65 protein-coding genes, 1 tRNA gene, 1 rRNA gene and 2 riboswitches (1 of these 69 cut by a window edge) are annotated in these 57,538 nt (G+C 32.1%); of the genes, 25 read left to right on the forward strand and 42 right to left on the reverse strand.

Annotated elements, in window-relative coordinates:
• The 9 genes from BN3326_RS14125 to dnaA form a co-directional block, all read right to left on the reverse strand.
• Positions 1–402, reverse strand: a 16S ribosomal RNA gene (locus tag BN3326_RS14125); the annotation flags it as partial.
• Positions 403–678: 276 nt separating this feature from the next.
• A tRNA-Ser gene (locus BN3326_RS14130) sits at positions 679–767 on the reverse strand.
• Between the two features lie 500 nt (positions 768–1,267).
• Positions 1,268–2,284, reverse strand: coding sequence for a C39 family peptidase (locus BN3326_RS14135; RefSeq protein ID WP_069999897.1), 1,017 nt, complete (start codon positions 2,282–2,284; stop codon positions 1,268–1,270).
• Complete coding sequence (gyrA, locus tag BN3326_RS14140; protein ID WP_069999898.1) at positions 2,285–4,786, reverse strand: DNA gyrase subunit A; 2,502 nt, start codon at positions 4,784–4,786, stop codon at positions 2,285–2,287.
• 20 nt (positions 4,787–4,806) lie between these two features.
• The gene (gene gyrB / locus BN3326_RS14145; protein WP_069999899.1) at positions 4,807–6,711 is read right to left on the reverse strand and encodes a DNA topoisomerase (ATP-hydrolyzing) subunit B; all 1,905 of its coding nucleotides are present in this window, start codon (positions 6,709–6,711) and stop codon (positions 4,807–4,809) included.
• Positions 6,712–6,821: 110 nt separating this feature from the next.
• Entirely contained in the window at positions 6,822–7,904 is a 1,083-nt protein-coding gene (gene recF, locus BN3326_RS14150) for a DNA replication/repair protein RecF (RefSeq protein ID WP_069999900.1), read from the reverse strand.
• A gap of 18 nt (positions 7,905–7,922) precedes the next feature.
• On the reverse strand, positions 7,923–8,129 hold the full coding sequence (locus BN3326_RS14155; protein WP_069999901.1) for an RNA-binding S4 domain-containing protein: 207 nt from the start codon (positions 8,127–8,129) through the stop codon (positions 7,923–7,925).
• A gap of 102 nt (positions 8,130–8,231) precedes the next feature.
• Positions 8,232–9,338 (reverse strand): DNA polymerase III subunit beta, encoded by a 1,107-nt coding sequence (dnaN, locus tag BN3326_RS14160; protein WP_069999902.1) that lies wholly within the window; start codon positions 9,336–9,338, stop codon positions 8,232–8,234.
• A 247-nt stretch (positions 9,339–9,585) separates the two neighbouring features.
• Positions 9,586–10,926 (reverse strand): chromosomal replication initiator protein DnaA, encoded by a 1,341-nt coding sequence (gene dnaA / locus BN3326_RS14165; protein WP_069999903.1) that lies wholly within the window; start codon positions 10,924–10,926, stop codon positions 9,586–9,588.
• Between the two features lie 601 nt (positions 10,927–11,527).
• Here dnaA and rpmH point away from each other — a divergent pair.
• From rpmH to BN3326_RS14220, 11 genes are all read left to right on the forward strand, one after another.
• Positions 11,528–11,662 (forward strand): 50S ribosomal protein L34, encoded by a 135-nt coding sequence (gene rpmH / locus BN3326_RS14170; RefSeq protein ID WP_069999904.1) that lies wholly within the window; start codon positions 11,528–11,530, stop codon positions 11,660–11,662.
• A gap of 56 nt (positions 11,663–11,718) precedes the next feature.
• Positions 11,719–12,066 (forward strand): ribonuclease P protein component, encoded by a 348-nt coding sequence (gene rnpA, locus BN3326_RS14175; RefSeq protein ID WP_069999905.1) that lies wholly within the window; start codon positions 11,719–11,721, stop codon positions 12,064–12,066.
• A 45-nt stretch (positions 12,067–12,111) separates the two neighbouring features.
• A complete protein-coding gene (gene yidD, locus BN3326_RS14180; protein ID WP_330389721.1) occupies positions 12,112–12,375 on the forward strand; it encodes a membrane protein insertion efficiency factor YidD in 264 nt (87 codons plus the stop codon).
• A gap of 1 nt (position 12,376) precedes the next feature.
• The gene (locus tag BN3326_RS14185; protein WP_069999906.1) at positions 12,377–13,507 is read left to right on the forward strand and encodes a YidC/Oxa1 family membrane protein insertase; all 1,131 of its coding nucleotides are present in this window, start codon (positions 12,377–12,379) and stop codon (positions 13,505–13,507) included.
• 27 nt (positions 13,508–13,534) lie between these two features.
• Positions 13,535–14,311 (forward strand): RNA-binding cell elongation regulator Jag/EloR, encoded by a 777-nt coding sequence (gene jag, locus BN3326_RS14190; protein ID WP_069999907.1) that lies wholly within the window; start codon positions 13,535–13,537, stop codon positions 14,309–14,311.
• 42 nt (positions 14,312–14,353) lie between these two features.
• Positions 14,354–15,736, forward strand: a complete 1,383-nt coding sequence (gene mnmE / locus BN3326_RS14195; protein ID WP_069999908.1) for a tRNA uridine-5-carboxymethylaminomethyl(34) synthesis GTPase MnmE — start codon at positions 14,354–14,356, stop codon at positions 15,734–15,736.
• A gap of 9 nt (positions 15,737–15,745) precedes the next feature.
• Positions 15,746–17,644: a tRNA uridine-5-carboxymethylaminomethyl(34) synthesis enzyme MnmG gene (mnmG, locus tag BN3326_RS14200; RefSeq protein ID WP_069999909.1), complete on the forward strand. Its 1,899-nt coding sequence runs from the start codon at positions 15,746–15,748 to the stop codon at positions 17,642–17,644.
• A gap of 15 nt (positions 17,645–17,659) precedes the next feature.
• Positions 17,660–18,391, forward strand: a complete 732-nt coding sequence (gene rsmG, locus BN3326_RS14205) for a 16S rRNA (guanine(527)-N(7))-methyltransferase RsmG (RefSeq protein ID WP_069999910.1) — start codon at positions 17,660–17,662, stop codon at positions 18,389–18,391.
• Between the two features lie 139 nt (positions 18,392–18,530).
• Positions 18,531–19,328: a nucleoid occlusion protein gene (noc, locus tag BN3326_RS14210; protein WP_069999911.1), complete on the forward strand. Its 798-nt coding sequence runs from the start codon at positions 18,531–18,533 to the stop codon at positions 19,326–19,328.
• Between the two features lie 276 nt (positions 19,329–19,604).
• The gene (argS, locus tag BN3326_RS14215) at positions 19,605–21,317 is read left to right on the forward strand and encodes an arginine--tRNA ligase (RefSeq protein ID WP_069999912.1); all 1,713 of its coding nucleotides are present in this window, start codon (positions 19,605–19,607) and stop codon (positions 21,315–21,317) included.
• Positions 21,318–21,577: 260 nt separating this feature from the next.
• On the forward strand, positions 21,578–22,495 hold the full coding sequence (locus BN3326_RS14220; protein ID WP_069999913.1) for a YegS/Rv2252/BmrU family lipid kinase: 918 nt from the start codon (positions 21,578–21,580) through the stop codon (positions 22,493–22,495).
• Positions 22,496–22,659: 164 nt separating this feature from the next.
• Here BN3326_RS14220 and BN3326_RS14225 read toward each other — a convergent pair whose 3' ends face one another.
• The gene (locus BN3326_RS14225) at positions 22,660–24,249 is read right to left on the reverse strand and encodes a hypothetical protein (protein WP_069999914.1); all 1,590 of its coding nucleotides are present in this window, start codon (positions 24,247–24,249) and stop codon (positions 22,660–22,662) included.
• A 12-nt stretch (positions 24,250–24,261) separates the two neighbouring features.
• Positions 24,262–24,768, reverse strand: a complete 507-nt coding sequence (locus BN3326_RS14230; protein WP_069999915.1) for a hypothetical protein — start codon at positions 24,766–24,768, stop codon at positions 24,262–24,264.
• Between the two features lie 293 nt (positions 24,769–25,061).
• On the opposite strand from BN3326_RS14230, the gene BN3326_RS14235 reads away from it, so the two are divergent.
• The 3 genes from BN3326_RS14235 (at position 25,062) to BN3326_RS14245 (ending at position 27,288) form a co-directional block, all read left to right on the forward strand.
• Entirely contained in the window at positions 25,062–25,826 is a 765-nt protein-coding gene (locus BN3326_RS14235) for a ParA family protein (protein WP_069999916.1), read from the forward strand.
• A gap of 2 nt (positions 25,827–25,828) precedes the next feature.
• Positions 25,829–26,689 carry a ParB/RepB/Spo0J family partition protein gene (locus BN3326_RS14240; protein ID WP_069999917.1) on the forward strand — a complete coding sequence of 287 codons (861 nt, stop codon included), beginning with the start codon at positions 25,829–25,831 and terminating at the stop codon, positions 26,687–26,689.
• 104 nt (positions 26,690–26,793) lie between these two features.
• Entirely contained in the window at positions 26,794–27,288 is a 495-nt protein-coding gene (locus BN3326_RS14245) for a DUF4446 family protein (RefSeq protein WP_242876008.1), read from the forward strand.
• Between the two features lie 68 nt (positions 27,289–27,356).
• On the opposite strand, the gene BN3326_RS14250 is transcribed toward BN3326_RS14245, so the two are convergent.
• From BN3326_RS14250 to BN3326_RS14265, 4 genes are all read right to left on the reverse strand, one after another.
• Positions 27,357–28,127, reverse strand: coding sequence for a PD-(D/E)XK nuclease domain-containing protein (locus tag BN3326_RS14250; protein WP_069999919.1), 771 nt, complete (start codon positions 28,125–28,127; stop codon positions 27,357–27,359).
• Between the two features lie 50 nt (positions 28,128–28,177).
• Complete coding sequence (locus tag BN3326_RS14255) at positions 28,178–28,576, reverse strand: hypothetical protein (RefSeq protein WP_069999920.1); 399 nt, start codon at positions 28,574–28,576, stop codon at positions 28,178–28,180.
• Positions 28,577–28,608: 32 nt separating this feature from the next.
• Positions 28,609–29,100, reverse strand: a complete 492-nt coding sequence (locus BN3326_RS14260) for an SseB family protein (protein ID WP_069999921.1) — start codon at positions 29,098–29,100, stop codon at positions 28,609–28,611.
• Positions 29,101–29,181: 81 nt separating this feature from the next.
• Positions 29,182–29,580 carry an ACT domain-containing protein gene (locus BN3326_RS14265; RefSeq protein WP_069999922.1) on the reverse strand — a complete coding sequence of 133 codons (399 nt, stop codon included), beginning with the start codon at positions 29,578–29,580 and terminating at the stop codon, positions 29,182–29,184.
• 193 nt (positions 29,581–29,773) lie between these two features.
• Here BN3326_RS14265 and BN3326_RS14270 point away from each other — a divergent pair, with 193 nt between their 5' ends.
• From BN3326_RS14270 to BN3326_RS14285, 4 genes are read left to right on the forward strand one after another with little or no spacing between them, the layout of a single operon-like run.
• Positions 29,774–30,139 (forward strand): GntR family transcriptional regulator, encoded by a 366-nt coding sequence (locus BN3326_RS14270; RefSeq protein WP_069999923.1) that lies wholly within the window; start codon positions 29,774–29,776, stop codon positions 30,137–30,139.
• A gap of 3 nt (positions 30,140–30,142) precedes the next feature.
• The gene (locus BN3326_RS14275) at positions 30,143–30,325 is read left to right on the forward strand and encodes a hypothetical protein (RefSeq protein ID WP_069999924.1); all 183 of its coding nucleotides are present in this window, start codon (positions 30,143–30,145) and stop codon (positions 30,323–30,325) included.
• On the forward strand, positions 30,326–31,024 hold the full coding sequence (locus tag BN3326_RS14280) for an ABC transporter ATP-binding protein (protein WP_069999925.1): 699 nt from the start codon (positions 30,326–30,328) through the stop codon (positions 31,022–31,024).
• A complete protein-coding gene (locus tag BN3326_RS14285) occupies positions 31,018–31,773 on the forward strand; it encodes a hypothetical protein (RefSeq protein ID WP_069999926.1) in 756 nt (251 codons plus the stop codon). The genes BN3326_RS14280 and BN3326_RS14285 overlap by 7 nt, the downstream gene beginning before the upstream one ends.
• A gap of 207 nt (positions 31,774–31,980) precedes the next feature.
• Here BN3326_RS14285 and BN3326_RS14290 read toward each other — a convergent pair whose 3' ends face one another.
• Positions 31,981–32,526, reverse strand: a complete 546-nt coding sequence (locus BN3326_RS14290; RefSeq protein ID WP_069999927.1) for a flavodoxin domain-containing protein — start codon at positions 32,524–32,526, stop codon at positions 31,981–31,983.
• A gap of 183 nt (positions 32,527–32,709) precedes the next feature.
• Positions 32,710–32,798: riboswitch (glycine riboswitch) on the forward strand.
• A gap of 1 nt (position 32,799) precedes the next feature.
• Positions 32,800–32,894, forward strand: a riboswitch (glycine riboswitch).
• 182 nt (positions 32,895–33,076) lie between these two features.
• Here BN3326_RS14290 and BN3326_RS14295 point away from each other — a divergent pair.
• Complete coding sequence (locus BN3326_RS14295) at positions 33,077–34,420, forward strand: alanine/glycine:cation symporter family protein (RefSeq protein WP_069999928.1); 1,344 nt, start codon at positions 33,077–33,079, stop codon at positions 34,418–34,420.
• A gap of 87 nt (positions 34,421–34,507) precedes the next feature.
• On the opposite strand, the gene BN3326_RS14300 is transcribed toward BN3326_RS14295, so the two are convergent.
• From BN3326_RS14300 to BN3326_RS14315, 4 genes are all read right to left on the reverse strand, one after another.
• Positions 34,508–34,942, reverse strand: coding sequence for a 2-thiouracil desulfurase family protein (locus tag BN3326_RS14300; RefSeq protein ID WP_069999929.1), 435 nt, complete (start codon positions 34,940–34,942; stop codon positions 34,508–34,510).
• A gap of 63 nt (positions 34,943–35,005) precedes the next feature.
• Positions 35,006–35,818, reverse strand: a complete 813-nt coding sequence (locus BN3326_RS14305; protein ID WP_069999930.1) for a YdcF family protein — start codon at positions 35,816–35,818, stop codon at positions 35,006–35,008.
• Between the two features lie 46 nt (positions 35,819–35,864).
• Complete coding sequence (locus tag BN3326_RS14310) at positions 35,865–36,179, reverse strand: ribosomal maturation YjgA family protein (RefSeq protein WP_330389722.1); 315 nt, start codon at positions 36,177–36,179, stop codon at positions 35,865–35,867.
• A gap of 110 nt (positions 36,180–36,289) precedes the next feature.
• Entirely contained in the window at positions 36,290–37,081 is a 792-nt protein-coding gene (locus tag BN3326_RS14315; RefSeq protein WP_069999932.1) for a hypothetical protein, read from the reverse strand.
• Positions 37,082–37,292: 211 nt separating this feature from the next.
• On the opposite strand from BN3326_RS14315, the gene BN3326_RS14320 reads away from it, so the two are divergent.
• The 4 genes from BN3326_RS14320 to argC all read left to right on the forward strand — a co-directional run bounded on the left by BN3326_RS14320 (position 37,293) and on the right by argC (position 41,559).
• Positions 37,293–38,276: an aldo/keto reductase gene (locus BN3326_RS14320; RefSeq protein ID WP_069999933.1), complete on the forward strand. Its 984-nt coding sequence runs from the start codon at positions 37,293–37,295 to the stop codon at positions 38,274–38,276.
• A gap of 180 nt (positions 38,277–38,456) precedes the next feature.
• Positions 38,457–39,434, forward strand: coding sequence for a phospho-N-acetylmuramoyl-pentapeptide-transferase (mraY, locus tag BN3326_RS14325; RefSeq protein ID WP_069999934.1), 978 nt, complete (start codon positions 38,457–38,459; stop codon positions 39,432–39,434).
• Positions 39,435–39,439: 5 nt separating this feature from the next.
• Positions 39,440–40,528, forward strand: a complete 1,089-nt coding sequence (gene murG / locus BN3326_RS14330) for an undecaprenyldiphospho-muramoylpentapeptide beta-N-acetylglucosaminyltransferase (RefSeq protein ID WP_242876009.1) — start codon at positions 39,440–39,442, stop codon at positions 40,526–40,528.
• Entirely contained in the window at positions 40,522–41,559 is a 1,038-nt protein-coding gene (gene argC, locus BN3326_RS14335; RefSeq protein ID WP_069999936.1) for an N-acetyl-gamma-glutamyl-phosphate reductase, read from the forward strand. Before murG ends, argC begins: the two co-directional genes overlap by 7 nt.
• Before the next feature lie 128 nt (positions 41,560–41,687).
• Here argC and BN3326_RS14340 read toward each other — a convergent pair whose 3' ends face one another.
• From BN3326_RS14340 to BN3326_RS14365, 6 genes are all read right to left on the reverse strand, one after another.
• Positions 41,688–42,377, reverse strand: coding sequence for a DUF6199 family natural product biosynthesis protein (locus BN3326_RS14340; RefSeq protein ID WP_069999937.1), 690 nt, complete (start codon positions 42,375–42,377; stop codon positions 41,688–41,690).
• Between the two features lie 107 nt (positions 42,378–42,484).
• Positions 42,485–43,135 carry an HAD family hydrolase gene (locus BN3326_RS14345; RefSeq protein WP_069999938.1) on the reverse strand — a complete coding sequence of 217 codons (651 nt, stop codon included), beginning with the start codon at positions 43,133–43,135 and terminating at the stop codon, positions 42,485–42,487.
• Complete coding sequence (locus BN3326_RS14350) at positions 43,132–43,434, reverse strand: carboxymuconolactone decarboxylase family protein (RefSeq protein WP_069999939.1); 303 nt, start codon at positions 43,432–43,434, stop codon at positions 43,132–43,134. The genes BN3326_RS14345 and BN3326_RS14350 overlap by 4 nt, the downstream gene beginning before the upstream one ends.
• Positions 43,435–43,514: 80 nt before the next feature.
• Complete coding sequence (locus BN3326_RS14355) at positions 43,515–44,216, reverse strand: MBL fold metallo-hydrolase (RefSeq protein ID WP_069999940.1); 702 nt, start codon at positions 44,214–44,216, stop codon at positions 43,515–43,517.
• Positions 44,217–44,250: 34 nt separating this feature from the next.
• Positions 44,251–44,736 (reverse strand): hypothetical protein, encoded by a 486-nt coding sequence (locus BN3326_RS14360; RefSeq protein WP_069999941.1) that lies wholly within the window; start codon positions 44,734–44,736, stop codon positions 44,251–44,253.
• 1 nt (position 44,737) lies between these two features.
• Positions 44,738–45,322, reverse strand: a complete 585-nt coding sequence (locus BN3326_RS14365; protein WP_242876007.1) for a LysE family translocator — start codon at positions 45,320–45,322, stop codon at positions 44,738–44,740.
• 289 nt (positions 45,323–45,611) lie between these two features.
• Here BN3326_RS14365 and BN3326_RS14370 point away from each other — a divergent pair, with 289 nt between their 5' ends.
• A complete protein-coding gene (locus BN3326_RS14370; RefSeq protein WP_069999943.1) occupies positions 45,612–45,965 on the forward strand; it encodes a hypothetical protein in 354 nt (117 codons plus the stop codon).
• An 89-nt stretch (positions 45,966–46,054) separates the two neighbouring features.
• On the opposite strand, the gene BN3326_RS22055 is transcribed toward BN3326_RS14370, so the two are convergent.
• From BN3326_RS22055 to BN3326_RS14415, 11 genes are all read right to left on the reverse strand, one after another.
• A complete protein-coding gene (locus BN3326_RS22055; protein ID WP_171903842.1) occupies positions 46,055–46,222 on the reverse strand; it encodes a hypothetical protein in 168 nt (55 codons plus the stop codon).
• A gap of 246 nt (positions 46,223–46,468) precedes the next feature.
• Positions 46,469–47,176, reverse strand: coding sequence for a DUF5131 family protein (locus BN3326_RS14375; protein ID WP_069999944.1), 708 nt, complete (start codon positions 47,174–47,176; stop codon positions 46,469–46,471).
• Positions 47,177–47,212: 36 nt separating this feature from the next.
• The gene (locus tag BN3326_RS14380; RefSeq protein ID WP_069999945.1) at positions 47,213–47,749 is read right to left on the reverse strand and encodes an immunoglobulin-like domain-containing protein; all 537 of its coding nucleotides are present in this window, start codon (positions 47,747–47,749) and stop codon (positions 47,213–47,215) included.
• A gap of 115 nt (positions 47,750–47,864) precedes the next feature.
• Entirely contained in the window at positions 47,865–48,062 is a 198-nt protein-coding gene (locus BN3326_RS14385) for a hypothetical protein (protein ID WP_069999946.1), read from the reverse strand.
• 41 nt (positions 48,063–48,103) lie between these two features.
• Positions 48,104–48,724, reverse strand: a complete 621-nt coding sequence (locus BN3326_RS14390) for a hypothetical protein (protein WP_069999947.1) — start codon at positions 48,722–48,724, stop codon at positions 48,104–48,106.
• A 296-nt stretch (positions 48,725–49,020) separates the two neighbouring features.
• Positions 49,021–49,656: a GNAT family N-acetyltransferase gene (locus BN3326_RS14395; protein WP_171903846.1), complete on the reverse strand. Its 636-nt coding sequence runs from the start codon at positions 49,654–49,656 to the stop codon at positions 49,021–49,023.
• A gap of 283 nt (positions 49,657–49,939) precedes the next feature.
• Entirely contained in the window at positions 49,940–50,104 is a 165-nt protein-coding gene (locus BN3326_RS22790) for a DUF6273 domain-containing protein (RefSeq protein WP_334292627.1), read from the reverse strand.
• Positions 50,105–50,354: 250 nt separating this feature from the next.
• Positions 50,355–50,801, reverse strand: coding sequence for a hypothetical protein (locus BN3326_RS14400; protein WP_069999949.1), 447 nt, complete (start codon positions 50,799–50,801; stop codon positions 50,355–50,357).
• A 292-nt stretch (positions 50,802–51,093) separates the two neighbouring features.
• Entirely contained in the window at positions 51,094–51,408 is a 315-nt protein-coding gene (locus BN3326_RS14405) for a hypothetical protein (protein ID WP_069999950.1), read from the reverse strand.
• Positions 51,409–51,998: 590 nt separating this feature from the next.
• Positions 51,999–52,439: a hypothetical protein gene (locus BN3326_RS14410; RefSeq protein ID WP_069999951.1), complete on the reverse strand. Its 441-nt coding sequence runs from the start codon at positions 52,437–52,439 to the stop codon at positions 51,999–52,001.
• Between the two features lie 111 nt (positions 52,440–52,550).
• Positions 52,551–53,372, reverse strand: coding sequence for a hypothetical protein (locus BN3326_RS14415; protein ID WP_207646351.1), 822 nt, complete (start codon positions 53,370–53,372; stop codon positions 52,551–52,553).
• Positions 53,373–53,762: 390 nt separating this feature from the next.
• Between BN3326_RS14415 and BN3326_RS14420 the strand changes: the two genes are divergently transcribed.
• Complete coding sequence (locus BN3326_RS14420; RefSeq protein WP_069999953.1) at positions 53,763–54,116, forward strand: BlaI/MecI/CopY family transcriptional regulator; 354 nt, start codon at positions 53,763–53,765, stop codon at positions 54,114–54,116.
• 217 nt (positions 54,117–54,333) lie between these two features.
• Here BN3326_RS14420 and BN3326_RS14425 read toward each other — a convergent pair whose 3' ends face one another.
• The 5 genes from BN3326_RS14425 to BN3326_RS14445 all read right to left on the reverse strand — a co-directional run.
• Positions 54,334–54,555: a hypothetical protein gene (locus BN3326_RS14425; protein WP_069999954.1), complete on the reverse strand. Its 222-nt coding sequence runs from the start codon at positions 54,553–54,555 to the stop codon at positions 54,334–54,336.
• Between the two features lie 182 nt (positions 54,556–54,737).
• Positions 54,738–55,553, reverse strand: a complete 816-nt coding sequence (locus tag BN3326_RS14430; RefSeq protein WP_069999955.1) for a VanW family protein — start codon at positions 55,551–55,553, stop codon at positions 54,738–54,740.
• Positions 55,554–55,728: 175 nt separating this feature from the next.
• On the reverse strand, positions 55,729–56,442 hold the full coding sequence (locus BN3326_RS14435; RefSeq protein ID WP_069999956.1) for a methyltransferase: 714 nt from the start codon (positions 56,440–56,442) through the stop codon (positions 55,729–55,731).
• Positions 56,443–56,602: 160 nt separating this feature from the next.
• Positions 56,603–57,019: a cytidine deaminase family protein gene (locus BN3326_RS14440; protein ID WP_069999957.1), complete on the reverse strand. Its 417-nt coding sequence runs from the start codon at positions 57,017–57,019 to the stop codon at positions 56,603–56,605.
• 396 nt (positions 57,020–57,415) lie between these two features.
• On the reverse strand, positions 57,416–57,538 hold the end of the coding sequence (locus BN3326_RS14445; RefSeq protein ID WP_069999958.1) for a hypothetical protein. 927 nt of this gene lie beyond the right edge of the window; only the last 123 of its 1,050 coding nucleotides appear in the window; the start codon falls outside the window, past its right edge — the gene reads right to left on this strand; it ends in the stop codon at positions 57,416–57,418.

The following is a 57,538-nucleotide window of genomic DNA, read 5'->3' on the forward strand; positions in this document are numbered from 1 at the left end:
ACGCGGCGTCGCTGCATCAGGCTTGCGCCCATTGTGCAATATTCCCCACTGCTGCCTCCCGTAGGAGTCTGGGCCGTGTCTCAGTCCCAGTGTGGCCGTTCACCCTCTCAGGCCGGCTATGGATCGTCGCCTTGGTGGGCTGTTATCTCACCAACTAGCTAATCCAACGCGGGTCCATCCTATGCCGATAAATCTTTGCCACCAAAGTCATGCGACCTCGGTAGATTATGCGGTATTAGCAACAATTTCTCGTTGTTATCCCCCTGCATAGGGCAGGTTACCCACGCGTTACTCACCCGTCCGCCACTAACTAAGAGAGCAAGCTCCCTTAGTCCGTTCGACTTGCATGTGTTAAGCACGCCGCCAGCGTTCATCCTGAGCCAGGATCAAACTCTCATATAAAAGTTTGTCCAACAACTAATAGTTGTATTTGACTTAATTACTTGTACGTTGTACATATAGTACTTGTACTTGATTCGAACTTCAATAATGAAGCTCTTTTGAATCGACTGGTTTTATGGTTACTATTTTATTTTCAATGTTCAATTTCACTGCTTATTCGCTGTAATTATAAGCACTGTGCTCGTGAGCACTTTTACTATTATACTTAAGTGTATTACATATGTCAACACTTTTTTTATTTTTTTTGTTTTTACTACATTTACAAAAAAAATAGAGCGGAGAAGGAGGGATTCGAACCCTCGCGCCGGTTTCCCGACCTATACCCTTAGCAGGGGCACCTCTTCGGCCAACTTGAGTACTTCTCCGAATTAAATGTATTTAAATATGTTATAACCTTTTAAGGTTCTACCACTTAAGGCAAAATCTATATTACCAACTTTTCTTCTTTATGTCAAGCCTTTTTTTTAAATATGTTTTACCTATTTAAAAATATCCTTACATTAAAAATGTAAGGATATAATTTGTTGGAATACTTTGTAGATGTTTCACTTTAATATCACCAAAATGTCTTACTACTCATTACTAATATACTTTTGTTATTTGCACATAATAAAAATATTAATATATAATTAAAATAATATAAGACGTATACATTATATGTGGTGTGTATAATATACCATGTATAATATACTATACACTGTATATAATAGTATACAATGTATATACTATTTTTTATACCATAATGAGCAATTACTTATTTTACTGATTACTAACAACATCTTCTATATTATAATACCATTTTTATTATATTATTACAATTACTATTTATTCATTTCTGCTTATTTTTATGTGGCTCTATCTACTTCTATTTTACTATAGTAACCGCCTGATGTCCCATCTGTTCCCAAGATTTCTGAAAAGAAACTTTTTCAATTATTCTGTTTGGCTTTCCATATAACGGATCGTTAATATATATATTATTTTGGTCAAAACCAGTTATAACAACTGCATGCTGTCTCTGCGTTACTTTTACGATCCCCGTAGGTGTATGCCACATCTGAAAAGAGCTCTCCTCTAACGGTTTATATGTAGAATTTGTTACTACCCAAACTGGATAGCCGTTAGACACAAAGTAAAGAACATCTTCAAATTCTAACCCTGTAATATCAATAGCCTTTTCTTTAAAGTATTGATCAGCCAGCTCTGCAATTGGTCCATGATATACACCATATCCATGATTTTGCCTATTATACATATCTCCTACAAACCCATCATACGGATTGCCAAAATATATGCGCCCAGTATTATCGATTTTATAAGGCGTCGTATCTTTTCTTATTTTATCTGCCAGCTCCATTTTATTTATCTTTAACCCATGATACTTAAATATCATAGCAAGCGATGTTACTTCACAGCCTCTTGGAAGTTCTGGAAGTTGCAAAACAACAGGCACATCCATTTTTATTTTTTCAGGAAGTTCTGCTTGCTCTTCCCATATTGGCTTATCGTCGTTATTATAATAAATCTTATTATGACCATTTCTTTTGGCGTATCTCATTGCACTGTCAAATACTTCAAAATCATGTATCGCTGTATCTGTTATAATAATAAATGGCGCTAATGTACTATAAATCCATTCATTATTATCTTTATCTACAACTACACTTCTTCCTATATCTTTTGCTTTTTTTATAGCTTCTTCTTTATTTTCAAATTCCTCTATGGTTTTACCTGATTTTTTTATAATGTAATGTCCGTCCGGCGTCTGCTTATTAATAAAAGCAGGCAGTGTATCAGGACTATTAATAATTATATAATATCCGTATACACCGCCTACACTAAATACAAGTAAAATAATGAAAAAAACAATTAACTTTTTCATCTATTCCTCTTGAGGATGTTCCTCAGTTTGTTCTTCTATAATATCTTCTTTAACCTTTTCCATACATACTACCTGTACGCCTTCTGACACATTAATAAGCTTAACGCCTTGAGCATTACGTCCCACCGAGGATATTTGAGCAACTTGAATACGAATAATAATACCTTGAGAAGTAATAAGAAGAAGTTCATCATCTTCTTTAACAGCTGCTATTCCAATAACATTACCTGTTTTTTCTGTTATTTTATTAATTCTTAGCCCCTTACCTCCACGTCTTTGCGCTCTAAACGCTTCGATAGGTGTTCTTTTTCCTAATCCATTTTCTGTAGCAGTAAGGATCTGTTCTCCTTCTTGTGGCACAGTAGCACCAATAACTTCATCTTCTTCTGCAAGATTAATCGCCCGTACCCCTCTTGCTGTTCTACCCATCGGTCTTACATCTGTTCCTTCAAACATAATCCCTTGACCTTTTTTTGTACATACTAAAATAGCATCATCTGAGGTTGTTTGATAAACACCCATAAGTTCATCTTCTTCTGCCAGTGAAAGAGCGATAAGTCCACCTTTTCTAATATTCTTGAATGCACTTAAAGGAGTCTTTTTAATTTGTCCAAGTTTTGTAATCATCGTTAAGTACATATTATCCTGGTACTCTTTAATTGGAAAAACTGCACTTATTTTTTCATCTTTATCAAGTTCAAGTAAGTTAATAATAGCCATACCTCTTGCAGTCCTACCGCCTTCTGGTATTCTATAAGCTTTAATACGATAAGCTTTTCCTTTGTTAGTAAAGAACATAATATAGTTAAAGTTAGTTGTTACAAAGAGTTGTTCAATAAAATCTTCCTCTATTGTATTAACCCCAATAATACCTTTACCACCTCTATGTTGATTTTTATAAGTATCTAGAGGAATACGTTTGATATAGCCTAAGTGTGTAATAGTAACAACAATATTTTCTTCATCGATAAGATCTTCTATATCATATTCGTCCTCATCAATTGTAATATCTGTTCTTCTGCCATCTCCATATTTATCTCTTATTTCTACTATTTCTTCTTTGATAACAGAATAAAGCTTATATTCACTTTCAAGTATAGATCTAAGATATTTAATTTTTTCCATTAGTTGATTATATTCTTCTTCTAACTTTTCTCTCTCAAGTCCAGTTAGAGCACGAAGTCTCATTTCGACGATAGCTTGAGCTTGAATTTCTGTAAGATCTATAGCTTCTATAATCTTTTCTTTTGCTTCTTGAACTGTTTTTGAAGATCTGATAAGAGAAACAATTAAATCAATTTTGTCTAGTGCTTTTCTAAGCCCCTCTACAATGTGGGCTCTTGCTTCAGCCTTATTTAAATCAAATTGTGTTCTTCTTGTAACAACTTCTTTTTGGTGCTTTAAATACTCTTCTATCATTTGTTTTAAGTTGAGTACTTTAGGCTCATCATTTACAAGTGCTAACATATTAATACTAAAAGTATCCTGCATTTGAGTATACTTATAAAGTTGATTTAAAATAACATTTGCATTGACATCTCTTCTAAGCTCTATAACGATAGACATACCATTTCTGTCTGACTCATCTCTTAAATCAGTAATGCCTTCTATTTTCTTTTCTTTTACGAGATCTGCTATTTTTTCAATAAGCTTTGACTTATTAACCATATAAGGGATTTCCGTTACAACAATTCTAGACTTTCCTGCATGCATATCTTCGATTTCAGCTTTAGCCTTTACTTTTACTTTACCTTTGCCAGTTCTATAAGCTTGTTCTATACCGTACTTTCCATAAATAGTTGCTCCTGTTGGAAAATCCGGAGCTTGTATAATATCCATAAGCTCTTCTATTTCAGTTTCTCTAACTTCTTGTTCTTCATTTTCTCCCATGTAGTTGTCTATCATTTTAACAACGCCATTAATAACTTCTGTTAAGTTATGAGGAGGTATACTAGTAGCCATACCTACAGCAATACCAGATGATCCATTCACAAGTAAATTAGGATATCTGGATGGAAGAACCACAGGTTCTTTAGCTGATTCATCAAAGTTTGGTCTAAAGTTTACTGTTTCTTTATCTATATCAGCAAGCATAGCATTTGTCATTTTACTCATACGTGCTTCTGTATAACGCATGGCAGCAGCGCCATCTCCATCTATTGACCCAAAGTTACCTTGACCATCAACTAAAGGATATCTGGTAGAGAAGTCTTGTGCCATACGTACCATTGCATCGTAAATAGAAGAGTCACCATGTGGATGATACTTACCCATGGTATCCCCAACAATACGTGCTGACTTTCTATATTGTTTATCTGCCCATAAATTAAGTTCACTCATCGCATATAAAATACGCCTATGAACAGGCTTTAACCCATCTCGTACATCTGGGAGGGCACGAGATACAATAACGCTCATAGCATAATCAATATAACATTTTTTCATTTCTTCCTGTATATCTACAGAAATAATTCTATCGTACGTTGTATCATTTATATCCATTTACTTTTCTCCTTGCCCTTCTAGATATCTAAATTTGTTACTTTTGGAGCATACTCATGGATAAATTCACGTCTTGGTTCTACCTTATCTCCCATAAGTGCTGTAAATATTTCATCAGCAGCTGCTGCATCATCTAAATTTACTCTAACAAGTGTTCTTGTCTCTGGATTCATTGTAGTCTCCCAAAGTTGTTCGGGATTCATTTCTCCAAGACCTTTGTATCTTTGCATACGGCTAATACCGGTTCGGCCTACTTCTTCTAGAATTTTTTCTAATTCTCTGTCATTATAAGCATAATGTTTTTTCTTGTTTTTTTCTACCAGATAGAGTGGTGGCTGAGCAATATAAATATGATCCTGCTCAATAAGTTCTCTATAGTATCTATATAAAAATGTTAAAAGAAGTGTTCTGATATGAGCACCATCCACATCGGCATCGGTCATCAGAATAATTTTGCCGTATCTAACTTTACTTATATCAAAATCATCACTAATCCCTGCCCCAAAAGCAGTAATCATATTTCTAATTTCCTCATTCTCTAACATTTTATCAAGTCTAGCTTTTTCTACATTTAAAATCTTACCTTTAAGTGGTAGTATCGCCTGTGTTTTAGGTGAACGGGCACCTTTTGCTGAACCACCCGCGGAATCCCCTTCGACGATATAAATTTCACACTTTGAAGCATCTTTTTCTGAACAATCTGCAAGTTTACCAGGAAGTGCATTGCCTTCTAGTATACTTTTACGACGTGTCAGATCTCTTGCTTTACGTGCAGCATCACGTGCTCTTGCTGCCATTAAACCTTTTTGAATAACCATTTTCCCAACAGTTGGGTTTTGTTCTAAGAAATAAGTAAGCTGTTCACCAAATACAGTTTCTACAGCACCTCTTGCCTCACTATTTCCAAGTTTTGTCTTAGTTTGTCCTTCAAATTGAGGTTCCCCTATCTTAATACTTATGATAGCTGTCATACCCTCTCTTATATCTTCACCACTAAGATTTTTATCTGCATCTTTCAAAATACCCATCTTTCTTCCATAATCATTTAAGGTTTTGGTAATAGCAGATCTGAAACCTGAAAGATGTGTACCACCTTCGGTTGTATTGATATTATTTACAAAACTGAAAATATTCTCAACATAACTGTCATTGTGTTGAAAAGCAACTTCAACCATAATACCATCTTTTTCACCTTCACAGTAAAAAACTTCTGGATATATAGTAGTCTTATGTTTATGAAGGTGACCGATAAATTCTTTAATACCACCCTCATAATGGAATACTTTGCGTTTTTTCTCTTCTTCTCTTAAATCTATAAGTTCAATTTTTAGTCCTTTTGTTAAATAAGCTGTTTCTTTTAATCTTTGTTGTAGTATTTTATAATCATATATTAATTCTTCAAATATCTGAGCATCAGGTTTAAAGTGTACAAATGTACCTGTTTTATCTGTTTCTCCAACGACTGTCAGTGGCTGAATAACATCTCCCCTTGAGAATTTTTCTTCATGTATTTTTCCTTCTAAATGAACTTCAACAGTAAGCCATTCTGAAAGGGCATTTACAACAGATGCACCTACACCATGTAAACCACCTGATACTTTGTATCCGCCTCCACCAAATTTCCCGCCTGCATGAAGAATAGTAAATACAACTTCAACTGATGAAATTCCTTTTTGGGGATGTATGCCAACTGGTATACCTCGACCATTATCTAAAACAGATATTGAATTATCTTCATGAATAGAAACTACTACTGTATCACAATAACCTGCTAATGCTTCATCAACCGCATTATCCACTATTTCATATACGAGATGGTGAAGACCTTTAGAAGAGGTACTCCCAATATACATACCAGGTCTTTTACGTACCGCCTGCAGCCCCTCTAATATTTGAATTTGATTTTCATTATACGTTGCTGCCATAACTAAGATCTCACTCCTTTTATAATTACAAATAGACATAGTAATCCAACATTTATTATACATCAAAACACCCATAAAGGCAAATTAACGCAAAATTATATATTAAATTACTACATTTCTATTTCTTTTACATTTCCTTCTTTTACATAGTATAGTTTTCCTATTTTTTGTGTATTCCATACACTTTGTTCTATTCCTGTACAAGTTATAAGTGTTTGAATATTCTCTGTATATTTAAATAAGTCTTTTTGTCTTTTATCATCCAACTCTGATAATACGTCATCTAGTAAGAGAATAGGTTCTTCCCCTATATATTTCGTCATAATACTAAGTTCTGCAAGCTTCATAGATAGAACTACTGTTCTTTGCTGACCTTGTGAACCATATATTTTTACATCCATCCCATTAATAAGAAAATTCAGATCATCTCTATGAGGTCCTATAGACGTAGTTTGATATAGGATGTCTTTTTCTCTAAATTTTAGCATCTTAGATTGAAATTCATCCGAGTTAATACTCGGTTCATAAACTACTTCTAAATTTTCTTTGCCGCCCGATATATCTTCATGAATACGTTTTGCAATTATATTGAGTTCTTGAATAAACTCTGATCGTTTTTTAATAATCTCTTTTGCATATTCTTCAAGCTGTATATCCCAAATATCTATAATAGACATGTCTTTGTTTTTTAAATATTGTTTAAGTGCTAAATTTCTTTGTTTTAAAACTTTATGATACTGTTTTAAGGCATGATAATAAAGTTTATCTATTTGACATAATTCAATATCTATAAATCTTCTTCTTTCTTTTGGACTGCTTTTTACAAGCTGCAAATCCTCTGGTGAGAACATAACAATATTAATACATCCAAATAATTCACCTAATCTATGAATAGGCATTTTATTAATTGCTGCTGCTTTAGATTTTTGACTTAAATGAAAATCTATTATATCATCAATAAAGTTTTTTTGTAAGCTGACCATCACATGAGCGTATTCACTCCCCCATCTGATAATTTCTTTTTCCTTATGCGTTCTATGAGATCTAGCTGTAGCACAAAGATAAATAGCTTCTAAGATATTAGTCTTTCCTTGTGCATTATCACCTTTAAAAATATTAATACCTTTATCTAATTCTAAATCAAGTTTAATATAATTTCTAAAATCTTTTAGAGACAGCTCTTTGATATACATAAAAGCTCTCCTTCATAATTATTTAACTTTATAAGTCTCTCCATCAAATTCAACTAGGTCACCACTTCTTATTTTCTTTCCTCTTTGGGTGCATATTTCATCATTAACAAGAACAAGTCCTTGTGCAATGAGAAGTTTTGCTTCGCCACCACTTTGGACCATATTAGTAAACTTCATCAGCTGATCAAGTTTTATAAACTCTGTAGTAATTGTAATTTCTTTCATCAAATAAATCTCCTTTTATTATATTTTCTAAATCAGAACTAACAAATCGCTCTATGATTCATAAGTGAACTCTAGAGCGATTTAAAACTTTTATGCGCGCATTTATGCGTTTACACGAATAGGTAATATTAAATATTTATAATGGTCACCCTCTTTAGGTTTAATAATACATGGCGTAAGTGAAGATATAAAATGTATATATATTTCTTCATCATCTATTGTTTTTAGTGCATCAATTAAATATCTTGGATTAAAAGCTATAACTAATTCTTTACCTTCAAGTACTACATCAAGTTCTTCTCTAGCAGTACCAAGTTCAGTATTAGAAGTAATAATCATCTTATCTCCATCAATTTCTATTTTGATCGGATTTTTTTTGCCCTCTCTTGAGATAAGAGCAGCACGTTCTATACTCATTAAAAAATGTTTTTTATCTACTAAAATTTTAGTTTCATAGTCAGAAGAAAAAACTTGCTCATATTTTAAGAATTCACCTTCTAGTAATCTAGATACAACTTTACTTTCTCCTAAGTCAAATAAAACATGCTTATCTTCAAAGTAAATCGTAACAGGCTCATCTTCTTCAGCAGATAAAATCTTACTAACTTCAGCCAGTGTCTTTCCTGGGATGACAACTTCTACATCCCTATTCTCAATTGAGAGTGGTGTCTTTCTGTAAGAAATACGATAGCCATCTACAGAAACCATATTTAAATTGTTATCCTTTATTTGCAGCATTTCTCCTGTAAGTATAGGCCTTGTCTCATCTTGTGCAACAGAAAAAATAGTCTGACGAATCATCTCTTTTAAGGTAAGCTGATCGATTTTACACGAGTTAAGCTTTTCTACATTAGGAAGAGCTGGGAAATCTTTTCCTGATTGTCCAGCTATTTGAAATTTTGATTTTTCAGTTGTTATAGCCGTCATAAAGTTATTATTAGATGAAATCTCTATGACTTCCCCCGACATTTTTCTGATAATTTCTGAAAATATTTTTGCTTCTAAAGCAATAGATCCTTCTTCTTGAACTTCTGCATCTATAGTACTTTCTATGCCAAGCTCAAGATTATTTCCCACAAGTGTTAATTTATTATTAGAAGCTTTAAGTAATATACATTCTAAAATAGGTAATGTGGTTTTAGTTGAGCAAGCTTTTAGTACGGTATTAATACTATTTAATAAAATATCTTGCCTGCAATAGATATGCATGTGGATATCTCCTTCCTGATAAAACAATACAATAATTAAAGTTAATTTAGCAATTATAGTAATAGGGGGTGTGGGTAATGTGTATAAGCTAAACAAACGCTTTATAGTCTTCTGAATAAGCATGTATATATGTATGTGGATTAAGTGGAGTTAAATATCAAGGTTACCCACAGTATCAACAATTTGTAAAAATACTTTAATTAATCCACATATAGTTAACTTTAAGTTCACAGGGATACACACAGCACTATTTAGACGTTATTTTAGATTCAAGTTCATTGATAATTTGAGAAAGCTCTACGTCAGTTTGTAACTCTTTGGAGATTTTTTCAAATCCATGAATAATAGTCGTATGATCACGACCACCAAATTTTTCACCTATTTTAGGCAACGATAAATCAGTTAATTTCCTGCATAAGTACATAGCTATTTGTCTTGGATAAGCAATACTTCTGGTTCTCTTAGACGATTTTAACTCTTCTTGTTTTAAGTGAAAAAAGCTCGCAACAATTTCTTGAATATATTCAGCTGTGATAACTTTTGGCTTGTCCTTGGAAATAAGATCCTTAAGCGCTTCATTAGCAAGCTCTACGGTTATAGGCTTGTTCGTTAAAGAAGAAAATGCCAGGATACGATTAAGAGCACCTTCAAGTTCACGAATATTAGAGATAACAGTTCTCGCTATAAAAAGAAGCACGTCTTCAGGCACTGATAAACTTTCGATTTCTGCTTTTTTACGTAAAATAGCTATTCGTGTTTCTAAATCTGGACTTTGAATATCCGCAATAAGTCCCCATTCAAATCGTGATCTTAACCTATCTTCTAAAGTTTCAATTTCTTTAGGCGGCCTGTCACTTGAAATGATAATTTGTTTATTAGCTTCGTGAAGGGTATTAAATGTATGAAAAAACTCTTCCTGGGTTCTTTCTTTACCAGCTATAAATTGAATATCATCTATAAGAAGGACGTCTATATTTCGATATTTATTACGAAAGCTTTCATTTTTATCATCTCGAATAGAATTAATAAGCTCGTTTGTAAATTTTTCAGAAGATGCATAAAGTACTTTAGCATTAGGATTTTGATCCAAAATATAATGGGCAATTGAATGCATAAGATGGGTTTTGCCAAGTCCTACGCCTCCATATAAAAACAGTGGGTTATAGGCTCTTGCTGGTGCCTCGGCTACGGCGAGTGCTGCTGCATGGGCCATACGATTACTGTTACCAACTACAAAACTATCAAATACATACCTAGGATTAAGCGTACTTTGATTGTTTAATGGATCTTGAAGCTGATCTGATTTCTTAGCATTTTTCTTTTCTATATTACTTTGTTCGTTAGGAAGCACAAATTTTATAGCATACTCCTTATTTAAGATTTGGAGTGCGCTATTACGGATAAGTTCTAAATATCTTGTATTTAGAATTTCTTTAGTAAACTCATTTTTAACACCGAGTATGAGAGTATTATCTTGTATATCAATTATTTGAGTATTTTTAAACCAAGTGCTAAAACTTACACTTGATGTTTCAATTTCAATGATATTAAGAATAGCGCCCCATTGCTTTTCATATAGCGATGACATTGTCAATCCTCCTAAACACACAATTTATACACAAGTTATTCAAGTATTGTCAACATGTGAATAATTTAATCAACATATATGGTAAAATAAAACATATTTTTTAGATGAATAAAGAGAATAAACAAGTTGTGGATAATTCTATTCAGGCAAAAAATATGAAGATATTAGTAAAAAAAACAAAAAAAAGAGAAAAAATATAAGTTATACACAAGGTTATCAACAGAATGTGAATAACTTATTTAAATTAACAACTTATCTACAGGTAATTTAATAATATCAAATTACCTGTGGAAAAGCAACCTTTATACAAAAATATCCACAGGCAGAATAGTCAAAAAAAGTGTGGATATGTTGTTTAATAGATATAGATATAAATGTTTAAATAAAAATGATAAAGTTACCATATTTTATATAGAAATTATAGGAACTAGTGCTTGACTAGTATTTACAAATCTTCTATACTATGAATAGTGCTTATTTATTTTTTATAATTTGTGTGTGATTTTTTTTTGCAGGATGATAAATTGTTTTTATTCATTAATAATTTATCATTCGATGTGCGTGTTGTGTGATTACTCTGTTCATTAAGGAGGTGCACACTATGAAAATGACTTTTCAACCAAAGAAACGTCAAAGAAGTAAAGAACATGGTTTTCGTAAAAGAATGAGAACAAAAAACGGCAGAGCAGTAGTAGCTAGAAGAAGAGCAAAAGGTAGAAACAAACTAACAGCATAGAACAAGGCCGCATTTGTGGCCTTGTTTTGCCTTATGTAAATTTAGAGGTACATTAGATGAAATATACAGAATCACTAAAAAAGAATTATGAGTTTAGGTTAGTCTATAGAAAAGGAAAGTCTTTTGCGAATAAGTATTTAGTTCTATATAAATATAAGACTAATAATGAAGTTAATAAATTAGGAATATCAGTTAGTAAAAAGGTTGGCAATAGTGTAGTACGCAGCAGGGTTACTAGGCTGATTAGAGAAAGTTATAGACTAAATGAAGAAAAAGTACAAGGTGAAGGCTGGATTTTTATTGTTGTTGCGAGAACTAATGCAAAGGGCGCTTCTTATGATGAAATTGCATCAGCACTTATTCAGCTATTAAAACAGCAGAAAGTATATGATAATTGTATATAATTTTTAAATAATATGATATAATTTGCTACAGAAAGGATATTAAAGGTGAGTGAAATACCTAGACGCGTAGCACTAATGCTTATAAGATTTTATCAAAGAGGGATATCACCCATGCTTGGAAACAATTGTAGGTTTGTTCCAACATGTTCACAATATACTTATGAGGCTATACAAATTCATGGTTTTTTAAAAGGGACTTTTTTAGGCATAAAGAGGATTTTAAAATGTCATCCCTTCCACCCTGTAATGTATGACCCAGTACCAGAGAAAAAGGTCTTATTAAATAATAAGAAAAATCAGGAGGACTAGAATGGGAATTATTAATGATTTTTTTGGAGCAATGCTCAATCTTATATTTGAAGGAGTTGTAGCAGTATCTCCAGTAGCTACTTTAGGTATATCAATTGTTATATTTACTTTAGTAACACGTTTGCTTTTAACACCACTTCAATTATCTTCACAAAGAACTTCTCGTGGGATGAGTAAACTTCAGCCAGAAATGCAGCGTATTCAAAATAAATATAAGAATAAAAAAGATCAAGAGTCTCAGCTTCAATATAGTAATGAAATGAAGGCCTTATATAAGACTTATAAAATTAATCCACTCGCAGGCTGCCTGCCACTGCTTATTCAATTTCCGCTTATTATTGCATTATTTAATGTACTTCGTGAACCAGCAAGATATATTAGAATACTTGGTGAACAGTATAGTAATATAGCAAAAACGATAATAAGTAATGTTCCTAATTATCAGGAGCTATTAGAAGGTTTTAAGAAAGCTGTTCAGACAACTTCTCGTGTAGAATATGATATTACGCAAAGCGATCAATTAGGTAATTTCCTTAGTCATTTAAATAGCAGTCAATGGCAGGAATTCTTAAGTCAAGTGAATGTAGATGCAAGACCACTTTTAGAACAAACGTTAAAAGCTAAAGAGCAATTTGAAGTATTTTTAGGGGTTAACTTAATAGATACGCCATCTTTACTGATTAAAGGTGGTATGTGGCTTGCATTATTAGTTCCGCTTATTGCAGGAGCTTCAACGTATATATTTTCTAAAATTACAATGGCAAGTTCTGCAGCTATGCAGCAGTCGGCAACCAATGCAGACGGTACGAAGCAAGTAAATACTACAGAATCAATGATGAAAACTATGAATATCATGATGCCTGTTATGACAGGGATGTTTTCTTACACTATGCCTATAGGCTTGGCTGTTTATTGGATTTCTGGTAATATTATTATGATGGGACAACAGTGGTTTGTAAATAAAATAGTAGTTAAGCAAGAAGCAAAACTTGAAGAAAAGATTAAAAAAGAAAGAGAAGAAGAGGCTAGGGCAAAAAAATTAGTTAAGAAAAAGGTCATTAAGAAAGTACCTGTTCAGAAGAAAACAACTGAAGAGAATGAGAGTATCCAAAATGAAAGTAATAAACAATAAATTTATAAAAAACCTGGGGGTATTCGTATGAAGTTCATAGAAAAAGTTGGAAGAACTGTTGATGAAGCTATAACAGAAGCACTTATAGAATTAGGTGCTAGTACTGATGAAGTGATTATTGAAGTTATATCAAAAGGTTCAAAAGGTTTATTAGGTTTTGGTGCAAAAGAAGCTAAAGTAAAAGTAACACTTAAAGAAGAAGCTAAAGTAGATATTGATTTACTTGAATCTCCAGTTAAAGTTATTGAAAAGTCAGCAGTACCTAAAAAAGAAATAAAAAAAGAGACTAAAAAAGATTCAGAAGATGCAGTAGTTGTAACGCCACAAGAGCTTACAGAGGTTATAAATCTTGCAGAGGATTTCTTATATAAATTATTAAAGGAAATGTCTGTTGAATGTACAATTAAATCTAAGGTTGTCAATAATAACAGAATCTCTATAAGTATAGAGGGTAATAATATGGGGATTATAATAGGAAAAAGAGGCGAGACTTTAGATGCTATACAGTATATAGTTAATATCATTGCTAATAAAAAAAGAGAAGAATATATTAAAGTAATGGTAGACACTGAAAATTATCGAGCTAGAAGAGAAGAAACACTTAGAAAGCTTGCCTATAAACTTAGTAAAAAAGCACAGCAAACTAAAAAACCTATTATATTAGAGCCAATGAATCCATATGATAGAAGAATTATTCATGCTGCGCTTCAAGATAGTAAAATAGTAAAAACTCATAGTGAGGGAAGAGAACCTTTTAGAAGAGTAGTTATAAGTCCGACTTATCAAAATAGATCGTATAGATAGACCCAGTTTATACTGGGTTTTTTTTTAGAAAGGATGAATATCATGATATTTGATGATACTATAGCTGCTATTTCTACACCCATAGGAATAGGTGGAATAGGTATTATTAGAGTAAGTGGGAATGATACTATTCCTATAGTTAATAAAATATTTCGCGCTGGTAGTAAAAAATCTCTTTTAGATACAGCATCTCATACAATTACCTATGGACATATAGTAAGTTTGGAGGGTAATGTTTTAGATGAAGTACTTGTTATGCTGATGAAGGGGCCGAAAACATTTACTAGGGAAGATGTTATTGAAATAAATTGTCATGGCGGCCCAGTTCCGCTTAATTGTGTACTCATGGAGCTTATTAAAGCTGGAGCAAGACTTGCAGATCAAGGTGAGTTTACTAAACGTGCTTTTTTAAACGGTCGCATAGATCTTGCACAAGTAGAAGCAATTATGGATATTATAGAATCAAAAACTGAGCTTTCATTATCTCAAGCAGTTGGACAATTGGAAGGAAAGTTATCAAAACAAATTAAGATATATCAAGATATGTTAATTCAAATAATAGCCAGAATAGAGGTATCTATAGATTATCCAGAATATGATATGGATGAGCCTATTACCAGTGATTTTGAAGAAGAGTTAAAGGAATTACTTGATAAACTACGCATCTTGCTTAAAACAGCAGATACTGGAAAAATGATAAGAGAAGGGGTAAAGACAGCCATAGTGGGAAGGCCAAACGTTGGCAAATCTTCTTTATTAAATGCTTTACTTGAAGAGAATAAGGCAATTGTTACAGATATTCCAGGTACTACAAGAGATGTCGTTGAAGCATATTTAAATATAGAAGGGGTACCTTTTTTATTATTAGATACAGCTGGAATCAGAGAAACAGAAGATATAGTAGAAAAAATAGGGGTTGAGAAATCAAAAACATCTATTGAGGAGGCTGATTTAGTTTTAGTTCTCATAGATAGTAATGAAGGAGTTACAGAAAAGGATTTAGAAATTTTACGTCAAGTAAAAGATAAAAAATTATTTTTTGTTCTTAATAAAACTGATCTTGGAAACCATATTTCCCAAGAAATAATTAATAAGTATTTACTTGAAGGGGAAATAGTTTATATATCTGCAAAAAAGCAAAAAGGACTGGATGCGCTTAAGGTGGCAATGAAAAATTTTGTAGTCAAAGGGCAGGTATCTATAGCAGGCGGGGTAACTTTATCTAATAGAAGACAGAAAGAGTCACTCCTTCACGCAATTACAAGTTTAGATAAAGTAATTGAAGCTATTGAACTTGGGCTTCCGGAAGATTGTCTTGCAATAGATTTGCATGATGCTTATGGGCATTTAGGTATGATAGTAGGAGAAGCATTAAAGGATGAAATCATTAATGAATTATTCGGCAGATTTTGTTTAGGAAAGTAGGAGATTAAGATGACGTACACTGCAGAAAAAATAGATATAGCAGTAATAGGAGGAGGACATGCTGGCTGTGAAGCGGCACTTGCTGCAGCTCGCATGGGTAAAAAGACTGTTCTATTTACTATGTCTTTAGATAGTATTGCAATGATGCCATGTAATCCTAATGTTGGAGGAACTTCAAAAGGGCATTTAGTTAGAGAAATTGATGCACTTGGTGGTGAAATGGGAAAGAATATAGATAGAACCTATATTCAATCTCGTATGTTAAATACTGCTAAAGGACCGGCCGTTCATTCACTTAGAGCACAGGCTGATAAGTTAAAATATACCAGTACTATGAAACGTATTTTGGAGCAAACTGAAAATCTTTATATTAAACAGCAAGAGATAGTAGATATTTTAGTAGAGGATCAAAAGATTGTCGGTGTCGTAACTAATAGAGGTGCAGTGTATGAGTGTAGCGCTGCTATACTTGCTGGAGGGACCTATATACGTTCTAGATGCCTTACAGGAGAATGTATAGAATATACAGGACCTAATGGGCTTAAAACTGCAAGCGAACTTAGTGAATCGCTTAAAAAGCTAGGTATAGAGCTTAGACGTTTTAAAACAGGAACACCTGCTCGTGTTGATGCAAGATCAATTGATTTTAGTAAGATGGAACCACAGCATGGAGATGAAATAATCGTCCCTTTTTCTTTCGAAAATAAAGAAGAAGATATAAAAAGAGAGCAATTTCCATGTTATTTAACTTATACAAATGAAAAAACCCATCAAATTATTCGAGATAATCTTCATCGTTCACCCCTTTATGCTGGTGTTATTGAAGGAACAGGACCTAGATACTGCCCATCGATTGAAGATAAAGTTGTTAGATTCGCTGATAAAGAAAGACATCAGATATTTTTAGAGCCAGAAGGTGAAAATACAACGGAAATGTATGTACAAGGTATGAGTTCTTCACTTCCGGAAGAAGTACAGTTTGCGATGTTAAGATCTATTAAAGGCCTTGAAAATGTAGAAATTATGAGAATTGGATACGCTATAGAATATGATTGTATAGACCCTCAGCAGCTAAAACATTCTTTAGAGTTTAAATCTATAGAAGGATTTTTTAGTGCGGGGCAAATGAATGGTAGTTCAGGTTATGAAGAAGCTGCAGCTCAAGGGTTAATAGCTGGTATTAATGCAGTACTTAAAGTTAATCATAAAGAGCCAATGATTATAGATAGATCAGAAGGTTATATAGGTGTTTTAATTGATGATCTAGTGACTAAAGGTACAAAAGAACCGTACCGTATGATGACTTCAAGAGCAGAATATAGGTTGCTTTTAAGACAAGATAATGCAGATCTTAGGCTTACTGAAAAAGGTTATAAAGCGGGGCTTTTATCAGAAGAAAGGTATCAAAAGTTTCTGGCTAAAAGACAGGCTATAGACGAGGAGCTTATTAGGTTGAAAAATGCTTATGTAGGGACTAGTCAAAAGGTCCAAGATATACTTAATGATAAACAAAGTACACTTTTAAGATCGGGCATGGCTTTATCGGAACTTTTAAAGAGGCCAGAGCTTGAGTATGACGATTTTAAAGAAGTAGATCAAACAAGGCCAGAACTTCCAAAAGATATTATTCATCAGGTGATGATAGAACTTAAATATGAAGGATATATTTCAAGACAGCTTAAACAAGTTGAGCAGTTTAAGAAACTTGAACGTAAACTAATACCTGATGATATAGATTATGATGAAGTGTATAGCTTAAGAATAGAAGCTAAACAAAAACTTAAACAAATTAGACCTATATCTATTGGTCAAGCATCACGCATATCGGGTGTATCACCAGCAGATATTTCAGTACTTTTAGTTTATTTGGAGCAGAAAAGAAGAAATAATAAGAACGTGGAATCATAAGAAAGAGGCTAGAAAATGGATGAAAGAAAGTTATTATTTGATGGTGCTTATACGCTGGGAATATCTCTTAGTGAAATTCAAATAGATCAGTTTATGCTATATAAAATACTGCTCTTAGAGTGGAATCAAAAAATGAATCTAACAGCTATTACTGAAGACTTTGAAGTTATTACGAAACATTTCTTAGATTGTTTAACGATTAATAAAGCCCTAGATATGGCGCAAGTTAAAACATTAATAGATATTGGGACAGGTGCAGGTTTTCCTGGTCTTGTTATCAAAATAGCTTTTCCTCATATTAAGGTTACTTTAGTTGATTCTTTAAAAAAGAGATTAACTTTTTTAGAAGAAGTTATTATGCAGTTAAGATTAGAGGGAGTAGTTTGTGTACATCAAAGAGCTGAAGATTTAGGAAAACAAAAACAGTATAGAGAAGCATTTGATGTATGTGCATCGAGAGCTGTAGCTCATCTTGCAGTACTGAGTGAGTATACGATACCTTTTGTTAAACTTGGTGGTTACTTGATTGCACTTAAGGGACAAAGGCTGGATGAGGAACTTCAGCAAGGAAAAAAAGCTTTAGAAATATTAGGCGCAACGTTAGAAGAAATAATAGATGCAGCAGTACCAGAAACGGATCTTAATCATCGTATAGCAAAAATAAAAAAAGTAAAATCGACAGCACTAAAATATCCAAGAAAAGCTGGAGAACCTACTAAGATGCCTCTAGGTCTAAATAAGTTGTAAAATGACTTTATTTCATTGGTATATAGTATATTTTTATCTTGATTTATATAAATTTAGAGCGTAATTATAGTTTTTTTGGGAAAAATATGATATACTAAATTTTAGCAAAAATTGTTGTCTTAGAGGGGAGCAGTAACAAATGCAAAAACATTTAAAAATAGAATTAATCCCAGTAGACCGTGTTAGGCCAAATCCTTATCAACCTAGAAAGGTATTTTCTAATGCCGCCCTTCAGGAACTAGCAAATTCTATTTTAGAACATGGACTTATGCAACCTATCACTGTAAGAATGATAGGAAATTCTTATGAATTAATAGCAGGAGAGAGAAGATTAAAAGCATCTAAGCTTGCTGGCCTTGAAACAATACCTGCAGTAATAGTAGAAGTTACAACTAAAGACAGTGCTGTACTTGCCCTTATAGAAAACTTACAGCGTGAGAATCTTAATTTTTTAGAAGAAAGTCAAGCTTATTATACTGTTATGCAAGACTATGGCTACACGCAACAGGAACTTGCAAATACACTTGGGAAAAACCAATCTACGGTTGCAAATAAGTTAAGAATTTTAAAGTTAACGCCACTTATTCAAAAAATGCTTTTAGAAAATAATTTAACTGAACGGCATGCAAGAGCGCTCTTGAAACTACCAGATGAAAGTGCGCAGCTCATAGCCATTGAGAAAATAGTTAAACAAGATTTAAATGTTAAGAGGACTGAACAACTTATTGAGCAAATGCTGGTTGAACTTACAAAAGAAAACATGATTAAGCACAAATCTACTCAAAAAGTAAAATCTTACATAAAAGATATACGACTTGTTACTAATACAATTACACAAGCAGTTGATATGATCCAAAAATCAGGTATTGATGCTAAATATACAATGAAAGAACAGCCAGATGGTTATGAGATTAGAATTAAGATACCTATAAATTAATCATTAAGCAGCTAATATACTTAATTTAGTAGTATAATAGCTGTTTTTAGTTATAAAAAGGTTTAAATATAATTTATCTAGTACATAATTTAAAGATAGACATAAAATAACTAGTTTATAATTTATTAACTTGCTATAGGCTAAATATTTGATAAAATATAATAATATAGATTTCACATGCTAAAATTTTAGTTTTTCCCAATAATATGTGATGTGAAATTACTCTGAGAATCATTAATATTAAAGAGAAATAATACAGATAGAGGAGAAAATTAAATGAGAAATTTTAAGTTAGAGCTCGCGAAGCTTTTAAGTGATAAGTTAAGCAGCTTATCTCAAGAAGAAATATATGGCATGTTGGAGATTCCTTCTAATACAAATATGGGAGACTATGCATTTCCTTGTTTTAAACTTGCCAAAGAACTTAGAAAAGCACCGCCAATAATAGCTAAAGAGCTATCTGATCATATAGGAGAAGTCGCATTTATTGCTAAGCATGAAAGTGTTAATGCATATGTTAACTTTTTTATAAATAAGACTTTATTAGTAGAAGCAGTATTAAATGAAGTATTAAGTCAAGGAAAAGATTATGGACTAGCGAGTCAGAAGGATAAAGGCAACATCGTTATTGATTATTCTTCTCCTAATATAGCAAAGCCTTTCCATGTAGGCCATCTTCGTTCAACCGTTATAGGACATAGCCTATACCGTATACATGAAGCATTAGGCTATAAGTGTATTGGTGTTAATCATTTAGGAGACTGGGGTACACAGTTTGGTAAGTTAATTGTAGCCTATAAAAAGTATTCTAGTAAGGAAGAAATAGAGCAAAAAGGTATTTCAGAACTTCTTAGAATTTATGTGTTATTTCATGATGAAGCTAAAGAAAATCCAGAAATGGATCAAGAAGCAAGAGATTATTTTACAAAAATGGAAAAAGGAGATAGAGAAGCTCTTGAACTTTGGAAATGGTTTAAAGAAGTAAGTTTAAATGAATTCCAAAGAGTTTACAATATGCTGGGCGTTACTTTTGATAGTTATAATGGTGAAGCCTTTTATAATGATAAAATGGATATAGCAGTTAAAGAACTTGAAGAAAAAGGGCTTATAGAAGTAAGTGAAGGTGCAAAAATTGTACGTTTAGATGATGAAAATATGGCGCCTTGTCTTATTACAAAAAATGACGGGAGCTCCTTATATGCAACACGTGATATTGCGGCAGCAAAATATCGTAAAGATAGCTATGACTTTAAGAAGTGTATTTATGTTACTGCACTTCAACAAAATCTGCATTTTGCACAATGGTTTAAAGTTATCGAAAAATTAGGGTATGATTGGTCTAAAGATTTAGTGCATGTGCCTTTTGGAATGGTAAGCATGGAAGGTGGCAAGTTATCCACACGTGCAGGTAATGTTATCTTTTTAGAAGATATCTTAAAGGAGGCTGTGGATAAGACCAAATCTATTATTGAAGAAAAGAATCCACAACTTCCAAATAAAGAGGAAGTTGCTATGAAGGTAGGTATTGGAGCTGTTATCTTTGATGATATGTATAATAACATTATTAAAGATATTCAGTTCTCGTGGGAGCGTGTACTGAACTTTGATGGAGAAACAGGACCTTATGTACAATATACTCACGCGAGAGCATGTAGCGTACTTAAAAAGGCTGGATTGGATTTAAATAACATACCTCATTTTAAGATCGACTACAATATAATTTCAGATGATGCTACAGTAGGAATAGTTAAGGAACTTGCAGAATTTAGTGAAGTTATCCAATCAGCAGCTGCAGGTTATGAGCCCTCTTATATTGCAAGATATGCAGTTGATTTGGCACAAGCATTTAATAAATTTTATCATGATAATCCTATTTTAGTAGAAGATGAAAATGTTAAAAATTCACGTCTTGCTATTGTAGCAGCTACAAAATATACGATTAAGAATGCCTTATATTTATTAGGTATAGATGCACCATTACAGATGTAAGATTATAAGTGTATAGAGCAAAGTTTTTTAATGCTTTATGCACTTTTTTAATCCTATTTTTTACACTTGAGTATTATTAAATAAAATAGCTTATTTAGGAGATAATATAAAGTAAGATATATTTTATCATAGATCTCACATCTTCATATTTTAGTTATTCAAAGTAATATGTGATTTGAAATCATTCTGAGAAACAATAGTGTTTCTCTTTAAGTTTACATAATATATATCTTTTATAAATCTAGATAAGGGGATGTTTAATGAATAAAGAGGCTCTTTTACTATATAATCCTTGTTGTGGACAGAGAGAAGTTTTATTAAATCTTGACTATATTACATCTAGAGTTCAAGATATGGGATATAATTTAAAGGTATATAGAAGTAAATTTGCTGGATCTATTGAAAGGTATATCATAGATAAGGTTGATTATCTTAACTTAGATATGATGATCGTTTCAGGGGGAGATGGTACTGTCAACGAGTGTGTGAATGGCATGATGAAAAAAAAATTAAATATACCTTTAGCAATTCTGCCTCTTGGAACGGCTAATGATTTTGCGCATACGTTAGGAATTCCGAGTAAATTACCTTTAGCTTTAGATTTAATAGCTGATAACTATTTAAAGCATGTTGATGTGGGAAAGGCTAATGATAAATTTTTTATTAATGTTTGCAGTATGGGTGCTTTTAGTACTATTTCACAATCAACTAATGTAAATATTAAAAACCAATTTGGCAAGCTGGCATATTACGTTAAAGGATTAGATGCTATTAATCATTATGAAGCTATGAATTTAGAAGTTATGACGACTAAAGAGTCTTTTAGTAATAAGTTTTTTTTAGTACTTGTTTTTAATGGAAAAGGAGCAGGTGGATTTATGAAACTTGCCAATGAAGCGGATGTATGTGATGGTTTGTTTGACATTGTTTGTTTTAAAGATATTTATTTTTATGATATACCACCTTTATTTTTTAAAGTATTACAAGGAGAACATTTAAATAATCCTAATGTTATTTACTTTAAAACAAATAATCTATCTATAAAGAACGGTTCAATTGATAAATCATACGGAACAGATATTGATGGTGAACATGGGCCTAGTCTGCCATTAGATATTTCTGTTGTATCTAATGTACTAAGCATATATACTCCAAGACATATGAGTCACACTAGTTAATGCTGAGATATAGATAAACAACTTTTAAATTTAACTTATTATTACTATAAAGTTGTTTATCAGAATAATTTCATATTAAATATCATGGTTTAACTTTAAAATATGAAATATTTATGGTAAATCTATTACTAAATAGAGTAAGTACTCCAATTGATATGGAGTACTCACTCTATTTTTTTGATTTTTAAGGTATCATCTATTATAAATATACCCTCTTTTAATATGTTTTTATCTTCATTTTGAACAGAAAAAACAATTGTATTATTTTCTACTCTTATCATATGTACGTTGCCTGGAATTGTTATATATTTTACTGTTTTAGATAAACTTGTATCATAAATGCACAGTAAATTTATATAATCAATAAGAAGTGAATAGACAATATATTTTTCTGATAAGAATAGAGAATCTAAAATATCTCCATTTGCTACTACAATAGGTGAATCATAATAATTATTAACTAGATACAGAGTAGATGAATCTTCATTATTAATAGTATACGTGAATTTAGTATTTTGAGGACATAGTGCAATAGAGCTTGGAATAATATTTTTGCCTTTTTCTACATAGCGATGTTTATTAGGTATATTTTGATTAATAAGCATTAAGTAATATTGAGAAGGAAGTTTCTCATCTAACAATAATATATAAGGATTTTTTAAAATAAAGTACTCACTATTAGCTGAGGATACATTATGTAGCAGGGTTTTAGTGTTTTGGATCTCATTATTTGCATATAAACCATGATATCTTCTGCCCTCATCTAATTCTATTGAATAATTTAGTGTGTTTTTTTGAGGTGTATGAATATGTACGGGAGCATATTCAGTCAAGGTATTTACAATATTTAAGCTAGAAAGTATATATTGTTCATTAAGTTTATTACTAAGATAATCAGAGATTTTAATGACATGGTTATTATTAAATCTAGCATAACTAAAATTATTTGAAAAACTTATATCTATTTCATAATCTTTACTAAGGCTTAATTTGCCTTCAATAAGTGGTAAATTAAGATTAGGATTAAGAATTTCCTTACCCCAAAGTAATTCTTCCCATAAATTAGTGAGGATACTTGTGTCTTTTATTTCCACATCAGTAGATAGTATTTTGAGTGATAAGGGTTTGACATTAAAATATGCGTTAATTAAATCAGGCAGTGATGTATTAGTATAAGAAATATAATTATTGCCGATAAAAACATTAGGTAAATTTGGAGTATACGAGGTAGTCGTAATAGGTATGATTTTAGATGGATAATGAAGCTTAATGAGGTAACCATGATCTTGAGGTAGTACTTTATAGTTCCATGATGTATAGGGAGAACTTGCTTTTAATATGCTTATCCATTGATTGATATCTGATTTATCTTTTATGCTAAATAAATACTTATTATTTACATTATTGTTAGTATAGACTTCAATATAGGTTACATCAGGTTTAATATTATAGAGATATAATTTTTGAATAGGTGAACTTATATCTTCATAACTTAGGCTGCTTAATATAACTATAATAATGCCACTGGCAATCAGCCTAAGTTTTATTGCATGATTTTTTTTATCTATTAAGTAAATAAAGCTCATTAGGCAGGCGCCGAGTGGAAGTTTCAGCATGATTATTACAGAGTGTATAGTGCTAATAAAAAGATAAATCATGCATTTAAATATATAGAAAGGTTCATATTCTTCTTGATTTTTATAAACATATAGCAGACTTTGAAGAATTACACCAAATATCAATATGTATTTCATTTTGCTCTCCTCTTATTTTAAGGCATCAATATAAAATATACTATGTTTACAGTAGTAAAATTCAGGAAAGGGATATATTTTATAAGGTACTAAGTATATAGCATGAAAGACACTTCTTTTTCTAGCGATATAACTTATAGGATATTTGGGCTTGATTTGAAATTGGAAAGATGAACTTTTTTTGTTACCTTCAAATAATACATATTTCATAGTTTTTTTAGGAAGAAATTTATCGGCAATTGCTTGTCTGTTTTTATCATAGGCTTGATGGACAAAATATATCCAATTGTTTTTTTCGTCTTCTTCATATATAAAGATATAGTATTTAGAAGGTGCTTTTTCGCAACTAACCGTAATTTCTTTTATTTCAGGATCTTTTGAATCCGATAAGGATTCTATAGTAAGTTCGCCTATATTTGGGATGAAAAAGTGGTGTATTATGAATATTAGAAAATATATGATGTATGTAATAGTTAAAACTTGTAGTATATTATAAATAATTTTTGATGTTTTAAACATTATGCCTCCTTTCTTTTGTTCCACGTGAAACAATTTGAAGATTATATAGAGTTCACATTATAAAACTTTACATATTAACGATAGTATTTAATGTAAAATTATTCTTAGAAACAGTTTTACTCCATGAATAACCTAAGTTTTAAAGTTATTTCTAGATAGGACATATGTAATAAATATATTAAGAAATAAAAAAAATATACATGAATTATAAATTATAAAAAGAAAATTGGTTTATTAAAAAAGAAGTATATGATATACTCTACTTAAGAGAAAGAACAACAAAGGAGAAATTTATGGGTAAAATAGTTGCAGTTGTTAATCAAAAAGGGGGAGTAGGGAAAACAACTACTGTTATCAATTTAGCAGCGGCTCTAGTAGAACAAAATTATAAAGTACTGATAGTTGATATAGACCCCCAAGGAAATGCTACAAGTGGATGTGGTATATTAAAAAATCAAGTACAATCAACAATTTATGATGTATTAGTAAATAATGAACCTATCAAAACCGTTATTAAACAAGCTCAGCAAGAAAATATAGATGTTGTTCCTTCAAATATGAACTTAGCGGGGACAGAAGTTGAACTTGTAAATACTAAGCAGAGAGAATTTATATTAAAAACACAATTAGATTCTTTAAAAAAAGACTATGATTACATATTTATAGATTGTCCACCAGCGGTCAATATACTTACAATCAATGCATTAACAGCATCAAGTTCAGTACTTATACCTATGCAATGTGAGTATTATGCATTAGAAGGTCTTTCGCAGCTCGTTCAAACAATAGGTTTGGTTAAGAAAAATACTAATCCTAAATTAGTTCTAGAAGGCATATTATTTACCATGTATGATAGCAGAACAAATCTTTCATTTCAAGTTGTGAAGGAAGTTCAAAATCACTTTAGGAGTATTATATATAATACTAAAATTACTAGAAGTGTTAGATTGAGCGAGGCACCTAGTTTTGGTATGTCTTGTATTAGCTACGATGCAAAATCTAAAGGAACAGAACAATATAGACAACTTGCGATGGAGTTTATAGAAAGGAATCAATAATAATGAAACAAAGAGGATTAGGAAAAGGATTAAACGCACTTTTATCTGATGAAGTATTAACAGCAGGAGAGCAAAGTAATATAGGTATCAAAAAGGTTGACATAAATGAAATAGATCCAAATTTTGGACAACCTAGAAAAAAATTTAGTGAAGAAGAGTTACATGAACTCAGTGTATCTATTAAAGAACATGGCATACTTCAACCACTTATTGTAAGAGAAAAAGGCGGAAGATATGAAATAATAGCAGGTGAAAGACGTTATAGAGCATCAAGAATGGCAGGACTCACTGAAATACCAGTAATTATAAAAGACTTTAGTGATCAACAAACATTAGAAGTTGCACTCGTTGAAAACATCCAAAGAGAAGATTTAAATGCTATGGAGCTTGCATGTGCGTATAGTCTTCTTATGGAAAGATTTGACTTGACGCAAGAAGAAGTAGCAGATAAGGTGGGTAAAAGCAGGCCTTCTGTGGCTAATATCATGAGATTACTAAAACTTACACCTTATGTACAAGAAAAATTAAGAGAAGAAGCGATTAGTTTTGGCCATGCAAGGGCAATACTTGGAATAAGTGATATTAGGAGCCAAAAACAAGTTACTGATCTTATTGTTGAGAAAAGACTAAGTGTAAGAGAAACCGAAAAATATATTCAATTATTATTAACTAAAGATAAGGCATCTCCTAAAGATAAGCCTACGTATAATCCGTTCTATAGAGAGATACAAGAAAACCTACAAAAAATATTAGGAACGAAAGTAACTATTTCTAAGGGTGCTAAAAAAGGAAAAATAGAAATAGAGTATTATTCTGAAGATGAACTATCTAGAATTATAGAGCTTATGAATATTAATCACTAAGAAAACAGCAGTAATAATATTATGATGATTAATAATTTAATAATGCAATGCGTTTTTAATATAATAATTACAATAAAGGAAGCTGGTTAAAATCGATGGAAGAGATGATTTTATTATTAAATAACTATTTATTATATATAGTACTGGGTCTATCAGTATTTACATTAATACTATTTATATTGCTCATTGTGAATTATAGCAAAATGAAAAAAATTCAAAGGCGATATGAGAAGTTTATGTCTAAAGAAGATGTGGATTTAGAAGAATTATTAGTACAGTACACTAAAAAACTTAATATTTTACTTCAAAATGAAAAAGATATTTTTACGAAGATTAAAGAGATAGAGGATATACAGTCACAGTGCATACAAAAAGTTGGGGTTGTAAGATATAAGGCTATTGCTAATACTGGAGCAGATTTATCATTTGCTATAGCACTGTTAGACCAGCAAAATGATGGGGTTGTATTAAATGGTATCTATAGCAGAGATGGTTCTTATACTTATGCAAAGCCAATACAAGATGCAAAATCAACTTATACATTATCAGAAGAAGAACAACAAGCATTACAAAAAGCGATTAACAAAAGAGGTATGTAGATTACTACATACCTCTTTTGTTAATTATTGCTAAAAATAACCTAAAAATTAAAGATGTGAAATCTATATTAACTTAACGGTCTAATAAATATCTTAACAGTAAGCGGACTATTATTTAAAAGTATGAGTTGGTTTTCTAAATAGATAGGCTGTGAAATGCGTAGTTCCGGGTCATAAATAAAATAAAAGAGTGTAGTATAGTCACTAGTTTGACTATAACTGTTTATTGCTTGTAGAAAATCATTTAGCAGCTCTTTATCAGTAGAGCTTCTATGTGTCTTTTTAACTATAAGCGCAATTTTCTCTCGTGGTATGAGAAGTGATCTACACTTATTAAGATCATATGATTGGTTGGTATCTTCATAAACAGCATCAAAATATAAACGGAGCAGAGCTTTAAGCAAATAAAGAATATCTCCGTCAGTATCAATATCTAAAACAGTACCATGATCTGAACGTCTACGAAGTTCTCTAACCACAGAACAAAAGTTGTTACATACCAATTCAACATCACTTATAGTATCAATAGCTGTCATTGGTACTGATGGAGAAAAAGTATTTAATTTTTCGAGAAGAGATGTTGCTTTATCAACTACCTCTTTTAATTTAACGCGTTCTGCCAGCATGTCATAGGCCTCATAAGAACCCTGCCTGTTATGTAGGGATTGAGAAGAAGCAATTTCTATAGGTGATATATTGATTTCTCTATAGTGGGAAGCCAAAGATAAAAGTTTATTAAACTGAGTACAATAAATATCATAGCGTAGCCAGGTACGGTTTTTATAATCTAAAGTTGCCTTATTAATAAGCGTCTGTAGATCTAGCAAAATATCTTTCAAATAGGTCACATCCTTGCATATAAAAGTTTTAAACCTAAAAGTTAGGTCATTTATTCATTAGAATTAGGTAAATTGAGCACAGTACGCAAAAGGTAAATCAATAAAGCTATTTCTATAAAAGTACAAAATATAGTAAGTATATTAAAAAGAAGTATACTTACTATACTAATAAAAAACATAGATAAAATAAGAAGTATATTAATCATACCTATTTGCATAGGTACATGAAATACTATATACTTTTCACGCATAAACCAAGCATAAAAAAAAATAATGAGCTGTATACTCAATAAAATAATAAGATGGAGAAGTATATAACTTGTTAATGGAGAATACCAAGGAAGCATAGGTATTTTAGAAGAAAAAATATAAAAACATGCTCCAAGTATTAGTAATTGCATAAAGTTAGTAATTTTTAAAACTTTAGAAGAAGAAACAATCTTTTTCATCTACAGCCTCCAGAAAAGTTATGTTAAATATATTATACCATATCGTTAAGGAGTGATTGAATATGCTGGAGATTAATAGGCCAGGCAATACCGGCAGGATTAATAAGGATACCCTCATAATTTTTCTGACCCAGAACAAATTTCCAAAGCCAAGCGGCAGGAACTGTTAAAGTACTTATGGTTTCAGGATACCAGGCATTTAACTCCTCATCAGTCGTAAAGACAGGTAAAAATACCTCTCTGTTATCAGTTGAGCAAATTAAAAATTTAAGATCATCACCTTTTTTTATGGTAATTTGATTAGTATTTACATTATCAGAAATAATACCCAATAAATAACTCATTTTATTAAGATGGGTGCCTAAGATATTTTGATTTTTTTCATTAGGACTTACACAGTACTCATCAAATAACTTATAGAATTCATCATTAGATAATGGTGTATTTAAATCAAGAGAGACACTCACTGAATGCTCTGATGCTGCAGTATTATGATTTGGATTTAGATTATAAAAACTATGCATTAATTAGCCTCCTTATATTAAGCATGACTTGTAATTATCATATCATATATAGATTATAGTTTAAATCATTAAAACATAAAATTAAAGGAATTTAACACTATGTCCACTCTGTTCTAGTGCTTGAGCAGCGATAACTAATTTAGATGCTTTGACAAGTATATAGTCGGTATCGTAAGTTGATAAAACAAAGATGCTTACAGATACTTGTGCAAGTATTCTACTTATCTTTGCTAGTATGCCAATTAGTGAAAAATCTAAAACGCCACTCACTTTTAAAATTTTCCAGTCTTTTTCTATGCTTTTTATAGTATCGGTTGCAATTACTTGTTGGTTACATACTACAGAAACTTCATCACTGGTTTTTGTAAGAGAGAAAAAGTCGCTCTTAAATTGTAGCTCATTGATAATATAGTCTGGTAATCCTTTGCAAATACAGTAAACACCTTCTAAGACCTCTAAGTTTAAAGTATAATCCTTCACATAGTACCTCCCTTTACTCAGCTAGTAAACAATGAATTATTTTATACATAAATATATCTATATCATCTCATTTAGATAAGCTAATATCAAGTATTTTAAATAATATAAAAAAAGCAAGCTAAAGTTTATTGACATTTGATGCTTATAAGAGTATTATTGTATTAGTTAATTAATACAATAAGGAGTTGATACAGTGGCATGGGAGTTTGATAACAGCAAACCAATATATATCCAGTTAGTCGATGAACTCAAGCTTAGAATTATATCTGGTATGATGCCAATTGGTTCAAAATTAGATTCAGTTAGAGATTTAGCAGAAGAAGCTGGAGTTAACCCTAATACAATGCAAAGAGCGCTAGCAGAACTAGAAAGAGAACAATTAGTATTTAGTCAGCGTACAAGTGGGCGTTATGTAACTGATGACACAGAGCTTATTAAAAAGATGAGAAAAGACTTTGCAAATCAGAAAATTAATGAGCTTACAACAACACTTCTGCAACTTGGATATAGCAAGAAGGAATTAATAGAGATCGTTACTCTATTTTTAGGGGAGGAATAGTAGATGAGAGATGTAGAACCTATAAATGATTTATATGGGAATACACTTATTACATTGATAAGAGACATGAGACTAAGTGCAGCTCATCAAAAGATCAATAAATTTTCTATGACTTTATTAGAGCTCGGATATAGCAGACAAGAGTTAGTAGAGGGTATTAAAGTATTTTTGGAGGAGGAAAAGTAGATGGGAGATATATTAGAACTACAAGGTGTGAGTAAAGTATATAGCAGTAAAGAAGCTCTTAAGAATATCAATTTAGTTATTCCAAGGGGAAGAATAGTGGGGCTTCTTGGCCCCAATGGCAGTGGAAAAAGTACTATGATTAAGCTAATTAATGGACTTATTGAGCCAACTACAGGAGAGGTAAAGATTAACGGGAAATTTCCTGGTATTGAAACAAAAAAAATCATTTCTTACTTACCCGAAAGAACTTATCTTAATGATTGGATGAAAGTAAAAGACTTATTAGCTTTTTTTCAAGATTTTTATAATGATTTTGATATGAATAAAGCCATAGATATGATAGATAGACTACAAATAGATCAAAATTCCAGTCTCAAAACAATGTCAAAAGGAACAAAAGAAAAAGTACAGCTTATACTTGTAATGTCAAGAGCAGCGGATCTCTATATTTTAGATGAACCAATAGGCGGAGTGGATCCTGCTGCAAGAGACTATATCCTAAAGACAATTATAAAAAACTATACAAATCAAAGCTCTATTCTTTTAGCTACACATCTAATTCAGGAAATAGAAAATATTTGTGATGATATTGTGTTTTTATCACAAGGAAATATTGTGTTACAGGGCAGTGTAGATGACATTAGAGAAGAAAGAGGCAAGTCGATCGATGCATTGTTCAGGGAGGTATTCGTATGCTAAGAAATCTTTTAAAATATGAATTTAAGGCGACTGCCAGGATATTTATACCTATATATATTGCCATATTACTAGTATCAATTGTGAATAGGTTATTTAGGCTAGTTAACATTGAACTAGCATTTAATTTAACAGTTATAGTTTTAGTAAGTTTGTTTATAGCTCTAGGCGTACTTACTATTATAGGAATAGTACAACGGTTTAATAAAAATTTATTATCTGATGAAGGCTATCTTATGTTTACCTTGCCTGTTAGTCCAACAAAGCTTATTGTATCTAAGCTCATAACATCAGTTGTATGGACCATAGTAAGCGGCATCGCTGCACTTCTATCTTTTACTATATTAGTAGTAGATCAAAATTTTATTTTAGAATTTAATAGAATACTGTTAGAAATACAATATTTACTTCAGCAAGATTTCTTTGGAGATAGAATATGGATCATTATACAGATGCCGTTTGTTGGATTAATGAGTTATATTGGCTTTATATTAATGATTTATCTGTCTTTAGCAACAGCACAGTTACCAAAGTTTAATAAACATAGGGGGATTATATCATTTGTAGCCTTCTTCATCTTAAGTACTGCGATTCAGTGGATTACTGTGATTTTATCCCGCATGCTATATCCAACCTATATAAGTGAAGACATTATAATAATAACAACAGTTCTAATAGGAAATATTATATTAAATATATTACTTTTCATAGGTACAGACTATATTTTAAAAAAACATCTGAACTTAGAATAGACAAAGAAGAAGTAATAACAGATAAAAAGATGATCTAAGACGATCATCTTTTTATCTGTTATTAGTTTTAATATATTGTTTTAATGTACTATCTATAGGTACTTGAGACGTGATGATAAGTGGTATATCAAGGTTAATTTGGTGAATATAATGTTGCTAGGATAGGGGCAGGGCAATAACTTCTATGACTGTTAATTGAAGTTTATACTAAGAAGCAGTAATACACTTTATAATAGGTACAACGAGATCTTTATGGGTCCAGTCGTGAGGAGTATCATAACAAGCTAATAAGCTTTTTGAGTCTTCATTTATTTCATCATCTTTTTTTAGTTTAATTTTAGCTTTTAAGGCATTCATCAGAAGTTTGTCAGATGGAGAGAGTTTATTATAATTAAAAGCACCTCTTAAGTAGAAGAAATTTATTTTATCCTTAGGAATGAGTTTAAAGTTATGATTAAAAACCTGGGTAAGGGCTTCAGGATACCCTGGTGAGCAACCCACTGCAAATACAATAATTTTTTTATTTTTTAAGGCTTCATAATTTTTAGTAATAAGCTTAACGCCTTTAATCCCCACTGCATGTAAAGATCCGCCAAATACTATAGTACTATATTTAGTTAAATCAGAAAGTTTAATATGAGAGTCTTCAAATAAGTCAGCATTTATCTCCTTTGCTATCCACGTCGCATAATGCTTTGTACTTCCGTATTTAGAATTATAAATAACAACAGTTAGAGGCACTTCTTTTGACATATAACCAACTCCCACATAAAGTATTATTTCAATAATATTTAAAATTTAGTATTTATATAATAATATCATGAAAAAGTAGCAGTTTTAAATAGCTGCCTTTAAAAAAATTATAAATACTAATTATTCTCAATTGACTTTATGCGTAGAATAATATATTATGTAGAATAGAATTACATAACTGGATGAAGCTGTGCAGAAGAGTGACCATTAATAAATTTTGGTCCACCGAAGGAGTAACACTCTCAGGTACTTATATAAGTGTGACTGTATAGCAGACAGACCTCTGGAGAGACCTTAAGTTATAGGCGCCGAAGGGGCAAAAGTAGGAAACTATTTAATCTCTCAGGCAAAAGGACAGAGCTTTATACAATATCTTATAATTACTTGTTGATAAGTTTACATAAGTCTATTTGAGCTAGCAATAAATAGCTTGTAGTTTTTTTGTGACGCTATCTATAGCATTATAATTATTTGAAATGTATACTCAATAGTCTCATAAAACTTTAGGAACTCCTCTTATTTTAAATCTAATTAAAAGGGAGTTTTTTTTATGGATTTTTTAACTATTCTTAACAACATTAATGATTTTGTGTGGGGGCCCCCACTACTTGCCTTGTTAGTTGGTACAGGTATTTTTCTAACTATAAGGCTGGGACTATTACAAGTTATTAAATTACCACGAGCATTAAAGCTTATATTTACAGCAGAAAATGAAGGTTCAGGTGATATTAATAGCTTTGGAGCACTCTGTACAGCACTTGCTGCAACAGTAGGAACAGGAAATATAGTAGGGGTTTCAACGGCTATAGCTGGTGGAGGACCAGGAGCATTATTCTGGATGTGGGTTGCAGCCTTTTTTGGTATGGCGACTAAATACGCAGAAGGTGTCCTTGCTATTAAATACCGAACAACAGATCAAAATGGAGAAGTATCTGGTGGACCTATGTACTATATCGAAAGAGGTATGGGCAAAAAGTTTAAGCCACTTGCAATTTTCTTTGCAGTTAGTGGTGTTTTAGTTGCACTTCTAGGTGTTGGAACTTTTCCTCAAGTTAATGCTATTAGCCAAAGTATACAATCTACAGTGGGCGTAGATCCTCGTATAACAGGGATAGTTATTGCAGTTTGTGTTGGACTTGTTATTTTTGGAGGCATACAGAGTATTTCAAAGGTTTCAGAAAAGGTTGTACCTTTTATGGCTGTTATTTATATTATTTTTTCAGTAGCTATACTTATTTTTTCAGCAGATCAGATTATTCCTGCTTTAGGATTGGTTTTTAAGGGCGCATTTACACCAAGTGCTGCAATTGGTGGTTTTGGAGGCGCTATGGTAGCTAAGGCGATCCAAATGGGAATTGCAAGAGGTGTATTCTCTAATGAATCTGGACTTGGAAGTGCACCTATCGCTGCTGCGGCAGCAAAAACTAAGTGGGCTGCAGAGCAAGGGCTTATCTCAATGACAGGAACTTTTATTGATACGATTATTATATGTACACTAACAGGACTTAGTATTATTGTAACAGGGGCTTGGCATGGAGGAGCAAAGGGAGCTGTTATAACACAACAAGCTTTTGCAACGATTTTACCAACTATTGGACCTCTTCTTCTTACAATATGTCTTACACTTTTTGCCTTTACAACTATTTTAGGTTGGTGTTACTATGGTGAACGTTGTCTTGAATATGTAGCAGGGGTTAAGGCTATTCAACCATACCGAGTTGTTTTTGTAGTGATGGTTGCTCTCGGAGCATATCTTAAATTAGAAGCTATTTGGATCTTAGCAGATATCTTTAATGGGCTTATGGCACTTCCTAACCTTATTGCTCTTCTTGCCTTATCAGGTGTAATTGTGGCTGAAACAAAAGCTTATATGGCATATGTAGCAAATAAATAAAAACTAAATAGTTATTACATAATAAAGACGTTATAAAATAATCTTAAGTTATTAAAGATTATTTTATAACGTCTTGTTTTGTAATTATTAGGAGTTCCAATTAAGTTCATTGAGAACTTTTATATTATTTTGTGATAAAAGTTCAGCAGTTAAGCCGTTACCTTCTATCATATTACCACTGAAAGTTCCATCATATATATAGCCATATCCACACGAAGGGCTTTTAGATTTAAGTATAGCTGTGGTAATATCTAGTGACTGACATATTTCTAAAGTTTTTTTTGCGCCTAGTTTAAAGCCAGCAGTTACGTCTTTATTAGTTTTACTGGCTACTTTATACGCAGCCTTATCTGTTTGAATGATTTCAGAGCATTCTCGTGGACAGCTTAAACCACCTAGCAGTTCAGGACATACAGGAATAGCTTGGCCACTTTGAAAGAGTTCTTCTAAAGCAGTATCTGATACATTCTTACCGTCATATCTACATTTTACACCAACTAAACAAGCACTTACTAAATACATAAAACCCTCCTTTGAAATGGATAGTGAATACTAGGTATCTCAATCGTATTAGTGGATATAAGGCTATTGTGATTCAATGGATCTAGAGTTATGCAACTGATTACTTAATAAGGCTTGATAAGAGGATAGAATATTATCAGGCAGGTCTATGTGAACGATATAACCTTTACCTTTAGGACCGTATCCAAGCGCATTATCCTGTAGTCGTGGGATCTCTCCCATAAGTAATGAAATAAATCTTTCAGTGGACCAAGCTTCTTCTATCATGCCATTAATAAGTGGCTTATTATCTTTAAGTGATAAAAGAGGAACTATGGGCGCATAGTTGATAAATAGTACATCTTCAGTCTGCCATTCTTTTAGGAAGGAGGCATAGGTTCTGAGCTGCATAGTAGGATCCTGCATAAGTATAAAGGTATGAGCCTTAATGCCGTATTCTTTAAAAAGTAAGTACGCATTTTTTGCATTAGAGCCACAATTTGTAGATAAATTTTCTATGAGAATAGCATCAGGCGGAATATGATGAAACTTAACAAGTATATCACTATAAATATCAGCCTCAGATCTATTATTAATTTCTATTTTATTATATTTGGAATGCTTACGAATATTATCATACAAATACTGAGTAGAGTGGCCGATACCGCCAACTACCAGTATTTTTTTTACGAGACCTTCTTTAAAAGCATTTGCAGCAAGATCAACTGTATAAATAAGGCTGCTTCCTAAAAGGATTAATACATCAGCGAACTCTAAGTTGTATTTTTTGGAGAGCTCTTCCTTATTTAACGCAGGTAAATCTCTAAGGGCCAAAAATCTTGAGATCTGATTAAGACTTTTTACTTGCTCATTATTAAAGCTGGTTTGAGTACACATTATAACCTCTTTCAAAAATTTAATGGCTGTAATAGAAGTTTATATATTAAGAAGTTATTAAGAAAAACTTCTTAATATATAAATCGATGGATATACCTACTATAATACCTATAAGATAGGCGAATAGGTCACTCCATAGAAACCCATATCCTAATATAAGTCCGCCCAGTGTTGTCTGTCTAAGCGCATCAATCCATGGCGCATGGTAGAGTTGACTTGCTTCGATAAGATAGCAAAACAATACTCCAAAGAGAGCTATAGACATTGTCTTCATTTTTTTAAATACAAAAGCAAAACCAAGAAAGATCATAAGCGCCCATAAAGCATCACCCAGATAGGTATTCAATAAATCTGGAAGCATAGCAGAAAATTTCCTTGAAGCAAGGCCTAGAAATATTACAAAAATAGTTAAAAGCATATATAATATTCTATTACGTTTATACATAGTACTTATTCTTGTAAATCTTAGTTTTATAAACTAAAATTAGGTTCATTTTTTAGTAAAGGCATTAGACCATCTAAATGTTCTAATTGTTCAGCTGTTCCCGTAGCGGCAATCCAACAGCTTCCTTCAGCTCCGCATACGCCGCCGCAAGCTACAAGTTCAGGGTATGCCCCAGTTAATAAACGTACAGCATCTAATTCAGTGATAATATTTCCTGAGACAGGCATGTATCTTGGCCCAGATGCATTAGGAGAATTGAGTTTGCGAGCTATTTTATGGATATCTCCTGAAATGCGTTTTTCTAGTCCTACAGGTAAATATAATTCAACTCTTTTTCCAATTACTGCTTGAAGTGCAGCACTAATCGTTCCTCCGGTGGGGTGCCCTATATATATTGCAGCTTGCTGAGATTCTACATTGACTGCATTTGCACCTTTTATAATAATATCGCCTTGTTGTAAACTGTCAGCCACGTCAAATATAGTTTTTCCTTTATCCCATTTACCTTTTACGATAACTACATCGCCTAAAAATTGATTTTGATCGCTTGGAGAGCTACTAGCATTAGCGGGTGTTTTGACTGGGGGTAAAGTAATGCCTCTAAAAAAGTTTTTCATAGAAAAATCAGAAGCCTGTCCAATTTTACTTAAGAACTCCTCAGCTACATAAGCATTTGTTGTACCGGCAACAATAACAATAGTCCTATTTTCTAAAGCATCAGCAATAGAAGCACTAGATAATAATGCTTTAGCAATTAATCTTTTGCCTGCAGCAGGAGATAATAAATATTGTTTAGTTATTAGGTTAGCATTGTTCATTGATAAAAACCTCCTTTTAATATAGGGATAATTTATAAAACATAACTTTAACTATAATGAATTCATTTAAGGCACTTTCACTTAAAATTGCAGTATTTCTAGATACATGCTACATTTATAAATGTATGCATGTAGGTATTTAATATTTTTATTATAGCATAGTTTATACTATAGATTGTATTGAAAAATTAAACTTTTAGGAGGAGTCGAAATGAAAAATAGAAGGCTTGGCAAAACTGAATTTAATATTTCAGAAGTAGCATTAGGAACATGGCAATTGGGAGGGCGCTGGGGTGATCCATTTGATGAAAAAGAAGCGAGAAATATTTTGGAAGCTGCTTATGAAAAGGGCATAAATTTTATAGATACTGCGGATGTCTATAATGGTGGAAAAAGTGAGAAGGCTATTGGTGAGTTTATTAAAGCACATAAGGACAATATCTATGTTGCTACAAAGTGTGGCAGAAGATTAGATCCTCATGCTACTTCAGGGTATAATGAAGCCAATATACGCAGATTTGCAGAAGATAGCTTGAAGAACCTAGACGTAGAAAAATTAGATCTTTTGCAACTACATTGTCCACCTACGGAAGTTTTTCACAATCCAGAAGTATTTTATATTCTTGATTGCTTAAAACAAGAAGGCAAAATATTGAATTATGGTGTCAGCGTTGAACGCATAGAAGAAGGACTTAAGGCAATGGATTATAAGGGGGTAGCTTCTATTCAGATTATATTTAATATGTTTCGTCAGCGCCCAGCTGAAGTGCTATTTGAAAGGGCTCAAAAAGAAGACGTAGGGATCATAGCCCGTGTACCTTTAGCAAGTGGCTTGCTTACAGGAAAGTTCGATGAAAATTCTACTTTTAATAGTGGAGATCATCGCTTCTATAACCGCAATGGTGAAAGATTTAGTAAAGGCGAGACTTTTTCTGGTGTAGAGTATGAAAAAGGTCTTATGGCAGTTAACAAACTTAAAGAAATTTTTAAAACAGATCAGATTGCACTTTATGCACTTAAGTGGATTTTGATGTTTGATGAAGTGACAACAGTCATTCCAGGAGCAAGCAGAACGGCACAGGTAAATACGAATGTTGAAGTAGAAAAGCTTCCTGATCTAACGGATGAACAAATGAAACAAGTAAAGGCTATTTATGAAGAATATATTAAAGAAGATATACATCATCTGTGGTAGAGCATAAGAGGTGTAGCAGGGCATTATGATGCCTCACCAAGAATAAACCCCTTGAAATTTAATTTCAGGGGTTTTATTCAGTTTATTTATAGGGCATGTTTATGCCTAGGTGTATTTTAAACGAATATTTTATATGATATAATATTTTCAGAATATATTTTTAAATTATGGAGGAGAGATATGTTTTTTTATTTTATAATAAGTCTATTGTGTACAGCTATAGGAATGAAATACTTTATAGTTTTATTAAGAAATTCTCAATTTTTAAAAAGAGAAGACAAGATTGATACTATAAAAAAGTCATGTATTAAAGAACTCCATAAAAACAAGCAAAATACGTTAACTATGGGCGGCGTAGTGATGAATGGTGTATTACTCATTATGAGTGTTGCTTATTACTTAATCAATAAAGAAATCCTTTGGATTAATCTTTTTATTATTCTATATGGTGCATTAGGGTTTATCGACGATTATATAAAAGTTAAGAAGGTGAAAGACGGCGTTACGGCAAGACTAAAATTAGTAGGGTTAACCCTGATAAGTATTCTAACTGTTATCTATTTGATTTATTCAAATGAAATAATTACAACTATAGCTATTCCGTTTATCAATAATAATTTCAAGCTCCATATAATAGTTTATTCATTAATGATGATACTACTTTTAGTTGTAACAACGAATAGTGTCAATATTACAGATGGACTTGATGGTTTAGCACTGGGCATATCATCGATAATATTAATATTTATTAGTGTAGTTGCATGGCAATCTGGAAAAAACGACGTTTTATATAGTGCCATGATTATATTAGGAACATGTTTAGGCTCGTTAATATATAATAAATATCCAGCAAAAATATTTATTGGAGATACGGGCGCGCTGTTTCTAGGGGGAGCAATTGCTATTTTTATGATCGCGTTAAATATTCCTGTATGGAGCATGCTTGTACTTATTGTTTGCTTATGGGAAATGCTAACGGTTATTATACAACTTGCATCAATAAAACTAACAGGAAAGAAAGTTTTCAAAATAGCACCTTATCATCATCATCTAGAGAAATGTGGTTGGAAGGAAACAGAGATAGTCTATACCTTTTGGCTAATAACAGGAGTTTTTTGCATAATAAGCTATATAGGGGTAGGAGGGATTTTGTTTTGAAAATTATGTTTACATGTGGTGGAACGGGAGGTCATATTTACCCAGCTATAGCCTTATATGAAGCATTTAGAAAAAGCCATAAGCATATAGACTATTTATTTGTTGGTTCTGATTATGGCTTAGAAAAAGACATTATGAAAAATGAAGGTATACCTATAGAATGTATAAAATCTAGGGGGATAAAAAGAAGTTTATCACTAAGTAACATAAAGTCAGGAATATGTAATTTCATTGCATTCTTTCAAGCAAAGAAAATTATAAGTAAGTTCAAGCCAGATCTTGTTATAAGCACAGGGGCTTATCCAACCTTTCATATTACCTATTTTGCTACAAAAAAGGAGATACCTGTTTTCTTAATAGAGAGTAATAGTATGCCTGGTTTTGTAACCAGGTTGTTTTCTAATAAAGCAAGAAAAGTATTTATTAACTCTAAAATAACTTTAAATTATTTAAAAAATCAATCTAACATTGAAGTTGTAGGGATTCCCTTAAGAATAGTAAATAGCCATAAGAAAATAGAACAAATTTTCAAGGAACAAAACTTAAACAAAGAAGAAAAGGTAGTGACAGTAATAGGTGGAAGTTGTGGCTCAAAAAAAATTAACGAATGCCTCATGGATATCATTAATCATAGAGAGCTAAACTATCAAATCATATGGGCTACAGGTAAGAATAATTATAGCGGTATTATGGAGGGGCTTAATAAAGAACATAATAAAGTGAAAGTAATGCCTTATATTAATAATATGAGTGAAATCTTAAAAATAACAGATTTGATGATTTGCAGAGCAGGTGCGATGACTATTGAAGAAATCAAAGCATTTGCTATTCCTGCAATACTTGTCCCCTTTGCAAAAGCTACAGATAATCATCAGCATATTAATGCTTTAGAACTAAAAAATGCCGGGGCCGCTGAGATACTAGAAGAGAAGAATACGGATGCAAATATGTTATATGAAAAAATCAATAAAATCATTACTAATGATGAGACTTTAAAGGTAATGAAGAAGAACTATGAGTTGATTAAGAGTAATCACTCAAAAGAAAAAATAGTAGAAATAATATGGGATGAAATGAGGAGAGACGGGTGTTAAACGTAGGAATATTAGGTGCAACAGGCTATTCAGGGCAAGAATTAATAAGGCTTCTTCATCATCATAAAGAGGTTACAATAAAAAAAATAATATCAGATACTTATAAAGAAAAACAATATAAATTTGTATATAGAAACTTTGTAGGATTTAATGAGGAACTATGTAAACAGGTAGAGTGGGATAGCTTGACGGATGACATAGACCTATTATTTTCTGCTCTTCCCTATGGCGTTTTAATGGAAAAGTTAACTTACGATATGATGCAAAAAGTAAAGATAATTGATATTGGTGTAGACTATAGATTTATGGATAAGGAAACCTATAAGGCGTATTATCATAAAGAACATAAATCAATAGAACTTGTAAATAAGTTTACATATGGGTTGAGCGAATGGAATGAAGAACGTATAAAAGAGAGCAGCTATGTAGCAAGTCCTGGATGTTATGCAACGGCCATTCAATTGGCATTATTACCTTTAATCAAAGAAAATATGATTGAAACGGATATAATAGTAGATGGCAAATGTGGTTTATCAGGCGGTGGAAGAACATTGACAGTTGGGACGCATTTTGCAGAGGCTAATGAATCAACAAAAGCTTATAAAATTAATAATCATCCCCATAGTTTTGAAGCCAAAAAGGGGATTGAATATTTTACTGATGAAAGTGTATCATTGACCTTTACACCACATATAGTACCCATGCAAAGAGGAATGCTTATAACAGCGTATTTAGAATTAAAAAGTAAAGTGAGTCATCAAACCATAAAAGAAATATATAATGAATATTATAAAACAAAACCATTCATTGAGGTCTTAGATCAGGGAATCTATGTAGAAACGAAATGGGTAAAAAATTCTAATATGTGCCACATAAATTTTGAAGTTAACGAAGAAACTAATAAGCTTATTGTAGTTGCTGCAATAGATAATTTAATTAAAGGTGCAGCTGGACAAGCAGTACAGAACATGAATATTATGTTTGGCTATCCTCAAAACATGGGACTTGACTATATACCAATCTGCATATAATCAAGCTTCATCTGTCTGATATTCTTATTTAATAACTGCAATTCCTTCGATTTGTACTAATCAATGAGCATCTACAAAGTCAGAGGTAATAACTGTCCGAACGGGGTATTTATTATCTATTAAAAGTATTAGTAGAAAGTTGAAAATATTGGTATTAATAGTCCAACTGCAATGACTAAAAGTCCGGTCAGTTGTGTCATGAATATAAAAAATTCACTGGGCTCACCACCCTCAACAACTAAAAAATATTTTAGATGCCAATAGCCTCTTGGAAAAGCTACTTGAGAGGTTCCCAAAAAAATTAGGAAGCAAGAGTAAAGTATTAAATTAACTATACCAACTTCCGACATATAATCAACGGCAGCAATAACCTCTCGAATAAGTTTAGTCTCGAATACTTCATCAATTTTATTGGATTCTTCTGGGGGATAGCTACCACTTACAGATATTGAAAGGAGCTCTTTCTCATAAAGTAATTGTTCATTCACATAAGTTTTAGCGGTCATACTCGATAGATCATTAACTTGACGAATTACTTTGTCTTTATATTCAAAAATAAGTGTTCCGCTAAAAATAGTTAAGTTTCTTCTACCGTCATTATTATAAGCTTTTAAAACAACACCATTTTCGTCTCTAAAATACCATGTCCCACTATTTACACTATCATACTTAAAACGTAAACCATCTATAACAAAAGTTTTTTGATTAATATCAGTGATACTTGCAATGATAATATTAAGTGTTATTAAACCAAGCAGCATAATTAAAAAAACCTTTAAGCCGCCATACTTTTCTATGTACTTATTGATAAGTTTCATTCTATACCTCTTTTCAAAGTCCTATACTTCATTATAAGTTATACTTTATGCGATACCAAATAGCGATAGAGTACTTTAAGTCAGATGCTTAAAACATTTTCTTATAATTAAAGGGCATTTAGATATGCGAGATTGATATCTTTTATTGAATCAACTGTTATGTCAGCTTTTGATAAGTCTTGATTGCCGGAATTTGGGTTGCAAAAACCTATGCACTTCATCCCGGCAGATTTAGCAGCCAGCGTACCATTTTTAGAATCCTCAATGACTACACACTGATCACTCTTTAAATGAAGTAATTCAGCTGTTTTAATATAGATATCAGGAGCGGGTTTGCCTTGTGGCACTTCCTCTCCGCTTACAATAACTGAAAAGTAATCTAGGATATTAAATTTTGTCAGTACGGCCTTAATAAAAGGCATGGCAGATGAAGAAGCTAACGCTATTTGAATATTATGCACAGCCAAAGTGTGCAATAGTTCAGTAATCCCTTCAATAGGCGCTATAGTCATAGTATTTATACGTTCTATTTTAGCCTTTAATTGACTATCAAGAATAGCTTCGACTGTTTGCTTTAAATCATAGGGGACTTTAAGCTCAGCCCACATTTCAGGGCTTGTCATGCCCACATATTTATCTAGCTCTTCTTTTGTAATTGTAACACCAGAGTCGTTCATAGTGGCTTCATCCACTTCAAAGTGAATAGGCTCACTATCAATAATAACCCCATCCATGTCAAATATGACAGCCCCTATCATGAAAATAACTCCTCTAATGCTCTAGCAGCTGTATAAATGCTTCCAACGCCAGAAATAAAGTATGTGACACGAAGCGTATCCATAATTTCTTCCTTTGAAGCACCGGCTTCTATTGCGCGTTTAGCTAAGGTTTTGACACCATCAACAGCTCCGTGTGATGCGTCTAGAGCCAATGCAATCAGCAGTTTTTCTTTTAAGGGAAGCGTACTTTCTTTAAAAGCCAGCGCTCTTGATGCTGTTATAGTATTAAATAACTCTTCATCGTTTTTTTGAATGATTTCTAATGGATTTTTATTCATTGTTTTAATCTCCTTTTAATTAGTGGTTTTATAATAGTAATACGATGCTACAATATATTCATTACCTTATAGGACAAAAATTAGTCTAAAGTTTGAGAGGTAAATAGTTTATTAATAAGAAAAGGTTTGCCATGGGCAGGATATATTTTTTTTGCCCCATATTCTTTTAATCTATTCCAACTCTTATAGACTTCTTCGATATTGTCTATATATATAGGTCTGTACTTAATACCGCACCACTGTAAAAAGTTCATAGCAGCATCACCAACGAAGGCGTTACCATTATCAAGAACAACAGATATAGAATCATCAGTATGGCCAGGTGTATAGATGATTTTGCCATTGATACCTATTTGTCTAAGAATCTCTGATTGATCATCAGAGATAATAACATCGCTATTAGAGAGATCTACAGATGGATACTCAAAATTTTTATGAAATAAAAGAAAGGCAGAGAAAACAAATTTAATACGTTTATTTACTGGAGACATAGAATCTAGAGAGACGCCATTTTTTAAAGGAACTACAGCATTTTTATGTACTATTAGCCTGCACCCAGCTGCTTTAACAAGGTGTGCTGCAAATCCTGCATGATCATCATGATGATGAGTTAATAAAAGATACTTGATTTTAGAAAGGACTATGCCCAGCTTATTCATTATTTTAACAAATTTATGATAGTCACTGGAATAGCCAGTATCGATCAATAAGTAGCCATCAGCGCATGCTAGTAAATAGCATTTAGTGATACCTAGGTCCAAACAATAAAAAGATTGATTCATTAAAGAACTCCCTTCTTTAATATAAAATACCTAATTAATCCTGTCCATATTGCCTTTCGTGATTTCTTTTTGAAAACAGCACATAGAGAAAAGGAAGAAAAAAGGTCGGGATAATACATAGATAAGCATTTAAGTCTGATAGTTGTATTAAAACGCCAAAGGCGCTTGAGTATATTTTTAAAGGAACAAAGAGAACTAAATCCACAAACATCATAAGAGGGTTGAGGCCCATAGTTTGAAATAACTGCTCCAAGGCGAATACAGTAATATAATAAATACTTACAACTGCTGCAGATTTTGCAGTTTCCTTTCGCGTCATATCCTTAAAGCAGAAAATACCTGTAATCACAAATAATATGAGAGACGATATGGCCTCTAATGTTGTTATCATGGTTTCCATTTCAAAAGTGAATTCAGATGTAACTTTTACGGTGCTGAAAATGTATATGTAAGAAATAATAGATAGAATAATCCCTGTAACAATAGAAATAATCATAATTCTCCAGAGTTTTTTCTGCATGCTACACCCCCTTTTTTAATACTAATTTCAAGCCAAAGCCAATCATAACGAGGCCAACTATTACGTTTAAGATATCTAATAACAATTGTGATAAGAAAGTATTTATAACACTACCTGCAAGGGCAATTCCACTAAGAAAAATAACTGTGGCTAGGATGCAACCTATCCCAAATAAAATAAGTTGATATTTATCCATTTTTTTATCAATAGCTTCTGCTGAGAATACGCCACTCCAAAAGATAACGGTAAGAGGATTTGAAGCAGTAAGGAGAATGCCATAAAAGAAAATGTTTTTTGCACTCATATTAGAGAACAACTGTATACTTGGGAGAATAGAATAATTAAAAACATTTATTATGATATTAAATCCAAATAACGTAAGAATAAGACACCCAAATATTTTAATAAATTGCTGTATTCTGGTATTCTTTAAAACAGCAGCCACTCCACATCCTGCTAATGCAATATATGTAGCATCAACCAGTGAGATTGCACAAACTAAAACTAACCCCATTAATATTCCGTAGGTACCAGATGTATTAAAAACCATCAAACACATGGGACCAATTGATAATTGTAGCAACATCCCAAATTTAAGACCTTTTATGAGCATATAGTCACCTCTAGAGTTATACCATTAAATAGCTACATTTTTATCTTTTAACTATCGTTAAGATAAGTTATCACAAATATTCTAAATTTTATATGAATAATATACCATACTTTAAATAGAATAAAAAGAAATAGAATTTCATTTATGTTAAATTTTTCATAATAAATGCCGATATATAATATATATAAACTAAAGAAGGAAGCGTGATAAAAGTGGTGATTAATGTGACGTAAAGCGAGTGGTGTTGAAGGAGGCGAAGACTATGATGAATATCATATCAAGTATTGTTAATTCCGGGTATATAGTGGATCGGGCAGTGGTTAAAAATACTTCTGTCAACGAAGGTTCTTTTCAAAATGCTTTGCAGGAGGAAAGAGGCAAGATTAAAAAGGTAAGCGAAGCGAGTAGTTTAAAGCCCTATGGCAGAAATGAAATTAATGATGAAGAAAAATATAAGTCAGTCAAAAAAACAACACATCAGGATAGCGCAGTTGCAGTTGCAATGGCAGTGATGAAAAGTACAATAATAGTTAATCCAATTAGATCAGATAGTGAAGTAGAGGATAAAGTAAAACTTATAAACTTAGTAAAGACCAAAAATGCTTATCACATTTAAGGAAGGTAAATAAAACGTGAATACTTATAACTTAATTAAATAAAATCCCTAAGGTACAAGAAAAAATGTAGCTTAGGGATTTTTGAATTTTAATGAAGATTAATTTCTTCTTCACTATTCTTGCTAATATAAATGTCTAAGGCCTTTATTCCTCTTCTCATAAGCTTAACAAAAAGAACAAAGCTATAACTACCTATAGCGATAAACAATAAGATTATGATTAAGTTTATTACAGAAAAAATTGCAACACCCGTCATATTAAATCCCCCTTATTTTATTCTATGAAATTCAAAAAATATGTATCCAAACTTATTGTCATTTTCATCCATATATTAAATATAGACCTCAAGAAGCAAATTATTGACTGGCAATAACTATATTGCACAATATCCTGTTATGATTAGGATTTAACTTAATTAGAACATCGAGAAATAAAAAACAATAGTGAATTAACATAACTTTACATTATGCTCAAGTGCTATATCCCTTCATTAAATTAGTAATTAACAATCAATATTTGCTTTTCTTGCTTGACTACATAACTCTCTGACATTAAGTGTATATGTCTTACCTTCTTTTATAAAGTGAGTTCCACATTGTCTAAACTCAAAACGAGTTCCTTTAGTTATGCACTGCTCTCGGATAGATAAAACCCAATCGTAATTCAGCGGTCTTGCATTTCTATCAGATTCACCACCAACTATAACCAATTCAACATTATCCAAATATTTTTTGATATTTATCTCTTCAATGAGGGGCTGGCAAATTATATTTCTATGTTTTATTGGAAAGGCAGAAAACATAGAGAGTCTAAAGTCCGCTCTGTCTTGATTTTCAATAGTGCAGCCAACAGTCACATTGTCATAGCCATCATTCCAGTCATTTGGAATACAGTGTAAAAACCTTTCAATTCTCTTTGTGAGGAAAATAAAGTTCAAGTCTGAGCGTTCTTTTATCATTTCCCAACATTCGTTTCGCCACTTGTCAGCTTCTTCAATAAGAAAATCTGTAGAAAAGCATAGGTAAACAGTCTGACCTGATTTAATTTTATAGTCACCTTTTTTATTCTTTGCAACAGGTGCATTAAAATTATCTGTTTTTATAATAGTACTTGTATCTACTCCTCTTTTAGCATCACCTTTATGAATATAGCAGTATTTACATCCTTCGCTATATTTATGACAGCCACGCCACGGACTCCACATTGCCATAATAATACCACCTAAAATATAGATTTATCCTACCAGTTAATCAATTATAAATGCTGCTGCTAAATAGTACATATCATAATCCCCTGTATCTCTAAAATTCAGTATATCTTTGACTATACGGTATTCCCCGGTATTCAGACTTCCATAGAGCCAGTTCCAATCTACTGTCCATTCTCTAGTGTCACCAGAAGCCAAGTCATAGCCAATATCATTAAAGCCATAATTACCATCTATAACAACAGGAACCTGATACCATCTTTCATTAATTTTCTTTTCCAACAAAAAGTGTTCACCGTAAATACATTGATTGTCTGATTTATTCTCAAATACTACAATTAGTCCAGTAGAAGATGCCATTTCTTCCTTTACAGTCATAGTAACATCAGGAAAGTTATTGACAGTATCATATGTTGTAGGCTTCCAGTCAGTTGTTTCAGCAGATGGGATTAAATCAGCTGTCTTTCTAATGTGTTCTGGTTCTTTTGCCAAATTGCTATTACCATAATTTCCACATCCTGATAATAGTATTAAATTTATAACCATACAAACAAGTAGACAAAAATACTTTTTCATAGAATCACTCCTTCTACTTGTTAGACTCCAAAAATATGTAAAGGTTCCCTAAACGGTGTAAACCATAATTTTTTCGCTTTTACATCACAATATTCTACTATGATTATGATTTAGCTTAATTAGAACATCGAGAAAGAAAAAATAGTAGTGCGGTAATTATACCTGTAATGATAATCTTATGAAGGCAACCTCCTTTAGTCAATGCACCTAAGTCACCCGTCATGGAACGATTTATTGAGTCCGAGAAATTAATCAGCGGATTTTTTTTATATTCATCTATTTTGCGTTGTTCTTCTTTATCTCTTTGATTCATCATTTCACTTCCTTTATTATTTGGGGAGTTAATCAAGTGTTTTAGAAATCTTTATCGGTAAAAGTTAATGTTACAACTTGAACTAAGTCCATTTGATCAAATCTTGAGGGTTCAAAATAATCTTGCAATGAGTAGCTCTGCATACGAGGACCACTGTCATATACCATGATAGCAACAGGTATTTCTTTGTTTATTTCAATATCCTGAAACTCTCTCAAAAAAGTTTTGGAGGATACCATATATTCACTAGCAACATCTATGTCATTTGTTGTATATGATCCTCTGCCACTGCAATTAATATGAAAATCAATAGTATAATTTTCATTCAGTAATGTTGTAAATGTTCCTGTTAATTTATCAACAGGAATCCTCTCATTCCCTAAAGACATAGCACCTCCACCAATACTTTCCCAATCATCACGATCATTCAAACGATAAACGTTAGCTTCTATAGTGATGGCTTCTTTGGGCGCATTAAAAGTAATAATTTGGGAATTATTCTCCATTCCAAAGGATTGTAATAAGTATGATTCTCTTTCAGTTAATTTAAAAGGAGCAATACCTTCTTTATTCAGCAAAGTAGAGGTATCTTTGTTTCCTAAACAGCCAGCTAATGCTATTACCATAACAACAATTAAAACTACCGAAAAAAATTTCCGCATCTATAATTCCTCCAAATAAAATATAAATGATGATTACTATAAAATATAATCATCATTTATATTTTATATCTCACCTTTATTGGCTTCTATATTCTTTCTATAGCCATCACGCAAACTTCTCAGTTTTTTAGCTACAAAATATTGAGAACAATCTATATTAAAAAATACACCAGCACCTACAACTTTGGATTATAAACATAATGGGAAGCCGACTTGCCTTATCTGACTTTAGTTATGCTCATAATTTAATTTAAAAATTAGAAGCTATAGTTTATCTTTATACCATTAAAGACATTTCACTGTATAATAGAATGGCTGTGAATATAAAATTCTTCCTGACTTGGCTGAAATTTCTTTTCCATTTTTTCTAGGCTCTCATCAAAGCGCTTGGCTTCTTGTTCGTCTATCTTCATCACAGGGCTGTCATAATAAACCCATTTTCTCCCGTCCAAAGCCTCCGGCTTCAGTTCTTTTGCCATCATTGCTGCTGGGAATGTTTCATTTTCAAGACAGATATTGTACTTTTTACAGCTTTTAAAGCCAAGGCTTACATAATTGCTAGGGTTTCCAAATATTACAATCACATCATAACCAAGTGAAACAGCCTGTTCAAAAGAATGCTCTATAAGCATTTTACCGTAACCCATTCTTTGGTATTCCGGAATAATGCAAACCGGACCGAAGGTAAGGATTTCTTTTTCTTCCCCAGACTCATCAACCAGTTTTGCTTTTGTGTACATTATATTCCCGATGATCTGATTATCAACTTCAATCACTAAATCTAACGCCGGTACAAAGTCCTTGTGAGATCGCATAACATGAACTAAATAGTGTTCATTGCACCCCGGAATATATAAATTCCAAAAAGATTTTCTCGTGATTTCTTCTACTCTCTCATAATCTGTTTCTTTTTCATTCCTAATCTTAACCATTTTGTTCATTTATAAACCTCCTATAATTTATAGTTCAATATTCTGTTTATTATCCTTCACTTCATAAAATATATTAAGATGTACCATAACTAACGTTAAAACATCTATTACATTCATCTCGATAAATTGGAATTTGTCAAGTACACCTTATGCTAATAAAGTGTACTAAGGAGAATGCTCATTTAGATATCGTTTAATTCTTTACCTTATTTTTCCTTCTTCGTATCTGCTCATCTTTAACTCCTCCTCTAAATTTTTCGACATTATAATATGGCCAATTATATTACAGCTTCAGCCACAAAGCAGGGCGAATACCGCCTTTACACATGCCTTGGCTGAGATTGCCTTTCAATATATTGTTTCCTTGGATACTTATATTACCGTCACCGTGGACATATACGGCCTTTATATTAACGCGCCCAGACGACCGAAGCCACCACCACCATATCCCACTTTTGTAATCCGCGACAGGATGTCGCGACTATTGCGTGTAGTTTCAGAGAACGTCCTCGCACTCAAGACTTTCTCAGCCCCAGATAGCTCTTATCTTAGGCTTAGAAATGTGCTTTGGCTTCAACTTTTAAAAAGGAATCCCCCTAACCTGCCAAAGCGAACTTGAGTGCATTGTTAGATAATGTTGTGTACGGAAATTATCAATACCCATGACTCAATCGATTTTATTGCATAATAGAAGAACATTACGAGTCTATTATTTCACTATATTTATAAAAACTCGTAATAACCACATACCCAAGTATTATTTGAAATAATGGCACAGAACCTGAAACATATCTCGCAAACTGTACTACCGGATATACTATTATATTTTGTAAAAATTGAATACCATTATAAATCCGTATATAGGTTAGAGCAAAATATAATGATGGCATTCCAACTGAAATTAATTTAGGTAAATTGATTTTCCACTTTCCTTCTTTTCCTATTTCTTTAATTATATGCTCTAATCCCAAAACCACCCCAATACATACATGAATAAGCACACTAATCACCATATAGCAATAGTTAACACGAAGTTCTTGTTCTGAATATGCTATAGACAGATTTCCGACATACACTTTTATAGTTATAATGAAAAGTATTAGTATAATATAAAGCAGATATTTTAACCAATCTTTTATTTTCATGATTTCCCCCTTAATTTAACTAATACTACGCAATTTGCTACTAGTACGCAATATCATCTAACGTCTCGCATTGCCGAAGCCTGTCTCCCAGCGAAAAGGTGAAACAAAATAACCTCAACAAAGCGTACCTACTTCTTAATGACAAGACATTTCGGAGTCTCATGACCATCCAAAAATTCTAAGTGTGCTATATTTAATTCATTTATATTAATAAATTCAACATTTACTGATTTATGTTCACCTAACCAGATGCTCCATATTTCAACCTCATCTAAGGTTTTTAACTGTTCTTTCAAATAATCAATAAGTTTTTTGCCCTTAGTTCTGTATATCCCCATTTTAACTCTGAAAAATATTGTTTGCTTGAATATTCTTTTGCATATTCAGAAGAGTAATACATATCATGATTAATCTCCATTTCATCCAAGTGTTCTTTTTTATCACAAATTAGTATAAATTTTTTATCTCTATCTATTTTGTCATTGATTATAAAATCACTAAGTTTTATGTCTCGTTTTAGTGCCTCAGTAATAGATATAAATTCTATATATGGATTTTTAACTTCCTTTAATAATATATCACTTGCTAAAAATTGGAATAAACTCATATTTTCCTCCTACACAATAGTCGTATTTTTCATCTGATGTTCAGTAACATTAAACAAAACAACTGACCTCAAAGTCCTGCCCTGACATTGTGATGTCAACTAACTACGGGACTCCTGACACTTATGAGTGAGGTATTCAGTTTTTCAACTTATAATTATACATAGTAGTACTATAAGAAAACTTATAGAAAAAATTCAAAGCTGATCTTGTACAGGCAATAGAAGTTCAGTAGAAAATTAATATAAAGTAAAAAATAATATAATAATTTAAAATATTATATCAATAATATACCATATTGTAGAAGTGAGGAGAATAGAGTAGATTTGAAAATTTAGGTGGAGGGATAACTTTCAATTCGACTTGGAGCCAAAGGGCGGAGAAGTGAAAGTTATCCCTCCACCTAAATGAGCAGACTTATGTGATATACAAAAAACAAAAAGTATAGAAGGTTTTTAAGGGTAGCTAAAGGCCTGGCAGCTTTTTTGTCCAGATCAGGTTAGGATTAATCAGAACCAGTAAAAAAGTAAATCCAACATAAGAAAAACCAGAATGGCTCATGTAGATTCTTACTCAATAATTTTATAATCTATTACTTTGAGATAATGATATTATCAAAATACGTTTTCTGACCATTTCTATATATACTTATTGTATCGATAGCATCATTCAAGAAAATTTCATAGATTTTCATATTCTCTAATTCCTTGTCTTGATACGCTGAGGTATATAATTCATCAAAATATATATTTGCAATATTTTTGTCATCGTTTATTTTGACATTCTCAAAAAAAATTAATTTTTCACCTTCCGTTATAGTACTTCCGTTCAGAAATAAATAGTGATGTCCATTACTTGTATATATTTGAAATATTCCATTACTTCTTATATAACTATCAATAGAAGTTCTTAGCTCGTGGCTAAGTTTTTCAGGGTTGAGAGGCTCTAATCTTGATGTTACAATTTTCTCTTTTGTACACCCTGAGGTAATAAATAATATTAATACTAAAACCCACAAATACCTTCTTCTCATTATAATTATCTCCCAAATCATCTCAATTTCTTCAAAATTCCTACATGCATGCCCAAAGCAACTAATTTTATAATATCCTTATTAGATAAGATTAAGCATAAGTTTTTCTAGTTAATGTAAACTATCTTCACCAGTATGTAAAACTTGGTAATCAGAACCAATGGCTTCATATTCAATACTATTCGATTGATCAATGACTCCTTGATATATGACCATCCAAATACCATTTTCCACTCTTGCCTCGATGCTTGGAAAACCTATAAAATTAACTCTAATACGTTGGATATCAGAATCATTCACAATACCATAAAAAGCCCATAAGGGGACTTTACGCTCGTTTACATCAACATCATTAACCATAGAAACAGTTGCAATAAAAGGAGACTCATTATTTGTTGCAAGATCAGATGTAACGTTGGTACTACGCCAAACACCATTTCCCATATTCAAGCTGCATCGTACCCTCAACCGATTTGCTTCAACGCTCCAAAGCAACACTTTGCCACCATGAAATTCAACCTCTCCAACATTACCACCATAAAAATCTTTATTAACTAAAATATCCTTCACATCTAAGCCTTGAGCTTTTGCAGCATATTCTAAATCAGATAGCTTTTTCTCATTTTCAATAACTAATCTATCCTCAATAACTAATCCATTCGGTATTTTCACTTCAGTAGTAATAGATTTCGAACACCCAGAAATTATCACAATAATTACAGTAGATACTAATATAACAATATTTCTCATAATGTGTTGAGTCCTTTCAATTTTGGAAAATATATATTTAGCTGGACTTAAAATTATTAAAGATAAGATGGTACTGTAAAATACTATTATCAGGGCTATGGCTATAGCTGATGCCATACTTGATGGTTCTGCTAAATGATGTAGCATACTTATTATTCCTCCAATAATTATTAATTCTATCACTATAAGTTAAGCAGTAAAGTCGTTAAATTAATAAAAGTCATACAATAAAATAATAATTTAAATATTACAATAATAATACCATATTGTAGGAAAAAGGAGAATAGATTTAGAAATTCATAAGGGAGGAATAACTATCAAACAATTATAGCCAACTAGAAGATGTAAAGTTCCAGATAAATAGAAGTGACAAAAGTTTTAATAGCCTCAAAAGGGCAATGGATTTTATAGACTTTGATTTCAAAGTACCAGATTTCATCCCAGACACTTACCAGTTTGAGGGCATCAACGTTTTTAAGGGACTGGTAGATAGCGAGAAGAGTGTAGATATATATTTTACAGGTGGAGAAAACGATAAGTACCGCTTTACATATACAATTTCAAAGGGAAATTATGAAAATCATATGGAAAAAGGCGCCTGTTACATCGGAGCAAATCATAGAAGATCTTGTTCCCAAAAAAGAGTGGAGTTCCAAAACAGTAAAATCATTTTTAAATAGGCTGGTAAAAAAAGAAGCTATAGGGTATACGAAAGCAGGCAGAAACTATCTATACGCCCCTATACTGACCGAAGAAGAGTGCATCGGTTCTGAAAGTCAGTCCTTCCTTAATAGAGTATATGATGGCGCAGTAGAAATGCTATTTTCACACTATCTGAAAAAGGAGAACCTATCTGACGAAGAAATAGAAAACCTTCAAAGAATTTTACTTGAAAAGAAAAAAGGGCATGAGAATGACATGATGTAATCTCCCCAAAATATAAAGAACCTTAATTTGATTCCTACGCATTCTAATAATGATGTGCCATATGAACCGCCTAAGATAATACTTATTTAATAATATTATTCCAGGTCCATGACACTTCTATATATTTTTAATGCATCTCATCAGATACAGCAATTATTCTTCCATTTGAAAATTCTATAGCAAATTGCTTCATTTCCTCATTGATAGGAAATGTGATCTACTCTTTGGATGCGCTTTGAGACTCAAGTGTTTTGATACGTGATTCTAATTCTTCAATTTTTGTCTCTTGATGTATAAATACTGTAATTAGAATGGCAATAATAAGTGCAACAAAAACAAGAATTGCCCAGAAGCTCTCGAAAATAAGTACTCCTCCAAAAAAAAGAAAGATATAGCACAGTATAAGGCTTATTGCAAATGTTCCAAGAAAATTTTTCATTATCTAATCCTCCCTAATTTCTATAGAAAATATAAATAATCTATGTTTCACATTTTCCTACTACTTCAAAGAAATACTATAAGTTTTTTCGTACACGCCAAGACGGCTCAGCTTTTAACGTCTTCATGTTCAAGATGCCCTGCTCCAGCACAATATATAAAAATGTTCGTTTTTCATTTAATTTAAGAAATTGGTTCCGCTAACATTGGTTCGTACATCATAATAGCATGATTTTCGGTTATAAATTCATCATCAACAAGTTCATTTTCTATATTATATACTTTACGATAAATTTTATTATGTCGTACATATCCGCCCCAAAACTCATGGGTTATCCAATGTTCCTTTTGATAGACTTCGTATTTCATTATTGGTGATATGTCTGCTCTCCATTCACCGACCAAATGTGTATCCGTCAAGTAAATGACCAACTGATAATTTACTTTTGTCTCATTTTTTATTTGTAGATCAAGGTAATTATATGCACATGTTGCACCACTTCCGAAAGGTTGATTTCTTTTAGAGTCAGGAAATACATCGTAACTATGTCGATATCTTTCAGTAATGGATAGAGGAGAATGCAAAGTCATCCAATAAATTAAATTCGATAATTGGCATAACCCTCCACCTACCCCTATTGTAACCTTACCATAAAATAGAATCATGCCATCTACATAACCTTTTCTTTTTGTGGTATTACCAATCAAACGCCAATAAGAAAAAGTTTCGCCTGGTTTTATAAGAATTTTATTCAAACTACTTGATGCGACTTTTAAGTTCTTAATTTTATTATGCTGTAGCCACATATCAACATTTTTGAGCTGGCGTAGTAATGGTGTCTCATGGGTAAAGATTACGTAAGGCAGTAGAGAATTCTCTTTTTTTAGAGCATATTTTTTTTCGCTAAAGTACCAATCAAAATAGCGTTTTAAACGATAGTATTTTTTGCCCAAATAAATTCTTGACGCACTTCTTTGTACTGGTCTTAATGATTTCATATTCTACTTATCCCCCAAAATTTTTAAGAGAATGTCCGTTAGATTAATAGTAAATACGGTATCCCCCTTGATTTCCGATAATATCTCCGCATTCCCCACATCCCCCAGCGCTACAGGGTATATTCTGAACCTTAGATAGCTCTTATCTTAGGCGGAGTAATATCTAAGTGTACCTTCAATTTTTAATGCTATAAATAATCTCCATATCAGGTTTTTCTGTACAAAAATAATGTACCCAGATATAAACATGTTGGAATAATGCTACACTTAAAGCTGCTTGAGAACCTAACAATAATGCAATAGCCCATAACATAAGAAATGCAAAAGAATACATAGAATTGTTATTCCACTTAAAAATTCCTTTCTTTACTAAAGGCATTTTCCTATATGAAATTCGAAAATGATCAGCCCCTAATGCTCTAATCAATCCAAAGTATCTAATTACTGACCAAAGAGTATAAATAGCTGGGATTATCAAAAAGAAAGCAAGAGTGATTGCTAATTTATCTGGAAGAACAAGAGTACCTGAATTTACATAGGCCAAGCCTACAAGGCTAATAACACGAGCTAACAGAAAAGGTAAAAAAAGCAAAGCCCAAACAAATAAATCGAAGTCACCAAATATTTTAGATAGAGTACCCCAACCTAACTGTAAACGAAAAACAATCCAGACTACTACCTGGTGAATAATGGATACCCCTATTGCTAACCAAAACCAAGTAATATCCGTAATACCCAGCCAAGAATTACCTCCCATAACTGGAGCTGCAAAAGCCCATGTGATAGGAACTAATATTAACAATGTAAGCAACTGCCAAAGTTGACGATGTAGAAAATATTTTAATGAACGTGCTTCCTTATACCATAATTGTTCTTCATTTGGTTTCATGGCACAGCCCTCCCAATGCTTAAATTAGTTGTTTTTCACCCAACGTCTCCGCACTCAAGACGTTCCTCAGCCATAGCTAGAAATCCTATTTGACAATTAAGTCCTTAAAAATCAATCCTAAGTAATATTCAAAATATGACTAAAATACCATATATTATATTTAATTGCTATTATTTGCTTTGAAAATATCCACTCCCCACCAATCAGGAATTAGCTCTTTCAATTTAATTGTTTTTCTAGTTTCTAGTTCAAGAAGAATTTCTATTTCTGAACTCTCCTTATCTAATTGCATCATATATTCTCTACAGGCTCCACAAGGAGAACCCACTCGTCCGTCTTCCATAACAGCGACTACTTTATCTATCTGACTCTCACCATTTGTTATCATATTTGCAATTGCATTTCTTTCAGCACACATTCCTAAAGTTGAAGCTGTATCAATACAAACTCCCAAATAAATCTTTCCACTTTTGGTTAAAATAGCACTCGCAACACAGCCAGCTTCAATAAATGGTGATATAGTCCTTGATTTCTGAACTTTCCTTGCTTTATCATATAATTCTTGCCAAATATCCATTTTTATTTTTTCTCCTTAAATATGTAAATAATGTTGGTTCCTTATCAAACTATTATTCTTTATTAATACGCCAATATCTTTAAAAGAAGTACACTCATGTAGCCATACGTTCTATATGGTTTACCACCTAACGTTTCGCACTCAAGACGTTTCTCAGCCTTAGATAGCTTCTATCTTAGGCTGAGAAATGAGCTTTGGCCTTAACTGCTAATAAGGTGCTACCCTAATCAGGCAAATCCAACTTGAGTGCATTGCTAGATGATGGAGTGATATCGCTCTCCAACGCTTTTCTTAAGAGCTTCTTTATAAAAGAACCTGCTATTCCTATTCTGTCGATCAATAAAATAATTATTGGATTAGACAAATCACATAGTTATCTAATCTTTGCTAATTTAATCATTCTAAAGGAAATGTAACTTTCCAGTTTCCTTTAGTTATCATTCCAGAAGTTACGAAATATCCGTACAAAGTATAATTTGAAATTTCACTTTGTGGAATATCAAACACATAATTGCTATA

Origin of the sequence: Cellulosilyticum sp. I15G10I2 (assembly GCF_900095725.1) — a bacterium.
In the GTDB taxonomy this organism is placed as follows: Bacteria; Bacillota; Clostridia; order Lachnospirales; family Cellulosilyticaceae; genus FMMP01.

Bases quoted from the DNA above. Each gene is read 5' to 3' on its own strand.
- recF (WP_069999900.1), bottom strand. From the start codon at position 7,904: ATGTATATCAAAGAGCTGTCTCTAAAAGATTTTAGAAATTATATTAAA.
- gyrB (WP_069999899.1), bottom strand. From the start codon at position 6,711: ATGGCAGCAACGTATAATGAAAATCAAATTCAAATATTAGAGGGGCTG.
- BN3326_RS14155 (WP_069999901.1), bottom strand. From the start codon at position 8,129: ATGAAAGAAATTACAATTACTACAGAGTTTATAAAACTTGATCAGCTG.
- BN3326_RS14230 (WP_069999915.1), bottom strand. From the start codon at position 24,768: ATGTTTAAAACATCAAAAATTATTTATAATATACTACAAGTTTTAACT.
- rpmH (WP_069999904.1), top strand. From the start codon at position 11,528: ATGAAAATGACTTTTCAACCAAAGAAACGTCAAAGAAGTAAAGAACAT.
- BN3326_RS14395 (WP_171903846.1), bottom strand. From the start codon at position 49,656: ATGGTTAAGATTAGGAATGAAAAAGAAACAGATTATGAGAGAGTAGAA.
- BN3326_RS14315 (WP_069999932.1), bottom strand. From the start codon at position 37,081: ATGAACAATGCTAACCTAATAACTAAACAATATTTATTATCTCCTGCT.
- BN3326_RS14135 (WP_069999897.1), bottom strand. From the start codon at position 2,284: ATGAAAAAGTTAATTGTTTTTTTCATTATTTTACTTGTATTTAGTGTA.
- BN3326_RS14220 (WP_069999913.1), top strand. From the start codon at position 21,578: ATGAATAAAGAGGCTCTTTTACTATATAATCCTTGTTGTGGACAGAGA.
- BN3326_RS14355 (WP_069999940.1), bottom strand. From the start codon at position 44,216: ATGAATCAATCTTTTTATTGTTTGGACCTAGGTATCACTAAATGCTAT.
- BN3326_RS14360 (WP_069999941.1), bottom strand. From the start codon at position 44,736: ATGCAGAAAAAACTCTGGAGAATTATGATTATTTCTATTGTTACAGGG.
- jag (WP_069999907.1), top strand. From the start codon at position 13,535: ATGAAGTTCATAGAAAAAGTTGGAAGAACTGTTGATGAAGCTATAACA.
- dnaA (WP_069999903.1), bottom strand. From the start codon at position 10,926: ATGTCATCGCTATATGAAAAGCAATGGGGCGCTATTCTTAATATCATT.
- mnmE (WP_069999908.1), top strand. From the start codon at position 14,354: ATGATATTTGATGATACTATAGCTGCTATTTCTACACCCATAGGAATA.
- BN3326_RS14235 (WP_069999916.1), top strand. From the start codon at position 25,062: ATGGGTAAAATAGTTGCAGTTGTTAATCAAAAAGGGGGAGTAGGGAAA.
- BN3326_RS14225 (WP_069999914.1), bottom strand. From the start codon at position 24,249: ATGAAATACATATTGATATTTGGTGTAATTCTTCAAAGTCTGCTATAT.
- BN3326_RS14285 (WP_069999926.1), top strand. From the start codon at position 31,018: ATGCTAAGAAATCTTTTAAAATATGAATTTAAGGCGACTGCCAGGATA.
- gyrA (WP_069999898.1), bottom strand. From the start codon at position 4,786: ATGGATATAAATGATACAACGTACGATAGAATTATTTCTGTAGATATA.
- BN3326_RS14280 (WP_069999925.1), top strand. From the start codon at position 30,326: ATGGGAGATATATTAGAACTACAAGGTGTGAGTAAAGTATATAGCAGT.
- dnaN (WP_069999902.1), bottom strand. From the start codon at position 9,338: ATGCATATCTATTGCAGGCAAGATATTTTATTAAATAGTATTAATACC.
- BN3326_RS14255 (WP_069999920.1), bottom strand. From the start codon at position 28,576: ATGAAAAAGATTGTTTCTTCTTCTAAAGTTTTAAAAATTACTAACTTT.
- BN3326_RS14185 (WP_069999906.1), top strand. From the start codon at position 12,377: ATGGGAATTATTAATGATTTTTTTGGAGCAATGCTCAATCTTATATTT.
- BN3326_RS14310 (WP_330389722.1), bottom strand. From the start codon at position 36,179: ATGCTTCCAGATTTATTGAATACCTATCTGGGTGATGCTTTATGGGCG.
- mnmG (WP_069999909.1), top strand. From the start codon at position 15,746: ATGACGTACACTGCAGAAAAAATAGATATAGCAGTAATAGGAGGAGGA.
- BN3326_RS14340 (WP_069999937.1), bottom strand. From the start codon at position 42,377: ATGAAACTTATCAATAAGTACATAGAAAAGTATGGCGGCTTAAAGGTT.
- BN3326_RS14390 (WP_069999947.1), bottom strand. From the start codon at position 48,724: ATGCGGAAATTTTTTTCGGTAGTTTTAATTGTTGTTATGGTAATAGCA.
- BN3326_RS14440 (WP_069999957.1), bottom strand. From the start codon at position 57,019: ATGGATATTTGGCAAGAATTATATGATAAAGCAAGGAAAGTTCAGAAA.
- rnpA (WP_069999905.1), top strand. From the start codon at position 11,719: ATGAAATATACAGAATCACTAAAAAAGAATTATGAGTTTAGGTTAGTC.
- BN3326_RS14350 (WP_069999939.1), bottom strand. From the start codon at position 43,434: ATGAATAAAAATCCATTAGAAATCATTCAAAAAAACGATGAAGAGTTA.
- murG (WP_242876009.1), top strand. From the start codon at position 39,440: ATGTTTACATGTGGTGGAACGGGAGGTCATATTTACCCAGCTATAGCC.
- BN3326_RS14245 (WP_242876008.1), top strand. From the start codon at position 26,794: ATGATTTTATTATTAAATAACTATTTATTATATATAGTACTGGGTCTA.
- BN3326_RS14425 (WP_069999954.1), bottom strand. From the start codon at position 54,555: ATGAAAAATTTTCTTGGAACATTTGCAATAAGCCTTATACTGTGCTAT.
- BN3326_RS14435 (WP_069999956.1), bottom strand. From the start codon at position 56,442: ATGAAACCAAATGAAGAACAATTATGGTATAAGGAAGCACGTTCATTA.
- BN3326_RS14345 (WP_069999938.1), bottom strand. From the start codon at position 43,135: ATGATAGGGGCTGTCATATTTGACATGGATGGGGTTATTATTGATAGT.
- BN3326_RS14375 (WP_069999944.1), bottom strand. From the start codon at position 47,176: ATGGCAATGTGGAGTCCGTGGCGTGGCTGTCATAAATATAGCGAAGGA.
- BN3326_RS14410 (WP_069999951.1), bottom strand. From the start codon at position 52,439: ATGAGAAGAAGGTATTTGTGGGTTTTAGTATTAATATTATTTATTACC.
- mraY (WP_069999934.1), top strand. From the start codon at position 38,457: ATGTTTTTTTATTTTATAATAAGTCTATTGTGTACAGCTATAGGAATG.
- BN3326_RS14305 (WP_069999930.1), bottom strand. From the start codon at position 35,818: ATGTGTACTCAAACCAGCTTTAATAATGAGCAAGTAAAAAGTCTTAAT.
- BN3326_RS14370 (WP_069999943.1), top strand. From the start codon at position 45,612: ATGATGAATATCATATCAAGTATTGTTAATTCCGGGTATATAGTGGAT.
- BN3326_RS14405 (WP_069999950.1), bottom strand. From the start codon at position 51,408: ATGAGTTTATTCCAATTTTTAGCAAGTGATATATTATTAAAGGAAGTT.
- BN3326_RS14430 (WP_069999955.1), bottom strand. From the start codon at position 55,553: ATGAAATCATTAAGACCAGTACAAAGAAGTGCGTCAAGAATTTATTTG.
- BN3326_RS14420 (WP_069999953.1), top strand. From the start codon at position 53,763: ATGAAAATCATATGGAAAAAGGCGCCTGTTACATCGGAGCAAATCATA.
- BN3326_RS14275 (WP_069999924.1), top strand. From the start codon at position 30,143: ATGAGAGATGTAGAACCTATAAATGATTTATATGGGAATACACTTATT.
- argS (WP_069999912.1), top strand. From the start codon at position 19,605: ATGAGAAATTTTAAGTTAGAGCTCGCGAAGCTTTTAAGTGATAAGTTA.
- BN3326_RS14380 (WP_069999945.1), bottom strand. From the start codon at position 47,749: ATGAAAAAGTATTTTTGTCTACTTGTTTGTATGGTTATAAATTTAATA.
- BN3326_RS14320 (WP_069999933.1), top strand. From the start codon at position 37,293: ATGAAAAATAGAAGGCTTGGCAAAACTGAATTTAATATTTCAGAAGTA.
- BN3326_RS14365 (WP_242876007.1), bottom strand. From the start codon at position 45,322: ATGTTGCTACAATTATCAATTGGTCCCATGTGTTTGATGGTTTTTAAT.
- BN3326_RS22055 (WP_171903842.1), bottom strand. From the start codon at position 46,222: ATGACGGGTGTTGCAATTTTTTCTGTAATAAACTTAATCATAATCTTA.
- rsmG (WP_069999910.1), top strand. From the start codon at position 17,660: ATGGATGAAAGAAAGTTATTATTTGATGGTGCTTATACGCTGGGAATA.
- BN3326_RS14240 (WP_069999917.1), top strand. From the start codon at position 25,829: ATGAAACAAAGAGGATTAGGAAAAGGATTAAACGCACTTTTATCTGAT.
- BN3326_RS14260 (WP_069999921.1), bottom strand. From the start codon at position 29,100: ATGCATAGTTTTTATAATCTAAATCCAAATCATAATACTGCAGCATCA.
- BN3326_RS14400 (WP_069999949.1), bottom strand. From the start codon at position 50,801: ATGAAAATAAAAGATTGGTTAAAATATCTGCTTTATATTATACTAATA.
- BN3326_RS14290 (WP_069999927.1), bottom strand. From the start codon at position 32,526: ATGTCAAAAGAAGTGCCTCTAACTGTTGTTATTTATAATTCTAAATAC.
- BN3326_RS14300 (WP_069999929.1), bottom strand. From the start codon at position 34,942: ATGTATTTAGTAAGTGCTTGTTTAGTTGGTGTAAAATGTAGATATGAC.
- BN3326_RS14385 (WP_069999946.1), bottom strand. From the start codon at position 48,062: ATGAATCAAAGAGATAAAGAAGAACAACGCAAAATAGATGAATATAAA.
- noc (WP_069999911.1), top strand. From the start codon at position 18,531: ATGCAAAAACATTTAAAAATAGAATTAATCCCAGTAGACCGTGTTAGG.
- BN3326_RS14295 (WP_069999928.1), top strand. From the start codon at position 33,077: ATGGATTTTTTAACTATTCTTAACAACATTAATGATTTTGTGTGGGGG.